This window comes from Neisseria wadsworthii 9715 (assembly GCF_000227765.1).
GTDB classification, from domain to species: domain Bacteria; phylum Pseudomonadota; class Gammaproteobacteria; order Burkholderiales; family Neisseriaceae; genus Neisseria; species Neisseria wadsworthii.
Genome location: NZ_JH165159.1, coordinates 25,300 through 82,970 on the forward strand (window position 1 = coordinate 25,300; position 57,671 = coordinate 82,970).

Genomic DNA, 57,671 nt, shown 5'->3' on the forward strand with positions numbered 1-57,671 from the left:
TGCAAGATCTTTAATTGCATTCTTATCAAGGAAAGAATAATCGGCAAAAACAATTGAATCAATTGATGCACCATCTTTACCGTCTTCAAAAAAATCCTCAACCTTCAGAGCGTTATCCCCTTCTTTTGTGGTAATAACCAAATTATCGGATGAACGGACAAAGTTTAAATCAGACTGCAAGTATTCGGCAAAGCGGATAACGTCGCTACCGTCATCATCGTCATCCGAATCAATTTTATCCTTGCCGAAATCCTTTTCAAAAACATATAGGTCGGAACCGCCTTTACCCTCCAGCTTATCATTGCCGGCACCGCCTACTAAAACATCATTATCCTTACCACCCTTGAGCTTGTCGTTACCCTCGTCGCCAAACAATACGGCTCCTTCCAAAAGGATATTGTGTTCCGAACCGGCTTTCAGATGATTATTGCCGTCGTCTCCGACCGTACCGTTTAATTCAGCCAGTTTTTTCAGGTCGGCAACTTCGCCGTAGTGAGATATTGCCGCCGTAAATCCTTGAGCTGCACCTATCATATATTCGGAAAGCTGATCGTTATACGTCAGCGCATCAGCAATTGCCTCAGCCATCTCTGAAGCCTTCTCAATATCTTTTTCCATCAGCAATTTGTCCATATGCAAATTGACAGATAGCCAATCGGCAGAAATATTACCATCTGCATCAGCAGTCAACATTTGACCGCCAATCTGTTTATCATATAACCCTTGAATTTTGATATTTCCAGCTACATAGTCCGCAAACTGGTCAAATACTTCTTCCACTTTTTTGCCAGTATCCTTGCTCAATTTTATATCCAACGATTCACCTACCAGCTTTTCCAGTACAGCCAGCTTCCGCATATCCACATGTTTATGCTCACCTTTCGGCTCGACCCCAACCGTACCTGTCCACTGATAAACCAAATCTTCCAATTTTTCTTGCGTCGGATCAGAAATATACGCTTTCACTTGTGCCAGCAAGGTTTCATCTTGCGTCATAGCGTCACGTAGATTATAGATATCCCCTACCGAAATTACCTCCGGTAGATGATCGATTTCTTCAGTATGCGTAAATTTATTAACAGGCGCATTGGCAAAATTCTCCGCTCTAAACCAAACGTCTACTGTATCCGTAGTATTGCCATCACGCCAATTTGCTAAAGAACTTTGCTTATGAAGATTTCCATTTTCATCCTGCTTACCCGTTTCATCGTAATCTAGGTTAATAGACACAATACCGGTTTCACCCAATGATTTCAGCTCTCCCTCACCGGCAACACCGTCTGAGTTAACATCTTGCCAAACCAACAAATCATTCCAATGCTCATCGCCTTCATCAATCAAACCGTTATCATTGCTGTCATACTGCGCCAAAGCTTCAAAACCGCCGGCTGCCTTAGTTTTACCATCAGCTAGCAGAGTATTATTACCGAACAGCTCGCCACCATCATCAATATTACCGTTTCGATTCAGGTCCATCGCTAACTGCCCGTCATCTTTACCTGCCCAACCGGTTTGTTCTTTAGAACCGTTTTTATCATGATCGAAGCTGATACCTTCATTCGATGAGATTGTTTCCACACCATCACCGTCAAGATCAATAACAATCGGGCCGTTTACCGACTCTCTGATTTTTTCTAATATCTCCCGTATATCTTCAGCTTTTTCTTTAGCTTCCCGCCACACCAGCTCATTAAACACTTTTGTATAGAACTCCGAGCTCATCAAAATTGGCTTTAAAGCACTAGCAGACGACAAATAACCCTTATCTCCTACAGCTAATCTAGCAAGTGTATAAGCCGCTTTTTTATCCTCTAATTGATAAAAGTCAGATCCAGTGATAGTAAGTGCATCTACATCACCCGTATACTCAATTGGTACCGTTATGCCTGTCTTAAGCGGATCCAATTCCACTTTTAAACCGTTATTTACCTGTTGAATCCCTAGAGTGCTGCTCTCAAAATCGAAATTATCATCTCCTTGAATATTCCCATTTTCATCCACATCTGGGCGCTCTATTGGCGTGATTTTTAGCCCCCTAATTTCCTTACTGCCATCATCATGAACTATAAACAAAAGATCTTTGTTCGCATTGTCTGCAGTAACCTCATATGTTTCGCTACCAAATACAAACGCACGTTCTACAAAATCCGTACCTAATGGGTGAGTGTATTGATAAAAATTGACGGAAAGGCCATCTGCTGCATTCTCCCCTCCTAATATATTATCCAAATTATTCGAACCGTTTCTACCATTAACAGTATATGTACCCGGAGCTAAATCTTTATGATTGAAAAAATCACGAAAATATTGAAAATCTACGGCAGAAACAAAACGTCCTGGACCTACCGTCATATGTTCGCTAGCATCAAGTTGAATTACTTTTCTGCTCGCATTCTCCCCAGTTCTCCACTTATTACCATCCAAATTATTACGTATATCATCCCAATTTGGCTCTGTTGGTGAGTTCCACAGATAATGGTTTAAAGCAGTTTTAGGATGTAAAGTGATTTTTCCTACAAGTGGATTGTAATAATTGGTTAAATCAATTCTCTTTGATTCTGCCATGATGAAATCTCCCAAAAAATTAAAACGGTTTGATTAAATTTTCCAATATGCCCTTAACCTCGTATTTAGCCATGCGCTGATCGCTTTCTTATTCGGGCAGATACTACATATTCATTTTGAATACTTTTATCCGACCAAACCGAATCAAAAAAGTTTTCAGGACACTCATTATTAAGTTGATTCACTATAGAATTACCAAACAAAATGCCTGTCTGAAACTTTTTCAGACAGGCATTCAACTTAGCTTCTCACATCAGACTAAAGCTTACTCTTCATACGCGCTCATCGGCGGGCAGGTGCAGACCAAGTTTCGGTCACCGTACACATCATCTACGCGGTTTACGCTCGGCCAGAATTTGTTTTCGCGCACATAGGGCAGCGGGAACACTGCTTCTTCGCGGGTGTAGGGATGCGTCCATTCGCCGTCGGTTACGTTGGCGGCGGTGTGCGGGGCGTTTACCAGCGGGTTGTCGTCTTTCGGCCATACGCCGTTTTGTACGTTCAGCACTTCTTGTTTGATGGACTTCAGCGCGGCGATGAAGCGGTCGAGTTCGGCTTTGCTTTCGCTTTCGGTCGGCTCGATCATCAGCGTACCGGCCACGGGGAATGACACGGTGGGGGCGTGGAAGCCGTAGTCCATCAGGCGTTTGGCGATGTCGGTTTCGGTGATGCCGCTTTCGGCTTTGAGCGGACGCAAATCGACGATACATTCGTGCGCGACGCGGCCGTTTTTGCCGGTGTAGAGAATCGGGTAGTCCGCGCTCAATTCTTTGGCGACATAGTTGGCGTTCAGCAATGCCCATTGGGTGGCCTGTTCCATGCCGGTTTTGCCCATCATGGTGATGTACATCCAAGTAATCGGCAGGATGCCGGCGGAGCCGTAAGGTGCGGCGGATACGGCGCTCATGCCGTCGGTTGCGCCTTCAACGGGCGATACGGTGTGGCTCGGGGCGAACGGGGCGAGATGCGCTTTCAAGCCGATGGGGCCCATGCCGGGGCCGCCGCCGCCGTGCGGGATGCAGAAGGTTTTGTGCAGGTTCATGTGCAACACGTCCGCGCCCACTTCGGCGGGCTGCATGATGCCGATTTGGGCGTTCATGTTTGCGCCGTCCATATACACTTGGCCGCCGTGGTCGTGGATGATTGTGCAGATGTCGCGGATGCCTTCTTCGTACACGCCGTGGGTGGACGGATAGGTAATCATCAGCGCGCCTAAGTTTTGTTGATGTTCGGCGGCTTTGGCTTTCAAGTCTTCAATATCGACGTTGCCTTTTTCATCGGTTTTCACAACCACCACTTTCATGCCGAGCATTTGTGCGGTGGCGGGGTTGGTGCCGTGCGCGGATTGGGGAATCAGGCACACGTCGCGGTTAGGCTGGCCGTTGGCTTCGTGATAGCGGCGGATAGACAGCAACCCGGTGTATTCGCCTTGCGCGCCGGAGTTCGGCTGGATGGAAATCGCGTCAAATCCGGTGATGGCTTTAAGCTGATCCTGCAAATCGGTGAGCATCTGCATGTAGCCCGCCACTTGGTCGCGCGGGGCGAACGGGTGGATGCTGCTGAACTCGGGCCATGTAATCGGCAGCATTTCGCTGGTGGCGTTCAGCTTCATGGTGCAGCTGCCGAGCGAAATCATGCTGCGGTTCATCGCCAAGTCGCGCTCTTCCAGCTTTTTCAGGTAGCGCAGCATTTCGTGTTCGGTGTGGTAGCTGTTGAACACGGGGTGTTGCAAGATGGCGTCTTTTCTCAAGAGGCCGTCTGAAAGTTTGCTCGAGGCTTTTTCAGACAGGCATTGTGCTTTGCCGGTGAAGAGTTCCACCAACTTGGCAAAATCGTCGGCGGACGTTTCTTCGTGGAATGCCACGGCCAACACGTTTTCGCTCACTTGGCGCAGGTTGTAGCCCGCGTTTAAGGCGGCCTGATAAATCTCTTTGGCTTTCGCGCCGCAATCTACGGCCACGGTATCGAAGAACACTTCATGCACCACTTTGAGGCCGTCTGAAACCACCGCGTCGGCAAACGCAGCCGCCAGCGCGTGAATGCGGTTGGCAATGCGTTTCACACCTTCTGGGCCGTGGTAAACCGCGTACATGCCCGCCAAGTTGGCCAGCAGAGCTTGCGCGGTGCAGATGTTGGAAGTCGCCTTTTCGCGGCGGATGTGCTGCTCGCGGGTCGATAAAGCCATGCGCAGCGCAGGTTTGCCCGAAGCGTCTTTCGACACGCCGATAATGCGGCCAGGCGACGAGCGTTTGAATTCGTCTTTAAACGCAAAATAAGCCGCGTGCGGGCCGCCGAAGCCCATCGGCACACCGAAACGCTGGGTGTTGCCCAAAGCAATGTCCGCGCCCAAAGAAGCAGGCGATTTCAGCAGCACCAAGCTCATCACGTCGGCCGCCACCGCCACAATCACGCCTTTTTCTTTCAGACGGCCTATCACGGCTTCCAAATCGCGCACATCGCCGTCTTTACCGACATATTGGAACAGCGCGCCGAAGAAATCGCCTTCGGAGGCCGTCTGAAAATCGCCTACCACCAGCTCAAAGCCGAAATATTTGGCGCGGGTTTTCATCACGTCGAGCGTTTGCGGATACACGCGCTCGTCCACAAAAAATTGATTCGATTTAGACTTACCCACGCGCTTGGCCATCGCCATCGCCTCGGCCGCCGCCGTCGCCTCGTCCAACAACGACGCGCCCGCCACTTCAAAGCCGGTAAGGTCGATACACATTTGCTGGAAGTTCAACAAAGCCTGCAAACGGCCTTGCGCCACTTCCGATTGATAAGGCGTATAAGCCGTGTACCAGCCCGGGTTTTCCAGCACATTGCGCAAAATCACATTCGGCAGGCGGGTCGGATAATAGCCCAAGCCGATATAGCTTTTGTTTACCTTGTTTTTCGCCGCCACACCTTTGAGCTTCGCCAACGCGTCGGCCTCGCTCAAGGCCTCGGGCAGATTGAGTTCAGACGGCATACGGATGCTTTGCGGCACGGTATTGTCGATAAAACCGGCCATGCTGCTTTCGCCGAGCGCTTTCAATAGCGCCGCTTCGTCTTTGAAACTGATGTGGCGTGATGCAAATTCGTTTTGGTTAAACAAATCTTTGAAATCCATGATTTTTCCTTTGTATTTAGAGCAAAACACCCGCCATCGGGGCCGGTTGTTTGAACGCCGGTCATTTTAAACGGTTTTCGGGCTTTTGGCTTAGGCTGCGCAAGATATTTTTTAGGGTGGTTTTCAGACAGGCATGGATAGGAAATGCCTGTCTGAAGAGGTTGTTGGTAGTATTAATACACTGTGATGCACCTACGATTTACTGAACTACAATGTGATACACTTTATGTTTTGATCAAACAAGATTTAAAACTTTATGGTTTATTTTGCTTTAAAACGAATTGAAGTTTAGCTTCGATTCAAAAATGAGCCAGCTTTCCGACAGTATTTTATTCAGAGAAGAAGGATTCGACTATTATTTTCCGTGACTCTCAATCTTTCAAATTAAATACCAAAGAAACAAATTTATGACGATAAAAATTTTTTGAACAAACCTTCTGATAAATTTTGCTTTTTCTCGTATTCAAACCATTCCACTTGTTTTCTTTTTTCTATTTTCAATAACATCGGTATCTCCCACATTCCCACTAATAATACTAGTGACATGATCCCCAACCAGTCTTCAGTCCAAGAAAACTTGACTGATACAAATACCAACACCATTACATAAATTATTAGAAAAAACCAACAAACTCTTTCATACCATTTAGCATTTTTAGTCCATCCAACCAAAATTTTTTTCTTATAGTCTGGACTAATTTGCATTTTAGCACTCTTCGAATCAAACAAAATGATTCTAGATTTTTTGAGGCTTATTATTTTTCTTAATTCATCTAAATGTATATCTCCTTCCAAAAGGCTTTCTATCTCTATAAACTTGTTTCCTTTAAAGAAAGAAACTGTTTCACAAGCCGCATCTTTTGCAAGAGTAGAATGTTTTTTTAATGTATCTAAACCACCCCCTGAGAAGTATTTACTAATTTGTTCAAAATCTTGTATAGCTGTTTTATGTGATATTTCTTTTTTATATTTATAAATGGTAAAAACAAATGCCATTATAGGAATAAAAATCTTTAATAAATCAATGCATTGATACAACAACATTATTTTTCTCCGTATATAAATATATCCAATTAAATTCCTTATTATCCAGCAATATCCAATACCTCCATCTCCGCCCCCTCCGGCGACACCACCAAATACCCGCCCTGCACACCATGCCAATCCGGCAACACATAACGCTTCACCGTTTTACCGTTGAACACATGCCCGTGCACATGCGGTCGGTGTGTGTGTCCGTGGATAATGGCCTGAGCTTGCGGATGCCGGCTTAAAACGGCCTGCACGCCTTGTTCGGTAACGTCGGAAATCGCTGTCCGGCCCATTTGCTGCTTTTTCTGTTTGCTAGCGGTGCGGATTTTGGCGGCGATTTTCCGGCGGCGGCTTTGCGGCAGGGAGAGCAAGGCTTTGCGCAACCACGGGTTGCGGATGATGCGGCGGAAGCGTTGGTAGGAAATATCGTCGGTACACATTTCGTCGCCGTGGGTAATCAGATAAGTTTGCCCGTAAAGTTCGATGATTTGGTTTTCGGGCAGTAGCGTCATGCCTGCCGCTTCGGCGTAACGCTTGCCGAGCAGGAAATCGCGGTTGCCGCAGATAAAATATACGGGCGCGGTTTGGCTGAACGCTTTTAAAGCGGCGGCGGTTTGGCGCGCGGTTTCGCTGAGAATGTCGTCGCCCAGCCATACTTCAAACAAGTCGCCGAGAATATAGAGCGCACCGGTTTTGCCGCGCCAGCTTTCTAAGGCTTGTAAGAATAAGCGGTTTAGCTCGGGCGTGTCGTCGGAAAGGTGGAGATCGGCAATGAAAATGGTGGGCTGCATAAGTGTGCGTGTTGATGAAAACTTAAGGTGCATCATAACTTAATTTGCGCCGGCGTGTAGAGCATGCCTGTCTGAAAAAGTACGGCAAGGGTTTTCAGACAGGCCTCAACATGCCTTTGAAGGTAATCAGCAAAGCTGCGGTTTGCACGCCCAGCAGCACCCACACCACGCCTTGCCAGCCGCTGTGCGCATAAGCCAGCCCGCAGAGCCAGGCGCCGATGGTTCCGCCGCTGTAATAAGCCATGTAATAAAGCCCCGATGCAAGAGAACGGCCCTCTTTCACGTTGGCCGCGATATAGCTGATGGTAGCCGCCTGCGTGATGAACACGCCGGACGACATCAAGGCCAGCGCACCGATAACAGCCGCCAGCGGCGATACAAGCGTGCCGAGCATGCCCGCCATAGACAAGCCCACCGCCATCAATATGGTGCGCGCGCTGCCGAAACGGTTGATCAGTTTGGCAGACAAAGGCGTTATCACCATGCCGATTAAATAAACGGAAAACAGATTGGCCAAGTCCGCGCTGTTGAGCTGATAAGGCGCCGCGGCCAAATGCAGATTGATATAGGTGAAGCAGCCCACCAGCGAACACAACACACAGGCGCCGAGCAAGCAAGCGGCAATCACATAACGGTTGTGCAGATGGCCAGAAAGCGTGTTCAGGGCTGTTTTAAAATGAGGTTTGGGCACAAAACGGCGCGATGCCGGCAGCTGCTTCCACACAAAAAACGCGCTGCTCAAAGTGAGCGCCGCCATCACATAAAACGCAGAGCGCCAGCCCATCATCTCGCTCAGATGCCCCAGCATAAAGCGCCCCATAAAGCCGCCCATCACCGTGCCCGCCACATAAAACGCCATCAGGCGCGTCATGATTGACGTTTTAAACTCTTCGCCGATATAGGCAATCAGCACCACCGTAATCCCCGGCACGGCCAAGCCCTGCAAAAAACGGAAAGCCATCATTTGCTCAATCGACTGCACACCCGCCAGCAGCGCGGTAGGCAGCGCCAGAAAAAACAGCGAGCCCACGATAAACACCTTGCGGCCAACGGCATCCGAAAGCATGCCCATAAACGGCGACATCAAAGCTACACCAAACACAGTCGCCCCCACCGCCAATCCGGCTTGCACTTCCGTTGCCTGCAAATCCCGCACCAGTAAAGGCAGAATCGCCTGCACGGCATACACTTGCAAAAACGCAAACACGCCCACTAAAAAAACGGCAGCACCCAACAAACGGCTAAAAGGTTTCATATCATTCTTTCAGACAGGCATTCACGACCGCCCGCCTCACTATCCATATCCTCGTTTTACCACACACCTCAAAATCATATTTATATATTAACCATATTTTCTCAGCATTTGGCTACCTCGATTTCAAGCCGGTTTCCCCTCTTCCGTCAACGTGCCGCGAGGCATTCATTAATAATCAAACTGCCTTTCAGACAGGCATTCTACTCCTCCCCGCTACAACCGACTACACACAGCCGCCCAATTCCGGGCAAGCCCTTGCCAAACCCCTGTCTGAAAGCGTATCTTTATAGCTTTGAGAATTTCCGATTAAGGGTTACAACAATGAGCAGAACCGTTCCCGCCGTATTCGGCAGCGTCTTCCACCAAGAAATGCCGGTATTGGCTTATGAAAACGGCGCATGGCAGCCCGTGCGCTGGCAATCCGCACAGGATCTCACCTTATCCCCCGGCGCACACGCACTCCACTACGGCAGCGAATGTTTCGAAGGGCTCAAAGCCTTCCGCCAGCAAAACGGCCACATCGTTTTATTCCGCCCGCAAGCCAACATCGAACGCATGCGCCAAAGCGCCCGCCTGCTGCACCTGCCCGTACCCGAAAGCGAAGCCTATCTGAACGCGCTGGTAGAGCTGGTTAAACGCGCGGCAGACGAAGTGCCCGACGCGCCTGCCGCCCTTTACCTGCGCCCCACCCTGATCGGCACCGACCCCGTTATCGGCAAAGCCGGCACACCTTCCGAAACCGCCTTGCTCTACATCCTTGCCTCGCCCGTGGGCGACTATTTCAAAGTCGGCTCCCCCATGAAGCTTTTGGTGGAAACCGAACACATGCGCTGCGCACCGCACATGGGCCGCGTGAAATGCGGCGGCAACTACGCCTCAGCCCTGCCCTGGGTGCTCAAAGCCAAAGAAGAACACGGCGCCAACCAAGTCTTGTTCTGCCCCAACGGCGACGTGCAGGAAACCGGCGCATCCAACTTCGCCCTGATTAACGGCAACGAAATCATCACCAAACCACTTACCGATGAATTTCTGCACGGCGTTACCCGCGATTCCGTATTGACCGTAGCCAAAGATTTGGGCTACACCGTGAGCGAGCGCAACTTCACTGTCGACGAGCTGAAAGCCGCCGTGGAAAACGGTGCCGAAGCCATCCTCACCGGCACCGCAGCCGTGATTTCACCGGTCACTTCGTTTGTCATCAAAGGCCGAGAAATCCCCGTACAAAGCCAAGAACGCGGCTATGCCATCCGCAAAGCCGTTACCGACATCCAATACGGTGCGGCTGAAGACAAACACGGCTGGCTGGTTGACGTGTGCTAATTGTTTGAACAGGTAAACCTATGCCTGTCTGAAAACCCCTTTTCAGACAGGCATTTCTTCAATCCCAACTTTTTTCTGTCATACATAGTAAAACCACTTACGTGGTAACTTTGCCGTCATACTCGGGCTTGACCCGAGTATCTTTAGTTTCAGTAAATTTAGGGATACTCGGGTCAAGCCCGAGTATGACGTGCGCACTTTTTCTTAAAGTTGATTGACTATACAAAAAATAAACCATGCCTGTCTGAAAACTCACTTTCAGACAGGCATGGTTTATTCGGCCTTGCATTTATTCTTCCGGCAACTTGGTAATCTTCACCCGCTCAATCCGCTGCCCTTCTTTTTCAATCACCTCAAAGCGCCAACCGTGGAAGCTGATAAAGTCGCCCACATCGGGAATGGTGTGCAGCTCTTCCATAATCAGGCCGGCCACCGTGTGGTATTCGGTATCTTCATCTTGCGGCGGCAGGTTGAGCTGCGGCACAAGCTCCACATATTCGAGCGAGCCGTCAACGGTAAAGCTTTCGTCTGCATTCTCTTGCAGGGCAGGCTCTTCTTCGCGCTCAAATTCTTCAGGGAACTCGCCTGCGATGGTTTCAAGCAGGTCTTTCATGGTTACCATGCCGAGCACGGCGCCGAACTCATCCACCACCAAAGCATAATCGGCGCTGCTTTTGCGGAAAAGCTCGATGGCGCCCAGCGCTGTGGTGCTGTCGGGCAGAATCAGCGGCTGGCGTATGGCTGCTTGAATATTGATTTCGCCGCTTTCCAAAATCTGGCTGAGCAAATCTTTTCTATTGATATAGCCCAAAGGCTCGTCCACCCCGGCTTTGCCCACAACCAGCAAACGCGAATACGGCGTTTCCTGCAATTTAACCCGTTGCTCTTCTTTGCTTTGCGAAATATCCAGCCGCTCGATATCGCGGCGCGGAATCATCACACCCATAATCGGACGCTCGGCCAGCGTGAGCACGCTGCGTATCATGGATTTTTCATTTTCTTCAAAATGCGTGTCGTCTTCCGATTCACTGCCTGCTTTGGCCAGCACGCTTTCGCGTATGCCCATCATACCCAACACATTTTCCGCAGTACGCTGCCGCCATGACCGGCCGCTGTATGCGTTTTTGTCGGTATTGCGGCTGGCGATTTGGTTGAAAATTTCAATCAAAATCGAGAAGCCGATGGCCGCATACAAATAACCCTTCGGAATCTCAACATGGAATGCTTCGGCAATCAGCGAGAAACCGATCATCAGCAGGAAGCCCAAGCACAGCATTACCACGGTAGGATGTTTGTCAACAAATTCAGTCAGCGGTTTGCTGGCCCAAATCATCATGCTCATCGCCACCACCACGGCAGCCATAGCCACTTCAATATGCTGCACCATCGCTACCGCCGTGATCACCGCATCAAGCGAAAACACAGCATCCAATATCAGAATCTGCGCCACCACGCCCCAAAAAGGCGCATGTGTTTTCTGATGCTCGGCCACGGCATAATGGTTTATGCCTTCCAGCCGCTCATGCAGCTCGGTGGTGGCTTTATAAAGCAGAAATAAACCGCCGAAAAACATAATCATGTCTTTGCCCGACACGGAATGTCCACTAATGTCAAACAAAGGCGTGGTCAGCCGCATCATCTGCACCATAAAGCCCAACATCACCAAACGCATCATCACAGCCAACACCAAGCCGGTTACGCGCGCACGGTCGCGGTGTGCGGGTTTTACCTTATTGGCGAGAATCGCCACAAATACCAAATTGTCGATGCCGAGCACCACTTCCAACACAATCAGAGTCGCAAAGCCCAGCCAGGTTACCGGATCGGCCAACCAACTGAAATCCATGATATTTGATATCCTTTTTTAAACAACGAAAAGCAGCCTGAAGAAATCAGGCTGCCTAAATAGGGCATATACGAAGGCGCGTATAATACTGCTCTGCTCTCCGTCTTTCATAATGTAAAGTATGCCTTTGGGTTAATTGAATAAATATGAGTTTAACAGTTTGGGCAAGATAAGGCAAAGAAGAAAATGCCTGTCTGAAAAGGTAGCGCAAGTTGCTGCTCAGCCCAAACTTTCAGACAGGCATTTCCCTTCATTTTTATTACAACGTACCGTAAGAATGCAGGCCGCTTAAAAACATGTTCACGCCCACAAAAGCGAAAGCCGTGATGAACAAACCGATAACCGCCCACCAAGCCAGCACCTTGCCGCGCCAGCCGGCAACCAAACGCAAGTGCAGCCACACAGCATAGTTCAGCCACACGATAAACGCCCAAGTTTCTTTCGGATCCCAGCTCCAATAGCGCCCCCACGCATCGGCCGCCCACAAAGCGCCAAGAATCGTGGCAATGGTAAAAAACAGGAAACCCACCGCAATCGCCTTATACATCGCTTCCTCAATGGTTTGCGCATCCGGCAGCCATCTCACGCCGTTTCTACGCAACACCACAAGTTCTGCTACACCCAGCATCGCCGCCATACAGAACGCGCCGTAGCCGATAAAGTTTGCCGGCACATGAATTTTCATCCACCATGACTGCAAAGCAGGGATCAAAGGCTGAATCTGATGCGCCTCGCGCGCAATGCTGTACCACAAGATAAAGCACACTACACCCGCCATAAAAGTAAACACAAACGCGCCCGCACGTTGCAGGGAAAACTTGGCTTCATAATAAAGATACATCAGCGCCGTAATAACCATAAACAAAATAAACACTTCGTAAAGGTTGGACACCGGTATATGTCCTGCATCCGGCCGCAAAAGATAGCTTTCATGCCAGCGCACCAAAAGGCCGGTAAACCCCGCCAGCACAGAAACCCAGCCCAGCGCAGAGCCCATACCGAGCAAAGTATTGGTGCTGCGTTGCTGCTTTGAAGCCACCAGCGCACCGGCTATATAGCAAAACCATGCCAAAAATACGGTGGCACATTGCCACATAATCGCCGACTGGCTGCTTAAAAAGTAGCGCAGCAAAAACTTATCATGGTTGTCGAAATTACCGGCATACAGCATTACCGCGCCATAAGCCAAACCGATAGTAACCGGCACAAACCAGCGCATAGGCTTGAAAAACCAGCCCAGTAAAATAGTTGCCACAGCGCTGCCCCACAAGATGCTCACTTCATAAACATCCATCTGGTGCGGCACTTTAAACTGCGCCGTCACAGCAACCAATACGATAAAAGCGGCAAACAACCAATCGGCAACATTCAGGCTGCGCCAAAAAGAGCGCTCTTGCAGCAAACGATGCTGCGGCAGTTTGACGGTTTTGGTAGCGTTATTCATGGTTTAAATCCTCGGCCAATTCTTGTAAATGTCGAGTGTGTTCGGGAAATTCTTTTTCTAAATCGCGTTCATTCCGGCTGGACGACATCGCAAAGCGTACCTTGCCTTTGTCAAACAGCACCCAAGCGCGTTTTTCTCTTACATAAAACATAAAAATCGTGCCCAGCACCAGCAATACCGAACCCAGATAAACCAGCGAAGCACCGGGTGAACGGGTCATCTGCAAGCCGGAAGAGCGCACTTCTTTAAAACCGTTCAGCTGCAACAACACAGGAGCGGGATATTCTTTCAAACCTGAATAGGCTTCCAAAACATGCGCCACAAAAAGATCCCGCGCATTATCGGGCGCCCAAGCCACCAGTTTGCCATCCGCTACGGCCTGCTCCAGCGTGGCATTTACCGCGCCATACACAATCTTATAATAATACTCCCGCATTTTATCCTGCTGCCCGGCAGGAAATGCCTGGGTAATAAATTCTTCAATGCCAGGGAAGCCTTTGCGCGCAAACAGTTCCAAAGTGTTGTTGACTGCCTGGCCGAACTGCCGGCGCACATCTTGCGGCGCGGCTTCCGCAGCACGCGCCACAATCTTGCCGCGCTCGTCTTGGTTGTTGATTAACTCGCGCAGCATCATGAACGTGTCGATTTTGCCCTGATTGTCTGCCGGAATGCGCAACCAACGGTATTGCTGATCCAAAGCTTGGCGCGTACCCGTGATAAAGAAATACGATCCGCCTTGGTTGATCGGCAGCATATAGTTTTTATACTCAACAGCTTGTCCGGCGCTGTCGCGCAGGCGGTAGATGATGGAAGGGCCGATATTGGTAAAGCGTTTTTCCTGCTTTACGGCACGCACATCGTTTAATTTGCTGCGGAAATCTTTTTCCCCTTCAGCAGGCGCGCTCATGTCCTCCACATTCATGGCTGTGAATTGGTCAAACTCAACCTGGTATTTTTGCGCCGCCAAATTCAGCGGAAATGCCGCCATCGATTTGGCATTTAACTCAGCAAACTGTCGGCTTGGATTACCCAAATCCCATGCTTTGAATTTCAAATCCGAGCCGCCGTCGGCAAAGCTGGCTTGGTATATCGTGATGCCGTCAACGGTAAGCGGGTGGTTTACGCGGATGGTATGTTCCGATTTGGCGCCGGTGTTACGGTCGGTTACGATTAAATCACTGGCAAAATCTTTCGGCATGCCGGTGTTGTAAAAATCGATATGGAATTTTTTGAGAGTAACGCTGAAAGGCAGATCCTGCACCAACATGCCTTTATCAGCGTTGAGAAACACCACATCCGCCGTTTGCCCCTCGATAACGTTCACATTGCCTCTGAAAGAGATATTGTTCTCCCCCATCACGCTTTCAGGTTTGAAATCTTTGGCGAATATGGAAGTTTCATCGGCCACGATACGGCCTGTGAGCATGCCCATTTTCAAAAGCAGGTTGCTGTCGATCAAGCCGCCCACGCAAATCACAATCAACGCAACGTGCGCGCAGATATAGCCCCACTTATTGGCAGAACCTTTTTTAGCCGCCACGATTACCGAGCCGTCTTCACGCTCGGCGGTTTTACTGACAAAGCCCTGCACTTCCAAATAACGCGCCGCCACCTCCGGTGAGAGATTCCGGTTCAGTTCCACACTATGGCGCATGGCTGCCAACGACTGGGCTTTGGCCTGCAGGCGGAAAGATTTCATTTCCCGCATAAACGGCGGGATATTACGCCACAAACACAAGCTCGTGCTGATTACCAAAAAAAGCATAATCAACACAAACCAGCTTGAAGCATACACATCATACAAGCCTAAAAAGCGGAAAATTTCCGACCAAAACGGGCCGAATTTCACCACATAATCGGTGGCCTGCTGGTTTTGCTGCAGCACCGTGCCGATAATCGAGGCAATGCCCAACACGCTCAACAACGCCACGGCAAAGCGCATGGAGCTGAGAAAAGCAAACCACGGTCGGCGGATAAGCGGTGTTTTTTTGGGCGTGTTCATTTTATCGGTAGCGGAAAACAATATGAAAACCGGTTTCAGACAGGCATTGGATTTGTTATGTGTATGCCTGTCTGAAAGATTCTGCAACATCAAAATATTGTGGATTAAGCAATCGGATTTTACTACAAAACAGGCTGCCTGCACGGAAAAACCGCACAGGCAGCCTGACTATCCCATTAAAAATTAATGTAAACCTTGAATGAAGTTACCCACGGCATTCATTTCTTCTGCCGACAAGCGTTTGGCAATATCTTCCATCATAGCGTTTTTGCGCACACCGCTTTGATAGGCTTTAAGCTGCTCCACCACATATTCTTTGTGTTGGCCGCCGATGCGCGGGAAAGCCAGAGTATCGGTGCCGCCCGCCGGCATACCAGCGCCGTTCGGGCCGTGGCAGGACATACATGCCGGAATGCCTTTTTCAGCCAAACCGCCGCGGAACAGCTTCTCGCCCAGCTCGGGATTTTCTTTAGGATGAACCTCGCCGGCTTTTGGATATTGCGTAGCAAAGAAAGCGGCCACATCGCGGATTTGCTCGTCGGTCATGGTAGAAATACCCGGGGACACACGCATCTGCTCGGCATTACCCCAAGCACGCTTGCCATCACGGATATCTCGTGCGTGTTTTTCAATATAATTCGGCATTTGTGCCGCTAGGCGCGGATAGGTTGCAATGCCGCTGTTACCATCGGTCGCGTGGCACGACGAACACAAAGTAGCTGCGATCTCTTTACCTTTGGCAACGTCGGCTTTAGGTGCGGCAGTAACTCCACATGCCAATACCGACAATGCCAACAAAGTAATTCGTTTCATGGAAATGCTCCTGATTACAGCATTGCAAACCGCAATACCCTTTTATTCTATACTCAACGGGCTTATTTCTGCCCGAATCAAACCGATTAATCTTAAATATGATATTCTATACCAAATTTACAGTATTTTTCCATAGCCATGAATTTATTTCAAAATGCAAAATTCTTCACAACCGTAAACCACTTGAAAGATCTGCCCGACACACCGGCCGAAATCGCTTTTGTGGGCCGCAGCAACGCCGGTAAATCAAGCGCCATCAATACGCTGTGCAACCATGTGCGGCTGGCTTATGTTTCCAAAACACCGGGGCGCACGCAGCATATCAATTTTTTCGAGCTATCCGACGGCAATTTTATGGTCGATCTGCCCGGTTACGGCTATGCCGAAGTGCCCGAAGCGGTACGCAGGCATTGGGTGCAGCTTTTAGGCAACTATCTGCAAACCCGCAAAGAACTTATCGGGCTGGTGCTGATTATGGATTGCCGCCATCCGCTCAAACCGCTGGATATGCAGATGCTTGATTTTTTTGAAACAACCGGCAGACCGGTGCATATTTTATTGTCTAAAGCCGACAAATTATCTAAGAACGACCAGATTAAAACCTTGTCTTCTGTCAAAAAAGCGTTAAAACCGTTTATGGAATGTCAAGAAGTAAGTGTGCAGCTTTTTTCCAGTCTGAAAAAACAAGGCATTGAGGAGGTAAATGAAACGGTAGCCGAATGGTTTGCGCGCCTGCCAAAGCCTCAAAATGAAGAAACACAAACAGAAGAAGAATAAAACCATGCCTGTCTGAATATTTTCAGACAGGCATTTTTAATGAGCGCGCTTACATCAATCCGGCCGAACGCAGCCATACCATCCCCGCCACTGCGGAGAAAATAGCGCCCGCCGTGGTAATGCCGGTGATATTGGCTGCCGCCACATCGTTGCCGCCCATCGATTTCGCCATCACATAGCTGGCCGACGCAACCGGCGTGGCCGTCATCAGAAACAGTACGCCCATCGGTATTCCGCTGAAACCGAAAGCCAACCCGACCGCCACCGCCACAACGGGCGCCACAATCAGCCGCCCTATGCTGGCCTGCATCGAAATATCCGAAGCATGGATAACGGAGCGGATATCGAATGTCGCGCCTGCGCAAATCAAAGCCAGCGGCAGGGCGATATCCGCCAGATAGCCGCCCATACGCATCACGGTTTTCGGAATAGCGATGTCAAACCGCTGCAACAGCATAGCGGCCACAATGGCCAGAATCAGCGGATTGGTCATGATTTTTTTGACCGTATCTTTTATCCGCCGCCCGATTGAACCTTCAGCCGAACGGCTCAAAGTGACCACGGCCAAAATGTTATACAGAATGGTAATCACACCGGTGTACACCGCACCGGCAGCCAATCCCGGGGCGCCATAAGCATTGGACACAAACGCCAGCCCGATAATGCCGAGGTTGCTGCGGAACACGCCTTGCACAAACACGCCTTTGTCACGGAGTTGCGGCACCCTTTTCCAAGCATAAAGCTCGGCGGCCAGAAACAAAACGAGCGTCGAAACCGCGCCTGCCGCCACCAGCATCAGCTGCTCCTGATAATGCACTTCGCTTTTCATCAGGCTGACAAACAAAACGCAAGGCAGGCCGTAACGGAACACCAGCTTGGATGCCTGTGCGCAAAAATGCGCATCTATCTGCCCGCTGCGGCGCAGATACCAGCCGAACACCAGCAGCAGAAAGTTCGGCAGCGTCACACCGAGTGCGAATAAAAATGCGTCGAAAATACCGGTCATGATTGTGGGTTTGGGTTGGCGGTTAAGGCTTCAGACAGGCATTCCGGTTATCCGGCCAAATGCCTGTCTGAAAGTCTCAGCTTGAGCAGCTCACGCAAATGCCTGCCGCCCATTCGGGCGCGGGTTGGGCAAAATCGGCGAACTCGGCCCGCTCTTCAAACGGGCTGGCCAGGCAGCGGCGCAGGCGTTCGATTTCGCCGAAGTGTCCTTGCTTGGCCTGTTCAATCGCTTGCTCCGCCAGATAATTGCGCAGCACATAAAGCGGGTTCACGCTATTCATTCGCGCGGCGCGCGCTTGTGGGCCGCTGTTTTCCGCCCGCAAACGGGTGCGGTAGCCGCCCAACCACGAAGTGAACCCTTCCATATTTTGTTCGCCGAACAAGGCGGCAAGTTTGGGCGGAACGGGTTCGCCATGTGTATTGCCCGTTTCGCTCAAGTGCCTGAAGAATAATGTGAAATCAACTCGGCGGCCTTGCAGCACGTTAAACATATCTGTGATTAATTCTTCGTCTTCTTTGCGCTCGGTTTGCAAACCCAGCTTGGCGCGCATGTTTTTCAGATAGGCATTGCGGTAAAGATTGGGGAAAGCATCCAACACGGCCACCAAGCCGGCTTCTTCGCACAAAGGCAGAAAACAGGATGCCAGCCGCGACAGGTTCCAATGCACCACATAAGGCTGCTCGTTATAGGCATAGCGCCCGCCCGAATCGGAATGGTTGCACACGTGGCGGCGGTCGTAGGCATCAAGAAAACCGAACGGGCCGTAATCAATGGTCAGCCCCAGCGCTGACATATTGTCGGTGTTCAACACGCCGTGGCAAAAGCCCACAGCCTGCCATGCAGCCACCAAGTCGGCAGTACGCTCGGAAATGGTTTGCAACAGGGCGAGATAAGGCTGATCGGCTTGTGTGCATTCGGGAAAATGGTACCGGATTAAAAAATCGGCCAAAGGTTGCAGATATTCGTGCATGCCCTTGTGGTAAAAATATTCGAAGTGGCCGAAGCGGATAAAGCTCGGCGCGATGCGGGTAACCACGGCGGCGGTTTCCGGCGTTTCGCGGAACACGGCATCATTGCTGCCGGTAATGCACAGCGCACGCGTGGTGGGAATGCCCAAGCCGTACATGGCTTCGGAGCATAGGTACTCGCGGATTGAGGAACGCAACACGGCGCGGCCGTCGGCAAAGCGGGAAAACGGCGTTTTGCCTGCGCCTTTGAGCTGCCATTCCCATGCCTTTCCTTGCGCGTCTTCGCTTCGCCCCAGCAACACGGCGCGGCCGTCGCCCAATTGCGGCACATACACGCCGAATTGGTGGCCGCTGTACACGCTTGCCAAGGGCTGCGGCACATATTTTTTCGCGCTGCCGGCCAGCATGGCGAGCGTTTCGGGAGCGTCGAAAAAATCATTAAGCAAATTTAATGCCGCTGCCAAATCGTGGTTTTGCGCCACCCAATAAGGATCGCCCAAAGGCTCCGTGTTAACGCGGGCGTAGAAAATATCGGGCAGCTTGGCAAACGCTGTTTCGTGTAATCGGAATGTGTGCATGATGGAATGTTCTTTGTAGATGTGTCGATATTGTATAGCGAAACACAATGCCTGTCTGAAAACGGGCAACGCGGATTTCTGCGAAGCCAAAATATCTTTTCAGACAGGCATTGTGCTGTTGCGGGCGCTTAGTTCGGTTAAGTCTCGCTGCCGCCCACGGTAAGCCCTTCGTCAATACGCAAAGTCGGCTGCCCTACGCCCACGGGCACGCTTTGCCCGTCTTTCCCGCACACGCCTATGCCCTTATCTAAAGCCATATCGTTGCCAATCATGCTCACATGTTTCAACACTTCGGGGCCGTTACCGACAATGGTGGCGCCTTTCACCGGATATTGCAGTTTGCCTTTTTCGACCCACCACGCTTCCGAAGCGCTGAACACAAACTTACCGCTGGTAATATCAACCTGGCCGCCGCCGAAGTTCACCGCGTAAATGCCTTTATCGATCGAAGCAATGATTTCTTCAGGGTCGTGCCCGCCACTTTCCATAAATGTATTAGTCATACGCGGCATAGGTGCAGCCGAATAACTCTCGCGCCTGCCGTTGCCTGTAACCGGCACGCCCATCAGGCGGGCGTTGGTTTCGTCTTGCAGATAGCCGACCAAAATGCCGTCTTCAATCAGAACATTGCGTTTGGTTTCGTTGCCTTCGTCATCAATATTGAGCGAACCGCGCCGATCGGCAATGTCGCCCTGATCAATCACGGTAACACCTTTTGCCGCAACACGCTCGCCGATTCGGCCCGAAAAAGCGCTGGTTTCTTTGCGGTTGAAGTCGCCCTCCAAACCATGCCCCACCGCTTCATGCAGCAGCACGCCCGGCCAACCGCTGCCCAATACCACCTTCATAGCGCCGGCAGGCGCAGGGCGCGCCTCCAAATTAATCAGTGCCTGCTTAACAGCCGTATCGACATAGCTTTTCAGCACTTCATCGCTGAAATAAGTCAAATCAAAACGCCCGCCACCGCCGCAACTGCCCATTTCGCGCCGATCGCCCTGCTTGGCGATAACCGTTACGCTCAAACGCACCAAGGGGCGGATATCGGCTGCATGTTTGCCGTCCAAACGGGCGATGTAAATCAAATCATGCTCACAAGTCAGCCCCGCCATTACCTGCACAATGCGCGGGTCGGCCGCCTTGGCCAATGCCTCCACTTTATTCAACAGCTCAACTTTGGCTGCAGAATCCAAACTGTGCATCGGATTAACCGTTTGATGCACCGCTTTCCCGCTTACCGGCAAAGGCAAAGGCACGTGCACACGCCCTTCCCCGCCGGCCAAACCGATTGCGCGCACCGCCTCAGCCGAACGCGCAATGCTCTCCATATTCAGATTATCCGCGTAAGCAAATGCCGTTTTCTCACCGGAAACCGCGCGCACACCGATTCCCTGATCAATCTGGAAGCTGCCGGATTTCACCATCCCCTCTTCCAAATGCCAGCTTTCAAAAGCCATACGTTGGCAATAAATATCGGCGTAATCCACCTTGTTGGCACCGATAATGCCGAGACTTTTCGCCAAACTCTCAGGAGAAAGCTGATTGGCAGCAAGCAGGTCTTGCACAACGGTTTGATAAGTATTCTGCATATTGTTTGAGTGCATTTAAAGATTTGAATTAATAGATAATTATACTGGATTTAAATGCGCTTTGACATGCTGCTTAAATTTGTTAAATACACTGGATACGGAAATTTTATCGGTTATCCGTTACTTAAATTTATTTTTTTCTTATATTTTTCAAATAACTATAAAAATACAGTAAATTTATTTAATTTATGTATTGATAATTATTATCGTTTATGTATAATAAAACCCACTCAGTTATCCATAGCTGAGAGCCATTAAACATCGAAACATCTATTCCCTTTTTGTTTTAACCATACTGCTTTTTGGAGAATGCCTATCAGTTGAAACAATTCCCTTACCTCGAATACTCAAAACCGAAAAAACATACCACCCGCTGCCTGAAACAACGGGTGGTATGTTTTTTCAGAATCACGGAAATGCCTGTCTGAACAATAGTTTCAGACAGGCATTAATATCTCACAAACCATCACCAGTCCAGTTAATTATCTTTAGTATTGCAATCCCGTATCCGATATAATCTGCAAATTTTGGATGAGCTTTGGCATCCGACTTTGAATGCCGAAACATCCTTTTTCTTCATTCTGAAAACTTAACAACACAACAGGTTGGAAAATGCTCTCTTTCTTATTAAAACCCTATTTATTACTGAAAATGTTACTCGGCTTAGTCATCGTGCCCGCCGGTGCTCAGGCTGCCCAGTGCAACCATACCGGTTTGGATGTGGTCGTACTCGGATCGGGCGGGCCGGAATTGAGCGACAAACGCGCATCCACAGGTTATTTAGTGCGTGAAAACGGCAAAGCCCGCTTTATTATTGATTTCGGTGCAGGTGCTTCCCTCAATTTCGAACGAGCCGGCGGCAGCATAAAAGATTTGGAAGCTCTTTTATTCACTCACTTCCATGTCGACCACTCTAACGATCTGCCTGCTTTGGTTAAAGCGTCTTTCTTCTCCGAGCGCGAACATGACCTGCCGATCTACGGCCCCACCGGCAACCACACCATTCCCACCACGCCTGAATTTATCGAGCGACATTTCGGTGAACACGGCGTTTATCCCTATCTTTCCGACTTTCTTACCGGAGATGCTGCCTTTTCTTTAAAACCCATTGCGGTAAATGCAGATAAAGCACAGTCCCAACTGTTTGAAACCCAAATCGGCGGTTTCACCCTGAAAGCCATTCCGGTAGAACACGGCCTGCTGCCTTCTTTAGGCTGGCGTATCGAGAAGGACGGCTGCTCCGTTACCGTATCGGGCGACACCAGCAATGCGGGCAAAACGCTGGATACTTTGGCTAAAAACACCGATATATTTATCGCCCACAATGCCGTACCTGAAAGCAGCAAAGATTCGATTGCTTTAAAACTGCATATGCCGCCTTCTGAAATCGGCAGAATTGCCCAAACAACCAAAAGCCGTAGCTTGGTGCTTTCACATTTTATGCACCGCACGGAAAATGCAAAACCGGCCACAACCTCAGCCATCCGTCAAACCTATAAAGGGCCGCTTTCTTTTGCTGAAGACTGCGATATCTACTCTTTAAAAACCGGCATGAAAACCGGTAGCTGCAAACAATAAATCCTATATGCTTAGATATAAGAATGCCTGTCTGAAAAAATTTTCAAACAGGCATTCAGTCAAACAGCCCTTTTACTGGATACTGTATCCCTTCAAATACTGGATACGCTCGCGTGTCATGCGCGTGCTGCATTGCAGCTGCAGATATTCCGCCTGCTGCGGATCACCGGCGCGTGCGGCGGCTTGGCGGCAGCTGTTATTTTTCTGATTAATCCAGTCGCGCTGCTCATCAACCAGCTCTTTACGCACGGTTTGATCGATGTTGTTCCAGATACGGTTGATTTCACCATCTGCCGCATCATAGCTATTACGTGCCTGATCGAGCTCGGCAGCAGAAAGGCCCGGGGTGTTGTGCGTATCTACGGGCGAAATGGTTTCGGCAGGCTGCTGTTGATCAGAAAAATCAAACACAGATGATGCGCTGTTGTTTTCCAAGATACTTTGCGGGTCATGTTCAAACGGCGACGGCTGCTGTTCATCAGCATCTTTGGCTTCGCTGCGCAACTGTTTTAAGGCTTCTTCTTTAGAAACGGGTTTGCCGTTAATCAATACATGGTTTTTTACACCATAGGGCAGAAGCAAGGCAGATAGAGCATCGGCTGTATTATTCAGATCGTCCACCAAACTGATACTCACACCACCTTCACCGGGAGTAGCTTTATAACGCAAAGTTTGGCTGAACACACCGCTGCCGTTGTAAGCCGTTTTGCCGCTGCCGGTATGACGCTGAAGAATGCTATTCATATCCTGCTGCCCATAAATCAAAGGCGCATTGTTATAAGCCGATTGTAAAACTTGATAAGGTACGGTCACATTAAGCTGTGCCGAACACACAGGATGGGTTTCATTAGTGGCGGCGGCATTCTCCAATTTAATATCCAATTCGCTACCTGCCGCAATAACTTTATCGGCATCAACATATTGGCGGTTGTCATTTTGAGAATAGTGGCGTGCTTTTTGTTTGAGCGAGTCCTGAATCAAAGTACGCACGTTTTGCAAAACCGCAGGGTCGTTACATGAGAGTTGGACATTCTGCTTAGGCTTGTCGTCACCGCAGGCAGCCAATGATGCGGCAACTAAAGTTAAGGTCAGCAGTTTTTTATACATGTTCTGGCTTCCGTTTATCAAAAAGTAAGCGCTATCATAGCAAAAAGCACTTGAAACAGGTAACTAGTTTCAAGTGCTTTTCAGTTTGCTTGCCGATTATTTGAGGAAGCTAACGAAAGTCTGCAGGATCACAACGTTAATCAAGTCAACGAAGAACGCGCCCACCATCGGCACAATCAAGAAAGCTTTGTGTGAAGGGCCGAAACGCTCGGTAATGGACTGCATATTGGCAACCGCAGTCGGCGTAGCACCCAAACCGAAACCGCAATGACCGGCAGCCAACACGGCTGAATCATAGTTACGACCCATAACATTATAGGTAACGAAATAAGCAAACAAAATCATCACAATGGTTTGAACCACCAAGATGGCCGTTACCGGGCCGGCCAAACCGGTCAACTCCCACAGTTTCAAATTCAGCAAAGCCATGGCCAAGAAGAGCGACAAAGATGCATTACCAAACACGTCGATGGCACGGTCAAACATGTTAAATTTGAAACCGATGGTCAGAATATTGCGCAGGATTACACCGCCGCCCAAAGCCCACACGAATTTCGGCAAGTCGAATAAATACTCCTTGTCGATGCCGTCCATCACTTCGGCAAATGCCAAACACGCAGCAAACATAGCCAATGTTTCAATAGCTGAGCTGGCCGTAATCAGGCGTGATTGGTCGGGATGCTCGAACACATCATCTGTATTTTGGTCGGCACCGCCAGCAATCTGTGCATGAATCGCAGCCTTCAGCTCGGCGTCGCCTTGAGGTTTACGCCCCATTTTATTCAGCAAACGGCGGGCAACCGGGCCACCGATCAAACCACCGAACACCAAACCGAATGTCGCGCTGGCAATACCCAAACCGGTCGCACCGACCACACCATGTTCTTTTTCAAACAAAGGCCCCCACGCACCCGCCGTACCATGACCGCCGGTTAATGTGATGGAGCCGGTAATCAAACCGAGCAGCGGATCCAAACCGAATGCGCTGGCCATGCCGACGCCCACCACATTTTGCACAATGATGTAGAAACCGACAACGAGAGTAAATAAAACCAACGGAAATCCACCTGCTTTCAAGCGCGAGAAATCTGCGCTCAAACCAATGGAGATAAAGAAAATCAACATAAAAGCATCTTGCAGCGGTTTCTCGAACTTAAAGCTGACGCCGTAAAATGCATGCAAAGCATAAAGAATCACAGCGGCCACCAAACCGCCCGCTACCGGCTCGGGAATATTGAAATCTCTTAAGAATTTGATTTTATTAACCATTAACTTACCAAACAGTAAAACAATGGTCGCGGCAATCAGCGTATAGTAGCTGTTGAATACCCATTCCATAAGTTTTTTCTTTCCTTAGTTGATGTTTTTTGAGAACTTTTTAAGACAAAAGCCCGAAAGGCAGAATATTAGGGGAAGAGTTAAAAATTGTCAAAGCACTTTGATATTTTTATTTCGGCAAACAGGTTTTTGGGGCGTTTTTTATTAAAATGAAAATAAAATCAAAAGGTTTATAGCAGAAATATTTCAGGCAGGCATTGTAAATTTTTTCAAGCACGGGTATGGCAAACGTACAACTTTTAAGTTGCTCCGCTGAAAAGATCATCAGATTTCCAAATAAACCGACACAGCTCAATGCCTGTCCGAAAAAAACCCGGACAGATAACTATCCGGGCTTAAGTACTTGTTTGATGTGTGATTATTTTTCAGATGATATTTTTAGAGTGAGTAATACATTTCAAACTCAAGCGGATGCGGCGCCATGCGGATGCGTTTCACATCTTCTGATTTAAACGCAATGTAGCTGTCAATCCAGTCTTTACTGAACACGCCGCCGCGCAGCAAGAATTCATGGTCGGCTTTTAAGGCTTCCAGTGCTTCTTCCAGCGAGGCGCATACGGTTGGCACCAGTGCATCTTCTTCCGGCGGTAAGTCGTAAAGGTTTTTATCTGCCGGATCGCCCGGATGGATTTTGTTTTGAATGCCGTCCAAACCCGCCATCAGCAAAGCGGCGAAGCACAAATACGGATTGGCCATCGGATCAGGGAAACGGGCTTCGATGCGGCGCGCTTTGCTGCTGTTTACGGCAGGAATGCGAATGGAAGCCGAGCGGTTTTTCGCCGAATAAGCCAATTTGGTAGGTGCTTCAAAATGCGGCACCAAGCGTTTGTACGAGTTGGTGGAAGGATTGGTAATCGCGTTCAACGCTTTGGCATGCTTGATGATGCCGCCGATATAATAAAGCGCGGTTTCAGACAGGCCTGCGTAGCCGTCTCCGGCAAACAGGTTTTGGCCGTCTTTCCAAATGGATTGGTGAACGTGCATGCCGCTGCCGTTATCACCCATAATCGGTTTGGGCATGAAAGTGGCGGTTTTGCCGAAATTGTGTGCCACGTTCCAAATCACGTATTTCATGTCTTGCGTCCAGTCGGCGCGTTTGAGCAAGGTGCTGAATTTGGTGCCGATTTCCATTTGCGTACCGGTGCCGACTTCGGCATGATGCACTTCAACCGGGATACCGATATCTTCCAAAACCGTTACCATCGCAGAGCGCAAGTCTTGGCCGGAATCAACCGGCGCTACGGGTGCATAGCCGCCTTTCACTGTCGGGCGGTGGCCGGTGTTTTGACCGTCTAAATGCAGACCGCTGCTCCAGGCGCCGCTTTCGGATGTGATTTCAAAACGGGCTTTGTGCATATGGGTTTCGAAAGCAATACCGTCAAACACAAAAAATTCCGGTTCGGGGCCGAAAAAGGCAGTGTCACCGATACCGGAAGATTTCAGATAAGCTTCTGCACGGCGGGCAATGGAGCGCGGATCACGGTCATAGCCCTGACCATTTGCCGGGTCAATCACATCGCAAGTGAGCACCACGGTTGCATCGTCGAAGAAAGGGTCAAGATACGCAGTGGAAGCATCTGGGCGCAGCTGCATATCGGAAGCTTGAATGCCTTTCCAGCCGCCGATAGACGAGCCGTCGAAAGCTTGACCGTTTTCAAACCATTCTTCCGGATCATCCAAAACAACGCCGGCAGGTATCGTAAAATGGTGTTGCTTGCCTTTGGTATCCGTAAAACGTAAATCAACGAAGCGAGCTTCGTTTTCTTCAATTAACCGCACAACATCTTTGATAGACATGTTGTTGTTCTCCATAAACTCAAATCATTAAATTCAGTTAGTAATATTTTTTTGCTGCGTTTTAATCTGCCCGCAGCATCCATTAAGTATTCCGGTTACCCTCGGATTGTTTCAGAGCATATTTGCGCCGTCAATATAAATCATATTTGCCGAATCAGCAGCTTTTTTAATTTTTCAAAAACAATAAGGATAATTTTACACGGAATGTAGCAGATCAAAGTGTGGTGTTTGGGTTGATAACCATGCCTGTCTGAAAGAACACGTTAAACCTTTTCAGACAGGCTTCATCTTATACAATGTTTGCCCCATAATAATGAAAATCGACTTAACGCAGAAATATCATGACAACCGCACATTATGCCGTGTTCGGCAATCCGATTGCGCACAGCAAATCGCCCGAAATCCACGGGCGATTTGCCGCTCAAGAAGGTGCCGACATCGAATACCGGCGAATTCTGGCCAAGCCCAACGCATTTGCCGAAGCCGCCGCAGCCTTTTTCGCACAAGGCGGCCAAGGAGCCAACGTTACCGTGCCGTTTAAAACCGATGCCTATCATTGGGTAAACGAGCTTTCCGAACGCGCATCAGCCGCAGGTGCAGTCAACACCCTAATCCGGCTGCCCGATGGCCGTATCCGCGGCGACAACACTGACGGCATCGGTTTGGTTAAAGACATTATCGAAAACCACGCCATACCGCTGGCGGGCAAAAAAATCCTGCTTTTGGGCGCGGGCGGTGCGGTACGCGGCGTTATCCGCCCGTTACTGGAGCAGTCGCCCCAAAGCTTGACCATTGCCAACCGCACGTTCAGCAAAGCGCAGGCTTTGGCAGATGAATTCGGCATCGAAGCAGCGGAATTGGGCCAGCTTCCGCCCAACCATTACGATATTATCATTAACGGCACATCCGGCAGCTTGAGCGGCCAAGTGCCCGACGTTCGGCCCGACGTATTCGGCAAATGCATTTTGGCCTACGATATGGTGTATGGCAGCGAACCCACCGCTTTTCTTACCTTCGCTCAAAATGCCGGCGCGCAGCACACTGCCGACGGCCTCGGCATGCTGGTGGCGCAAGCTGCATTTTCTTATGAACTCTGGCGCGGCTTTGCCCCTGAAATCCGCCCCGTTATCGAATGGATGAAACATGGGCGCGATTAAATGGCTGATTGCCTTGCCTTTTATGGCTTTCATTCTCTTCAATGCTTATGTGTACGGCAACATTTTAACTTACCGCGCCGTCGCACCCAGCCAAACCGCCTTTATGAAAATGCGGATGAGCGAATACCGAAGCATCGGCAAAGAAGTGGCTTTAGATTACCGCTGGGTTCCCTACAACCAGATTTCCACCAACCTGAAAAAAGCCTTGATTGCCTCTGAAGACGCCAAATTCGCCGCTCACGACGGTTTCGACTGGAGTGGTATCCGCCACGCCATGAAGCGCAACCAGCAAAGCGGTAGGATCAGGGGCGGCGGCTCGACCATCAGCCAGCAGCTTTCGAAAAACCTGTTTCTCAATGATTGGCAAAGCTATATCCGCAAAGGCGAAGAAGCGGCCATTACCGCCATGATGGAAGCCACAACGGATAAAGACCGCATCTTCGAAATTTATTTAAACGTAATCGAATGGGGGCACGGCATCTTCGGCGCAGAAGCTGCCTCGCAACATTTTTTCAAAACAAGTGCAGCAAACCTTACCAAGCAACAAGCAGCCCTACTAACCGCCCGTGTACCCGCACCGCTGTTTTATGCCGATAATCCCAAAAGCAAACGCCTACGCGGCAAGGCAAATATTGTGTTGCGGCGGATGGGTTCGGCAGAATTGCCTGAGTGATTGGAAACACCACTCGGAAACCACCATAGCCAATCAATTCCAAAACAGCACTCTCGGTATACTCAGGCTTATCACAATATCTTGGGTTTCGATAATATTATTTGACGTATACAGCAAAATGCCTGTCTGAAAAGTTTTCAGACAGGCATTTCCACTTAAAAATACATCAAACCTGATTATGCGGAACCGACCGGCAGTAATTTGTGCAAATAAGGTTCTGCGCCGTGGCTGGTTTGGGCATATAGGTTTTCGTCAGACAACAAGGCTTCAATCATCTGCTCATCGCTCGCATACTGCCTGCGCAACAGCTGCATTTGCTCTGACGTAAACAAGGGGCAAAGCTTGTATCGGTACGCAAAGGCATCTTGATCAAAAATAAATTGTCGGGCAACCGCCACAAAAAGATTATGGATTTCACGGATGCGCTCCAGCCCCGATAATCCGCGCAGCGGCGCAAAAGCTTCCGGCAGCTGGCTACTGTCGGCCAGCATCATTTCATGCATATCGTCACGTGCATCACGCAACCATGTATAAGCTTCTTGGCTGATATTGAAATGGGTTTTCAGCAAAGGTACGCGGCTGCCTGCCAACTTCGGATAACTGCCTTGAGCTACCCAAGTATCGTATATGGTGCGGATATCGGCCAATTGCGCAGCAATATCAACAGGCTTGAATGCGTCAATTTCAAACTGAGGCAGACTCAACGGAAATGAAATATCCATATTTTGCTGTTGCGCTTTATTCGCTCTGATCAATTGAATGACCTCTTCACCCTCGTCTTCCAGGCAGAAGATATATAAGCGTGTAGAATTTTGCTCGTGTGCCAAGAGCTCATTTACCCAATATGCCAGCTCTTGCGCAATGGCTTTATAAGAGAATTTGCAACAATTGGCAGAAAAAATATTGATTGAATAAGTTTGATGGCCTGTCTGAATCAGAATGGGGGTAGTTGCAACCTTGCTGGCCCACTCAGGTAAAGGATTTAACTCGACAGCATTGCTACCTGTGTTGCCTGCCTGCCAGCTAACCTGCCATTCAGGTGCAGCAAAAGAAAGCATCTGCGAGAAAACCTCACCACAATTGCCATCGTGGTACACATCCTCATTTAACCAAAAATATTGGTAGTTCGGTGATGCGGTTAATTGCTCAAGTATGCTTTCCGCTTGTTGAGAGGTGGCGCTTGAAGCTGTTGGATATGCGTCTGCTTTGTCGCCCAATAAGCCGGCTTCAGCAAGCATAGGAATGACTTGCTCGCAACCTATTCCATTGTTTTTTAGATATGTTTCGTAGTCTGACCAACTGTTAAAGTTGTAAGTTACAGCATTTTCCATATAAATTATTCCCGTTATTTATTTATGTGGTTGTTATGGTTAAATTATTCAAAAACAGTAACTAAGCGGCATACTGCAAACAACAAGTTTTCGGTAAATTAGCAGAGTCACCTGTTTTAAAGCAATTTAACGATACAGCTTAATTTTTAATGCCTGTCTGAAAAAAGCCGGTAATAACCAAACTTTTCAGGCAGGCATTGTGTGTCCTTTATTTAAATCCGATCAGGCGGATACGGTAAACTGCATTATCAGCCAACGGTTTCTTCCTCTTGTCTAAACAAGAAAGGTGCAGACCATGCTAAGAAACCGCCTGCTGCGGAGCCGGCTAAAACATAGATAAACGGCATGGCAGGCATCAATAAAGATAAAGCAATTCCGAATAAAACCAAACCGGTTATGGCTCGGATTTGTGCGGATTGAACCAACAATACGGATAAAACAGCAGCCATAATACAATTCACAGCCAGCATTTGATTAAGATATGCGGTGCCTGCAATCATCAACAAAACAGGCGCCAGCATGATGCTGGATGCGGTTGAAAATAAAGCAATGTTACGGATTTGGTGCTTGAGCATGTCAGTTTTCCCTGCGCGTTAAAATTTTGATGAATTTTAGTCCTTAAACACTCTTGAAAACCTTGGCAAAACTTATTTTTACGAATTAATACACAAATTGCATGTTTTGAAAATTTGAAACAATTGGCAAGAAAATGCAATTTGAGATATTTTATTCTATTTAATTTGTTGTTTTAAATAATGATTTATAGATAATCATAAGATTGAAGATAACAAAACCATGTAAAAATGCTGTCGTATCCTTACAACTGAACGGTTATATTTTTCGACCAGCGTATATGTTTTTTTAGTTTATTCATCATATGTAATTAGGTTTCGCGGTGTATTTGAGATTTTCAGACAGGCATTCGAATAAAAAAGCAGGCTTTCCGGCCTGCTTTTTCAAAATGCGGCAATATTACCGCTACAACATGCTTATTTGTTTTTCAAACCCAATACATCCTGCATATCAAACAAACCTTTTCTACCTTGCAACCACACAGCAGCGCGCACGGCACCGGCTGCGAAAGTCATGCGGCTGGATGCTTTATGCGTGATCTCTACGCGCTCACCTTCCGTGGCGAACAGTGCTGTGTGGTCGCCCACAACGTCGCCGCCGCGAACGGTGGCAAAGCCGATGGTTTTCGGATCGCGTTCGCCCGTGTGGCCTTCACGGCCGTAAACGGCGCAGGTTTTCAAATCACGCTCTAAGGCACCGGCAATCACTTCGCCCATACGCAAGGCAGTTCCGCTCGGCGCGTCAACTTTGTGGCGGTGGTGCGCTTCGATGATTTCGATGTCGTAGCCTTCGTTTAATACGCGGGCAACGGTGTCGAGGATGTGAAACGTCAGGTTGACGCCTACGCTGAAATTGGCGGCAAACACGATGCCGGTTTTCTCGGAGGCGGCGGCAATGGCGGCTTTACCCGCCTCATCAAAGCCGGTTGTGCCGATGATAAGGTTCACACCTTTTTCCATGCATTTTTGCAAATGATTCAGTGTAGGCTCCGGGCGGGTAAAGTCTATCAAGACATCGCTGGCATCGAGCACGGCGTTGATATCGGCAGAAATGGTTACACCGGTTTTGATGCCCACCGCGTGGCCTGCGTCCAGCCCCAATGAATCGGAACCTGCGTGTTCCAATGCGCCGCTCAACACAGTGGCCGGATTGTTGCTTACTGCTTCAACCAATACTTTGCCCATGCGGCCGTTGGCGCCGGCAATGGCTACTTTTAATTGATTCATGTGTGAAGTCCTGTCGGCGGGTTAGCGGTCGGGCGTCCAAATCAGTTCGGAAGCAGGCTGGGGCTGCTGTTGCACAGCGGGTTGCTGTTCAATCTGCTCTCCATAACGCTCTTTTAGCTGCTCAACGGCATATTCGATAGCATTGCCCTCTGCTTTAACCAGTTGGTCGTTTTGGAAAGTCAGCTTAAGATTGCGCTGCTCCTGAACGATGCCGTTGCGGCTGACTTCGTAGGTGTAATCCCATTGATCGCCGCGAAACGCTGGACGCAGCAGCGGTGTACCCAATAAAGCCTGCACTTGCTGGCGGCTCATGCCCGGTTGCAGCGAAACCACTGCGCGCGGGTCAAGCTCGTTGCCTTGAATGACTTTGAGTTTGTAGGACGGGATATTGGAGATGCGTTCGGCGCTGCAGCCGACCAAGCCGGCGGCAAGCATCAGGGCGATTATGAGGGGTTTGTTCACGCTTTTACCTTTCCGATTGATATCGAGTGTATTGTGGACTCTGTTGTGTAAAGGCTTATGATTAAAAACCTTTAATTATCCAATAGTGGGCAAAATGCTTAAAAATGCGTATTATAACGGCATTCACACAACTTCGGTACGGATGGAAAGATACTATGGAAAGCAATATTGCACAATTAAAAGACAGCGGTTTAAAAGTTACCGGCCCGCGCCTGAAGATTTTGGATTTGTTTGAAACCCATGCCGAAGAGCATCTGAGTGCGGAGGATGTGTACCGCATTTTGCTTGATGAAGGCATTGAAATCGGCGTGGCCACCATTTATCGCGTGCTGACCCAGTTTGAGCAGGCCGGCATTTTACTGCGCCACCATTTTGAAACAGGCAAAGCCGTATATGAATTGAATGCCGGCGGCCATCATGACCATATTGTGTGTGTAAAATGCGGCAAGGTAACCGAATTTCATAACGAAGAAATCGAGAAGCTGCAAGATAAAATTGCCAATGAAAACGGCTTCCGCATTGTTGACCACGCGCTGTATATGTATGGTGTGTGCAGTGATTGCCAGAAAAAAGAAAAACGCTGAGCACAAGTTAGCATCTTTACCTTTTCAGACAGGCGTTGTGTTTCGATGCCTGTCTGAATGCATTTATACTCAAAAATTTGAGCGCTTGGATTACATCTAAATCTTCAATAAGGTAGCGGATATGGAGATTCCGTTTTTACCCCCCGGCGACCACCGCTTTCCCGACCCGCGTCCTGCCTTGGCGGAAAATGAAGGCTTGGTTTGCGTGAGCACCGATTTGGCCGTGCCGCGATTGCTGGCTGCTTATCCTTTAGGCATTTTTCCTTGGTTTGAAGAAAACGGGGTGTTTTTCTGGTTTGCAATTGCACCGCGCGCCGTTCTCTTTCCTAAAAAAATCCATATCGGCCGCTCGCTGTCCAAAACACTGCGCAACAAGTCTTATGCGGTTACGGTTAACCGCAACTTCCCTGAAGTTATCGCCACCTGCAGCCGGATTGAACGGCCGGGCCAGGAAAGCTCTTGGATAGGCCCTGCTTTCAGACAGGCCTATACGGAGCTGCACAAAGCGGGCCATGCGCATTCATTTGAATGCTGGTATCCCGATGATGAGGGAATTTTAAATCTGGCCGGCGGATTTTACGGTGTACAAATCGGCCGCGCATTTTTCGGAGAATCCATGTTTGCCGCGCAGCCTGATGCCTCAAAAATCGCTTTTGCCTGCGCCGTGCCCTATTTGGCGGAATGCGGTATTGAGTTGATAGACTGCCAGCAGGATACGCATCATCTGGCACGGTTCGGCTCGGAGCAGATGGAATTTAACGATTTTCAGGCAGCCACGCTGCGCCTTAGCCTGAGCGATTTACAACAGCCGATAAATCAGGGTGTGCTACGGGAACAAAACATACGTTAAGGTTGTCTAATCTAAATTAAGCTGAATAGTTTTAGAGAATTTTCAGCCCCCACTATTCTATATTTTGTTTCCTGCTTAACGTAAGCTATTCAATTTGATTAAAATTTTCTAAACAAAAACCATTCGAAGGAAAATTATGACACACCCCCTGATTCCTGCCATTTTACTTTCTTTACTGCTGGCTGGCTGCGGCGGCAACGAAAACCAACCTGCGGCTCCGGCATCTGCCCCCGAACCCGCAACCCAAGCATCGGCTCCTGCAGCAGATAACGCAGCTTCTGAAGCTGATATGGCAGAACCGAAAGCCTCTTCAGCCGCTGCCGCCACACCTGCCGGCGAGATGGTTCCCTTGTGTAAAGAGGCAGAAACGCTGGAAAACAAATACATTGAAACTTTGAGCGGTGCGGAAAAAGAAGAGCGTATCCAACGTCGTGACGAATGGTTGGCCAGCTTGAAACAAGCCACTCCGGCTGAGCAGGAAGAAAACTGCAAGCAGGCAATCGAAGAAGCCAAAGACCAAGACGACGATAAAGAAGACAAAAGTTAATCTTTAGCCGATACTGTGCAACATGTCCCATGCCTGTCTGAAACTTTTTCAGACAGGCATTCATTTCCGCTTTGCGGTACAATCCAGCCTTGATTCTCAACTAACTGTGGAAAAAGCCATGTCATTACAAAACATCATCGAAACCGCTTTTGAAAACCGCGCAAATATCACGCCTGCGAGCGTCACGCCCGAAGTGAAAGAAGCAGTGGAAGAAACCTTGCGCCAGCTCGATTCAGGCGCTTTGCGTGTGGCCGAGCGTTTGAGCGTAGGCCAATGGAAAGTGAACGAATGGGCGAAAAAAGCCGTGTTGCTTTCTTTCCGCATTGCCGACAACAAAGTGCTGAACGACGGCGTAAACCAATATTTCGACAAAGTGCCGACCAAATTCGAAGGGTGGAGCGAAGAGCAATTCAAAGCCGGCGGCTTCCGCGTGGTACCCAATGCCGTTGCCCGCCGCGGCAGCTTCGTGGCCAAAAACGTGGTATTGATGCCCTCTTATGTGAACATCGGCGCGTATGTGGATGAAGGAGCCATGGTTGACACTTGGGCTACCGTAGGCTCATGCGCTCAAATCGGCAAAAATGTGCATTTGAGCGGCGGAGTAGGCATCGGCGGCGTATTGGAGCCGTTGCAGGCCAGCCCGACCATTATTGAAGACAACTGCTTTATCGGCGCGCGCTCGGAAATCGTGGAAGGCGTGATTGTGGAAGAAGGCAGTGTGATCTCAATGGGCGTGTATATCGGCCAATCCACCAAAATTTACGACCGTGAAACTGGTGAAATCCACTACGGCCGCGTACCTGCCGGCTCGGTAGTGGTGTCCGGCAGCCTACCCGCTAAAGACGGCACGCACAGCCTGTATTGCGCGGTAATTGTGAAAAAAGTAGATGCGCAAACCCGCGCCAAAACCAGCGTAAACGAACTGCTGCGCGGCGTGTAAAACGACGTACCCATCAAATTAAAAATAGTACACTCGTCATACTCGGGCTTGACCCGAGTATGGCCGGGCTGTTTCTACATAAGTAGTTTCACTATATAGAAATGCCTGTCTGAAAGTATTTTTCAGACAGGCATTAATTACGTCGCCGACTTCGGCCATTCCAATACCGGACGGTTAAATCATCAATCAAATCGGATAATATATTTCAATTCTCCGCCAGAAGATTGCGTACCGACGCGCGCCACGGCTTGGAGCGAACGGGTTAGTTGATACATTAGCTTCACCGACTGGCTGGCGCTATTCATGCCATACTCATAACCCAGATAAAGCTCGCCGGTCAGCTGTTTACCAAAGGTCAGAATTTGCTCGGCAGGGTTCAGCTCGCCTGTTTGCGCATTGCGGGTACGCTGGCTGGTGAGGCCGAAATTGTCGACTAGGCCGATTCTGTCGTTAACTTTACCGGCCAGGAAAGCACCTGCAGCCGTAGCCAGCGCAGCTTCATCGCTGTCGTTGCCGCTGCTGGCGCGATTGAGAATCAGCCAGGAAAGTTTATCTTTCTCGCTCATCGCTTCGTTTGCCACCAGGCTGACACGCGGCTTGTTCAGGCTGCCCAACACTTCGACACCCGCACCCACCGGCGAAAGATTGCGGGTTGCGCGGATATTGAGGTTGGGGTTGTCGAGCGGGCCGACAAACGAAATTTTGCCTTTTTCGATATTCAAGTCCTGCCCATAGGCTTTGTATTTGCCTTTAACCACGTTCACCGTGCCGACACCCTGAACGTTTTCACCCGGCCGTGCGGTTAAGGCCAATCGGCCGCCGAGAGTCACATCCAAGCCCTCCCCGCTGAAGCGGAAACGATCGTTCAAATCCAATGTGAGATTCATATTAACCGGTGTTGCGGCAGCCGGTTTCTCTTTTACCTCGCCTATCACAATCACATCATCGTCTAATGTGGGCATACCGGAATCCTGGAAACCGAAACGGCCGTTATCCACTTTGAGCAAACCGGTCAGCGTAACGCCCGTTGCATCGTTATATTGCAGTTTGGTATCGCCGCTAACCGTCAATCGGCGGTTGGGTTTATCCAGCATATGATAGCGGTCAAACACGGCAACCACATCAACATCGGGCGCATTATTCGCCGCCAAACTGATGCTGCCGCTAAGTTTTGCCGAACCGCCCCGATGGAAGGTTAGGCTGTCAATCTGCCAGCGCTGGCCTGCAAGGCGTGAACGCAAAGTACCGTTATCCAAAATAATGCCTTGCGCATGATTGCGGTAATACAGATTGTCGCCGTTGAGCGTCCCGTTTAATTGCGGCTGCCCAAGCCTGCCTGAAATCACCGCTTCACCCACCAGCTTGCCCTTCAAAACCTGCCCCACAGGCATCAAGTGGCGGAATGCCTCCAAATCAGGAGCATTCAGACTGATTTTGCCACTTACAGGTGCCTGGGCTATGGCGTTACCAAAATTTTGGCTGATAACAAGATTGCCGCCGATTTTGCCGTAGCGGGTAGAGCCTTCAATCGTATTGTCGATACGCCCGTTTTGGAAGCGTGTTTGCAAAGTCAGATTGCCCAACCCCAAAGCTTGTTTGCGGTAGGGAATAACCACATCGCCGCTTTGTCTGCGCACATTGATATAACCGCGCATGTTTTGTGCGTACACCACATCCCAATCGCCGCTCAAAACCAAATCATGTTCAACCGGCGGGGTGTAGAAATTGTGTAGTTGCGATATATGCAGATTGTCTGTGCTGCCTTTGGTTACGATACCCTGCTTTTTATCCCACACAAAATTCTGTAAGTTCAAACTGCCGCCCATCGCGCTCCAACGTGCCGCACCCAAACTGACACGTTCGGCGCCGGCTTCCAGCGCCAAGCGGTTTTGCAGTTTCAGGTTGAACGCGCCATTGATGTCTAAAGTATCTACATAACCCTGCCATTGGTTTTTGCTGTTCAAACCGCCGTTTGCAGACAAAAGCAGGCGGTAGGGTTTGCCGTCCAGCCTCATGCTGCTGTTGCCGTTGATAGTGTGGCTTTTGCCCGTGCCGTTAACCGTAAGCTGGATATTATCGATACGCGTCGGTTCGGTTTCGCCCGGAATGATGATTTGCCGGCCGTTTGCCTTGATATTGAACGGACGGTTTATATCAGGCGAACCATTCACCTGAAAATCAAGATGGCTGATTTGAACAGCTTTTTGGATACGCAAGTTTTCCGCCCTGCCCGCCACGTTGGCTTCCAGGCGCTTCGGATCGCCGGCAATCGTGCCTTTGGCAATCAGAAGGCCGCTCATACCCAAGCCGAAACGGCTCAGATCAGGGGCATTCACGTCCAGCGTTAATTTATCGCCCTGCTTGCCGAAGCTGCCGTTAGCAAACAGCCGGTTATTGCCGAGCTGGATATTGGAAGCAATTTTGCTCAGATGGTCTTTGTCGTAAACCACATCCGCTTTGCCGCTGAGGTTTACATCAGACAGGGTGCTTTGGCCGAAATTGAGGTTAGCGGCAATGTACTGATCGGCAAGCCTGCCGTTTACTTTAAAACTGCCGTTTACCCTACCCTCGGGCAAGTCCGCATACGCGCGCGCGGGATTGAAGTTTTTACTATCAAACTCAACAGTAAGGTTTTGCTTGTTAAACAGCTCTAAAGTACCGTTTCCTTTGATTTCGCCACCGTTTTCGGGTCTGATGGCAATATTCTTCAGGCTAACGCTTCTTTGGCCGTTCCGTGTATCCGACACCAGCATCACTTCACCTCCGGCTGCGGTTTTGCCAACAGTCAAATCCAGCAAAGCTTGGGGATTACTGTATGTACCGCGCAATTGGAGCTTGCCGTTTATCGGCTCTGCAAACTTCTGCTTCTCCACATCAGCCAATACCACATCTTGGATATAGGTATCCAGATTTAGGGTTTGCTTGGCCGTATCAGTGCTGCCGCTTAATGCAATATTGCCTTTTTTCAATAAATTCGCATTCGCTTCTTTCAAAAGCAGCATACCGTTTTCATTAATCACAAAATCAGCCAGCAGGGAACGAACCGGAATCCCGCCTGCATCTGCTTCGGCAGCCGTCAGGTTGGCCAAGTCGATTGAGCCTTCCAGCGCAACGCCATGCAGCTGCGACGGCACCACGGTGGCATCAAAATCGAAATGCGCTTGCGGAGCGGAAGCCAGAAATGCGCGCGGATTGATGTTATATCCTTTAACCTGAACATGTTCGATAATTTCGTCCAAACCTTTGCCAAACGGGCTTACGCGCGTATCAACCGTGAATTTGATGTTGTTGATGCCGTTTGCAGCCTGGTCGGAGGCGTTTTCCGTGGCCGCCGTTTTCATGTCGGTTTTCAACGTTATGGTTTGCAGGCTGCCACCCAGCTGCAAATCGTTGGTAATGGCGATATTTTCAAGCACGCCTTCACTGTGGATTCTGCCGTTCAACGCAAACGGCGATGCAGTGGCCATTTTCAGCGTGCCGTTTGCATCGCTCCAAGGGCTTTGCAGCGAAACCACGTTTAATTGATGCTGCTTGTGGTCATAACCGTAGTTTAAGCGCACATGTCTGACGATAACGGTTTTGTTTTTACCGGTTGTAATCCGCCCCGTTTCTACGCTGTCGATCACCGCTTCAAAAGGCAGGCTGACACTGTCCGGCATTTTAGCTTCGGTTTTAGGTTTGGGCGGCGTGGGTTTGTCCTGAATATGGATACCACCGGCGGCAATGCGGCGTATATGCAGTTTTTTATTCTTTAATTCGCCGGGCTGCCAGTTGAATACCAAGCTGGAAATGTCTATATCGGCGCCTTCTGTTTCGATGCGCCAGCCGTCGCCTTCAAAGCCTTTGAGCAAGGTGCCGTTCAGGCTTTTGGAGGTAATATTGACGCCGAACCAGGCGGGAATTTTATATAAGCCGAAACGCAGGCCGGATTCGGTGGCAACCAGCCACGCGATAATGCCGCCCAGCATCAACACAGCCAGCACGAAAACCAGCAAAATGGCTTTCAACCATTTTTTGCCGCTTTTTTTCGGAGCAGGCTGTTTTTCAGACAGGCTTTGTTCGGAAGCAGTCTGAGCGGGTGCTGTGGTTTCTTGTGTCATCAGAAACGGGTTCCTAAGCTGATGTGCCAGCGGATTTTTTTATCCTGATGGCCATAGGCGATGTCAAATGAGAAAGGAGCGACGGGGCTGAACCAGCGCACGCCCAAGCCGGTGCCGTGTTTCAGGTTCATGGATTTAAAGTTATGGGCAACATCACCCATATCATGGAACACGGCAGCTGCAAAATCTTTACCGATCGGATATTGGTACTCCAAGCTGGCTACTGCCAAAGCACGCTCCGGCAACACGGAATTGTTGGGGCCTTCCAGACCTATGCTGTCAAGCTCGTAGCCGCGCACCGAACCGGCACCGCCGGTACGGAACTGCAAAGTAGACGGCACTTCCTCATCGTCTCTGGCATACACATAACCGAGCTGGCCGCGTGCAATGAATGTGCCGTATTTTTTCTCTTCCGGCGTAAAGTAATAGCCTGCCGAGGCAGTAACACGCTGCACGGAAGTAGAAGACAAAAGTTTACCTACTGAAGTGCCGATCTTGCCGTCGAGATAATAACCGTTGGCCGGGCGCAGCAGGGTTTCGATGTTCTGGCGCCGCCAAGAAGCAGTTAGCATAGTGGCGGCGCTACGGCCCAAGTCGTAATTGGTGTCGGGCACCCTGCGGTTCTCATTAATATGCTCGACACCAAGGCGAGATTCAATGCCGTTACGGTCGCGCACATACCATACGCCGGTAGTCAGTGCTTTTTTCTCCAGATTTTGTGTGGTCGAACGGTTATAGGAAAGATTGGAAGTCCAATATTTACCGTTGCTCTTGCGCGGCTGGCTGATACCCACGGCCACTGTGGTTTCGTATTTATCGTAATCAAATACAGCGGATCCGACATAGCCGCGGTTCAACAGGTTGTAATGGTCGTAACCCATACGGATGCCCGGGCCGTATTCGGAATCGTAACGTAAACCCATTTCGAATTTCTGGCGCTTCATTTCGTTTACGCTAACCTTTACCGGAACGTGGTCGCCCTGCATATTATTGAAATCCGGATAAACCGATGCACCGGAATAATGGCTGTCTTGCTCAAGCGCCTGCTGATAATCCAACAGTTTATCAAGGTCATAAGGATTGCCCGGTTTGAACTGCGCTAAGCCGCGTGCCACGCTTTCCGGATAACGCTCTACGCCAGTGATGTCGATTTCACCGAAATAAATCGGCTGTTTGCTGTCTACTTCGATACTCAAATCGGCTTTATTGGTATTGGGATTAATCAAAGCCTCTGTTTTAGACAATTGCGCCAGCGGGTATTTTTTACGCACTACGGCAGAAAGCACGGAATTTTTACTGCTGCTCCAGCCGGATTGTTCAAAAGGTGCACCCACGGGCAATGCCCAATCGGCCAGCGCCCTTTTGTAATACACACCCAATTCGCTATCGGACACTATTTGGCCGGCCAATGCCACATTTACATTGTCGATTTGGGTGCGCGGGCCGGTTTTCACGTCTACACGGTAACCTTCTCCCTGCGGCACCACATCCACCTTACCATTGAAATAACCTTTGGTTTTCAGCATAGTCTGTACATCATTGGGCGCATCTTCCGCCAGAAAACCTACTTGCTCTTTATCCAGATTTTCTTGCTGCTGCTCAGTAATCAGCGGCAGGTGCTCTTGCAGCATTTCTTTAACTTCTTCATCGTCGGAGCTGATTTGAACAGGGTATTTCGGTTCCAGTTTCCGCCCCTCAGTATCTTCAGGCTCATAGTGGCTGGCAACGGGCACGGCAACATAATCTTCGGCTTTGGGTTCAAAGACGGGCTCTGCAAACGCCTGGCGGCAAGCGAGTGTGAGAATGGTAAGAGTGAGGGCGGTATGCGGTTTCATGAGTCTCTGATGCGTGTTTCGCGAAAACACCGGTTTATTTCTTTAAGAATGCGGGAAATTTTAGCATTGTTTTCAAGGCTTGTAATGTATATGCCTGTCTGAAAACGGATTCCGGCGCTTTCAGACAGGCATATGTTTCATGCAAATTGTTTCCGGCACTTCTGAATAAACAGTTTCTGACCATGAAGTAAATATTGGCAGAAAAATCACGCCTAGCCGAATCTTTTCAGACAGGCATTGCTGCTTGACCCGATTATTCGGTTACCGTTTTGGCAATCAGCTTTTCGGCGTTTGCCAGCGTGTTTTCAACATCTTGATAATGGATTTTACTGCCTTCGATTAACGCCCGGGTGTCGTTATAGACCACTTTTACCGCACCGTCCGTTTCGGTAATCAACACGCGCAACGGCAATTGCAATGCAAACTCAGGGTCTTTGACCATAAGGGGCGTACCGGCTTTCGGTGTGCCGAACACAATCACTTTTGCCGGCTGCATCTGCAGGCCGTTTTGCTGCGCTGCCGCTTGATGGTCGATAACGGTAAAAATCTTCATTCCTTTAGATTTTACGGCCTGTTCAAGGCGGTTTACCGTTTCATCAAAGCTGTATTTGCTGACCAACGTGTGTGTGGTGTTCATTGTTTGTTTGTGCTCGCTGTGTTGTGCAGAATGTTGGGCTTTAGGCGTGTGGGCACAGGCGGACAGCGCAGCCGCCGCCAGCAGCAGGAAAATCGGTTTCATTAATTTCATTTTCGTTTCTCTTTGTTAAATTAAAAGCAAACCCGAGGCGGTACCACGGTTAGCGGATACCTTGCCGACGCAAATCCTGATAACCGCCGTGATTGGTTATATCAGTATAGCCGAGATCCTGTAATTGCTTTATGGCAATTTCAGCGCGGCGGCCACTGCGGCAATAAAGGTTAATCGGGGCATGTTTGTCGGGGCTGACACTGTGAATCCGCCCGGTGATTTGGTCAACGGGGATATTGAGCGCGCCTTCTATATTACCTGTTTTAAACTCTTCCGGCGTACGCACATCAATCTAAATGCCTTTTGCTTTGGCCGCCTGCCCGGCCGGCGCGACAGACGCTTGCGGCGTTTTGGCCTGAATCCCGGCAGAAACCAGCAGAGCCGAAGCAGTTAAGATAACCAGCAGCAGCTTCAATGCCTACTCCTTAATACATGTTTGAAAGCTTCAATGGTAAAACCAAAACATTGGAAAATCAAAATGTGTTTTCTCTAAAACAGCCATGCCTGTCTGAAAAGGCTTTCAGACAGGCATGGCCATCGGGCATTTACTTTACGGACAATTATGTTTTATTTACAATGGCAACTTAATCTTTACATTCGTTATAATTATGAGGAGCGGTTATGGCTACCGGAAATCCTGTCATTGATGCTGTAAACCGCGTCAGCTTGGTTCAGCAGATTATTATCGGTTTGTTATTCGGCGTGGCTTTAGGCTACCTTGCCAACCCGGACGTGGGCATCATCCCCATATCTGCAGTGCCTTTGCTGTCGCTTTTGGGCAGTATGTTTGTCGGTGCGCTCAAAGCAGTTGCACCGATTCTAGTGTTTGTGTTGGTAACTTCCGCCATTGCCAGCCACCAAAGAGGCCGCGAAGCACACATTAAGCCAATTCTCCTGCTTTATATTATCGGCACATTCAGCGCCGCCGCAGTAGCAGTGGCTGCCAGTTTTCTGTTTCCAAGCGAAATCGCATTGGTGCAGCACGAAGTATCGAACACCCCGCCTGCCGGTATCGGCGAGGTATTGAAAACCTTGCTGATGAACTTGGTGGCCAACCCGATTAATGCGATTGCCAATGCCAATTATGTAGGTATTCTGATGTGGGCATTACTACTGGGATTCGCCCTGCGTCATGCAGTTGACAGCACGCGCATGATGATTGCCGATCTGGCTGCTGCCGTAGCCAAAATCGTGGGGTGGATTATCCGCTTCGCACCACTGGGCATTTTCGGCCTGGTTGCCGAAATGGTTGCCACTTCCGGTATCTCCGGCTTACTCAGCTATTTCAAAGTGTTGGCTGTATTGGTGCTGTGTATGGTGTTTATCGCATTGGTAGTCAACCCGATTATCGTATGGTGGAAAATCCGCAAAAATCCTTATCCGCTGGTGTTTACCTGCCTGCGTGAAAGCGGCATCACCGCATTCTTCACACGCTCTTCCGCTGCCAATATTCCGGTTAACATGGCTTTGTGCAAAAAATTGAATCTGCACGAAGATACTTATTCCGTGTCTATTCCTCTAGGAGCCACCATCAACATGGCAGGCGCAGCGATTACGATCACGGTGCTCTCGCTGGCTGCGGCATACACTGAAGGCGTTCAGGTCGACTTTATGACCGCTCTCTTGTTAAGCCTAGTCGCCACCATCAGTGCTTGCGGCGCTTCCGGTGTAGCAGGAGGCTCTCTGCTGCTGATTCCATTGGCATGCAACCTATTAGGTATTTCCAACGATGTAGCAATGCAGGTTGTAGGCGTAGGCTTTGCTATCGGCGTGGTACAGGATTCTTGCGAAACTGCGTTGAATTCTTCTACCGACGTGCTTTTCACTGCCGCCGCCGATATGGGCCGCCAGCGCACCGGCCATCTCTAGATAGAGCTGTAAAAGATTCGGTTTCATAGTGATATGGCAAAATCAAGCTAAAATCCCAACTAGTCTGCACAAATGCCTGTCTGAAATTTATTCAGACAGGCATTTGTAATTTTTATGAATCAAACTTAAATCCATCACAATAATTTTTTGGCTGTGAAACTTAATAACCACAAGATATTGCCAGCCTGATTACCGCACCAACCACACAATCTTCAGCCTGATTTTTCATAATAATAATTAAACCCACCATCACAAACCGCCCCTAACATTTCCTGAATCTCTATTTCTTGCCATTTCTTGACTGATATCAATACAAAAAATGGTATTTTGTTACAAATAATTGTAATATAGTTTCATTAACTGATTTATTACGTATATTAAGGAGCAGCAAAATGATTCGGAAAACAGGCAGCAAAGTTGTGATTATCGGCACGGGTGCCGTGGGCATCAGCTATGCTTTTGCTATGCTTAATCAAGGCGGCTGTGATGAGCTTGTGCTGATCGACTTAAACGAAAAGCGTGCACATGCGGAAGTGCGGGATTTACGCCACGGCGTGCTGTACGCGCCCACACCGATGAAAGTAACACAAGGCACATATGCCGACTGTGCAGATGCGGATATTGTGTGTATCTGCGCCGGCGTGCCACAACGCCCGGGCGAAACCCGTTTGGACTTGATTGATAACAACCTGAAAGTATTCCACAGCATCGTGGGCGAAGTAATGAATGTCGGTTTTGACGGCATTTTCTTGGTAGCCACCAACCCGGTAGACGTACTCTCGTATGCCACTTGGAAATTCTCCGGCCTGCCCAAAGAGCGCGTGATTGGTTCGGGCACCATCTTGGATACCGCCCGTTTGTGCAACTGCTTGGGCAAAGCTTTCGGTGTGGCGCCCATCAGCGTGGATGCCCACATGATCGGCGAGCACGGCGACAGCGTGATTGCCGCTTGGAGCACCGCCAATATTGCCGGCATGTCACTACAAGAAGCATTGAAAAAACAGCCCGACGGCGAGGCGCGCATGGCAAAAATCCATGCGGATGTACGTGATGCGGCTTATTCCATCATCGAAGGCAAAGGCGCCACTTACTACGGCATTGCGATGGGTTTGGCCTGTATTACCAAAGCGATTCTGCACAATCAAAACGTGGTGCTGACCATTTCCGCCCTGCTGGAAGGCGAATACGGCGAACATGATGTTTATATCGGCGTGCCTGCCGTTATCAATCGCCAAGGTATTGTCCGCGTGATTGAAAAACCGCTTGATGAAACAGAAGCAGTTCAATTTACAAAATCCGCCAATATTCTGCGTGATTATCAGCAAAAAGTCGGCGAATATTTGAAATAATCAAACCACTGTAAGCTGTGAAGTCAAACCCATACAAGGCGGATGCGCCGCACAAACAATACTTGCATGACAACCGCACCCGCCTGACATTAAAGCTTCCCGGTAATTTAGCTGTTATGTTCCGTATGGCCCGTTTCCGCTTCATTTAATTAAGGAAGATAAACATGTTTTCCCCCACATTCGATCCCCTAGGCAACATCTGGCTTTCCGCCGCTGTTGCTTCCGTTCCTATTATCCTCTTTCTGCTCAGCCTGACCGTGTTGAAAATGAAAGGTATCCATGCCGCTTTGCTCACACTAGTGGTAACTTTGGTGCTTTCGTTTTTCCCCTTTGCCCTGCCCGTTAATGTAGCAGTTGCTTCCGTGGTACAAGGCATTGTGCAGGGTATGTGGCCTATCGGTTATATCATCATCATGGCGGTTTGGCTCTACAAGCTCACCGTGGCTTCCGGCAAATTTGAAGTGATCAAAGGCAGCCTTGCCATGATTTCGCCCGACCAACGCATCCAGCTGCTGCTGATCGCATTCTGCTTCGGCGCATTCCTCGAAGGCGCGGCAGGCTTCGGCGTACCGATTGCCATCTGCGGCGTGATGCTGGCGGCATTAGGCTTTAATCCTTTACAAGCAGCGATGCTGTGTTTGATTGCCAACGCGGCTTCCGGCGCATTCGGTGCCATCGGTATCCCGGTTGCGATTATTGATACCTTCCATTTGGAAGGCGTAACTGCGATGGATGTTTCCAAAGCCACCAATACCACGCTGCCTTTTATTGCGGCAAGCGTACCGTTTTTGCTGGTATGGATTATCGACGGTTTCAAAGGCATTAAGGAAACGCTGCCTGCGCTGTTGGTTACTTCCGGGGTGTTTACTTCATGCCAGATGGCTGTAACGTATTTTGTCGGCCCCGAATTGGCCGATATCCTGCCGCCTTTGTTGTCTTTAATCGCACTGGCCGCACTGTCAACCAAATGGCAGCCGAAAAACATCTTCCGCATCTCACCGGAAGACAAAGAAGAAACAGCCCGCCATTCGTTCAGCGCCATCATTTCCGCTTGGTCGCCGTTCTATATCCTCAGTGCATTCGTGATTGTGTGGAGCATGCCGTTTTTCAAAGCCTTGTTCAAACCCGATGCGCCTCTGACTTTTACCAACCTGAATTGGACACTGGCTGCAGCCGGTGATCAAAAAATCACGGTCGGCTTAGGTTTGATCAATTCAACCGGCACCGCAATTTTACTGGCCGTGCTGGCCACCATTCTGGTTTCCGGCAAATCGCTGGGCGTAGCGCGCGCAGTAACCGACCTGAAAAAACCTGCAAGGAATTATGGCTTTCCATCGCCACCATCTGCTTCATTCTTGCCATTGCCAAGCTCACTACTTACACCGGCATGACTAAAGCATTGGCAGAAGCCGTTGCCGTAACCGGCGGCGTATTCCCGCTGCTCTCGCCCGTGTTAGGTTGGATCGGCGTATTTATGACCGGATCAGTTGTGAATAACAACACCTTGTTCGCACCGGTGCAATCCATTGTTGCACAGCACTTAAGCATCGATCCTGCCCTGCTGGTGCAAGCCAATACCGCAGGCGGCACAATGGCGAAACTGGTGTCACCGCAATCTATTGCCATTGCCACGGCTGCCGTAGGCAAAGCAGGCCAAGAATCCGCCTTGCTGAAAATGACCTTAAAATACAGTATCGGACTATTGATATTCGTGTGTATCTGGACATTCGTTTTGGCATCTTTACTCTAAGCCAAATAAAAACAATGCCTGTCTGAATTTTTCAGACAGGCATTTTTCTTAATTAAACAAACATATATAGCCAATCAAATTGCATTAACACAAGACGGCAAGCCGCACAGACTTGTTTATTTTTTAAGCTTTTCGGTTATAGATAAAACCCAAATTTACACAGGATTTCGCTATAATCCCCGAAAATTCAACCCTGATAAACCACACAATCTAATGAAAAAAATCCTTTTTCTTTCCGCCGGCCTATTGAGCCTGCTGTTGAGCCAGCAAACTCTGGCGCGAACCAACTACATCTGTCAACTAAACGGCAAAGCCGTCTACACCACCCAAAGAATCAACAACACCTGCCAAATATCCGAAATGAACGGCATCTCCGAAGAAACCGTATCGGTAGAGCGCACCTCCACACCCAGCATGGCAGAAATCATGGGCAAAACTCCTGCCACCATTGCATTGAATACCCAGGTAGAACTTTACGGCGAGCCCTCTTTCAATTTCGCCACCATCAACGAAACCGACAAAATCGCCCAAATCTGGGAAAAAGAACAATTCGGTTCCTACGACGACATCAAAATCATGCCGCGTGCCGACATTGAAAAACCGGCTGACATGAACGTGAAAATCCGCAACCAACCAATCGATAAAAGCAAAACCCCTGCTTCACGCTCCGTGCAAACCAATACCCGTATGCCGGCAAACTACAAACCCCTTCCGCCGCCCAAACCCAAGCTGACCCGCAAGCAGATTCTCCAGCGCGAAATTGCCAGCGAGCAGGCCGCACTCATCAGAGCACAAGCCCAACTCGAACGCGCGCGCAAGTCCGGCGGCGACACCTCCGGATTGGAGCAAACGGTTCGCGACCGCCAAGCCAACGTGCGTGCCATTCAAAATGAATTGAAACGCCAAAGATAAGGCTGCTTTACATACAAATGCCTGTCTGAAATTTTTTCAGACAGGCATTGTTTGGTTATTGTTTGGTTTAAGTATAGTGGGTTAACTTCAAATTTGAAATTTGGTATGGCAACGCGCGTTTTTAATTTCTATATTTCGTTTTTTTAAGATTGCGCTTTATGGCCGCGCGGCCACTTACTTGCTTTGCTTCGCCAAAGAAAGGCGACCGTAGTTACCGGTTTGCTGCGCAAACCGCCCTCACTGCGCGAGCTTTTCGGAGCGGCCTTGCTTCCCCGAAAACCCCGCTCCGTTCGACGGCGCCAGCGGGCAGGCAGCAATAGCCAAGATTTGCTAATGATTTAAGTATATGATTTTTTTTAGTTGATTCATTATAAGCCGTGTCCAATCAGATTTAAACCACAATTGCTCCGAAAGAATCCGTCGGTTTAAACGCAGCCAGAATACCTTCGATGATGCCGATCACAGTGGGAATAAACGTCCAGCTCAGCAAGAAATAAAGTATGCCCATCCACACACGGCCGGCGCAGAACTTATGCACGCCGAACGTGCCAAACAAAAGCGCCATGGCCACATACAGAGCTTTATTACAGGTGTGGGGATAGGTTGCGGCGTAAGAAACCGTTTGCATGGTTGGATTTCCTTTTCAAATACATTCATAAAGGGGCATAACCGAAAAACTTACTCATCAGTCAAGTAGCGGCAAGGCAATATCGTAGGATATGAAGTTTTCTGGCTGTGATGGCCCGTTCGGCTTCCAATATTCCGTCTATCTCGCAGATTTAAAGAGTTTTTTCAGTAAAGAAAAGCAAATGCAGCAAAATGCCTGTCTGAAGTCTTTTCAAAACCAAACAATACCGTTTTCAGACACAAAGCCGTCCAAACGCATATCATGCATTTCGTTCGGCAGCTTTCGTATCATTTGGCAAGCAAAGCCCGCACCGATTTTCAAAGGCTTGCCAAAGCGCGCGCGCGCCAGCGAAGCATCATAAAACCCGCCGCCCTGCCCCAAACGGTAGCCTTGCTCATCCACGCCCACCAACGGCAGCAACATAATATCCATTCGTTCGGCGCGCACTTTTCTGCCTGAAAACTGCGGAATATCCAAACGGCCTTTTCGGTTGCGTTCCGGCGCCAATCCAACATGGTAAGGTGTAAACCAAAGCCGCAGGCTGCGTTTTTCAATATAAGGCAGATAAACTCGCACACCTCGCTTGAACGCACTGCGAACCAGTTCATCCAACACCAGCTCGCTGCCCACCGGCCAATACACCGCCATTTTTTTACCGCGTTTGAGCAGCTTTTTCATATTCCGATTGGCGGCAAGCGTGACTCGGCGGCGTTCCCGACCGGAAAGGCTTTTGCGTGCCCGGCGCAGCCGGCGGCGGATTTCGTGCTTGCTATGCGGCATGATGGTTTCCTGATATTAGGCGAGTTAGCGTTTATGCCTGTCTGAAAAATATTTCAGACAGGCATTTGTTTATTTAATAGCAATAAACTCATTGTTTATCATGGTTTGGTCATGCTTGGGCTTGACCCGAGCATCTCTAAATGTCCTCGTGACTGAAGATACTCGAGTGAAGCCGAGTATAACGAACGTGCTATTTTTTAGTTAATTTGGTATGTACGCCTTGAATGTCAGTTTTCCCTTTATTTAAGATTGCGCTTCATGGCCGCGCGGCCACTTACTTTCTTTGCTTCGCCAAAGAAAGTAAGCAAAGAAAGGCGACCGCGGTTACCGGTTTGCTACGCAAACTGCCCTCACTGCGCATGCTTTTCGGGGCGGCCGCTAGTCGCTACGCTCCGAGAGCGGCCTTACTCTCCCGAAAATCCTGCTCCGTTCGGCGGCGCCAGCGGGCAGGCAACAATAGCCAAGATTTACTAATGGCTTCAGCGCTCGATTTTTTAAATCGATTCACTATACTTAATAAACAATGCCTGTCTGAAAAGGCTTTCAGACAGGCATTGTATGTTGTTCCCACTAATCGGAAAACCGTTTGATTTAGCCTGCAAATTTCTCCAACGCGGCTACGGCGGGCAATTCTTTACCTTCCAAAAACTCGAGGAACGCGCCGCCGCCGGTGGAAATGTAGCTGATTTGGTCGGTAATGCCGAATTTGGCTATGGCTGCCAAAGTGTCGCCGCCGCCTGCAATCGAGAAAGCAGGGCTTTCGGCGATGGCTTTGGCCAACACTTCGGTGCCGCCTGCAAACTGGTCGAACTCAAACACGCCGACTGGGCCGTTCCACACCACGGTGCCGGCTTTTTTCAACAAATCGGCCAATTGCCCGGCTGATTTCGGGCCAATGTCGAGAATCATCTCGTCGGTTGCTACGTCGTCGATTGATTTCACGGTAGCTTCGGCATTTTCGGCAAACTCTTTGGCCACCACCACGTCAATCGGCAGCGGCACGGCGCCGCCTTTGGCCGACATTTTTTCCATGATTTTTTTCGCTTCGTCCACCAAATCGGTTTCCGCCAGCGACTTGCCGATGGGTTTGCCTTGCGCCAGCAAGAAAGTGTTGGCAATGCCGCCGCCCACAATCAATTGATCCACTTTGTCGGCCAAACTTTCCAAAATGGTCAGCTTGGTAGACACTTTGCTGCCTGCCACAATGGCCACCATCGGGCGGGCGGGTTCTTTGAGGGCTTTGCCCAAAGCGTCCAATTCTTCGGCCATCAAAATGCCGGCGCAGGAAAGCGGCGCGGCGGTGGCAACGGCTTCGGTTGAAGCTTGCGCACGGTGCGCGGTGCCGAATGCGTCGTTCACAAACACGTCGCACAACGAAGCGTAGGCTTTGCCCAGCTCGGCGGCATTTTTCTTCTCGCCTTTGTTAATGCGCACGTTTTGCAGCATGGCCACTTCGCCGGCGGCCAAATTGGGTTTGTTTTCCTGCCAATCGTTCAACACTTTCACTTCTTTACCCAACAGGCCGCCCAAATGCGCGGCAACGGGCGCAACGTCGTCTTCGGGATGAAACTCTCCTTCGGTCGGGCGGCCGAGATGCGACATCACAATCACGGCGGCGCCGTTGTCCAACGCGTATTTGATGGAAGCCAGCGATGCGCGGATGCGGGTGTCGTCGCTGATTTTGCCGTCTTTAAACGGCACGTTCATATCGGCGCGGATCAATACGGTTTTGCCTTGTACGTTTTGTTCGGTGAGTTTTAGAAATGCCATGTTTTGATTCCTTAGTAGTCGGATTGGATTTATTAATGTGTGATGTGATTATGCTTGATTGGGCCCGACCGGGTAAAGGCGGCTCGGCTGGACGGTATCGGAAAAAACTTGAATGCCTGTCTGAAAGCCGCGTTACCCGCTTTCAGACAGGCATCGGCCGCTTAAACCGGCATGGCGGCAAACACTTTGCGCGCTGCTTTCACGGTGTCTTCAATCAGCTCCGGCGTGTGCGCGGCAGACATAAAGCTGGCTTCGTAAGCCGACGGGCCGAATGCCACGCCTTCCTCCAGCATGCCGTGGAAAAAGCGTTTGAAATTCTCGATATTTGAAGCCGTCATATCGGCGTAGGTTTCGGGCTTTTTGCCGGCGAAATACAGGCCGAACATACCGCCCACCGAATCGGCGGTAAACACCGTGCCTGCCGCCTGCGCGGCTTCCGCCAGCCCGTTTACCAGCTGCTCGGTGCGCTCGCTAAGGTTTTCGTAGAAACCGGGGCGCTGAATAATTTCCAGCGTTTTCAAGCCGGCCGCCACGGCAACGGGGTTGCCGGATAAAGTGCCCGCCTGATACACGCCGCCCAAAGGCGAAATGCAGGCCATGATTTCTTTTTTGCCGCCAAACGCCGCCAGCGGCATACCGCCGCCGATTACCTTACCCATGGTGGTTAAATCGGGCGTGATGCCGTGCAGCGATTGCGCGCCGCCCAAAGCCACGCGGAAACCGGTCATCACTTCATCGTAAATCAACACGCTGCCGTTTTCTTCGGTAATCCGGCGCAGGGTTTGCACGAATTCGCTGCTCGGTTTCACCAAATTCATATTGCCTGCAATCGGCTCGATAATCACGCAGGCGATTTCGTGGCCGAACCCGGCAAACGCTTCTTTCAACGCTTCGGTATCGTTGTAAGGCAATACCACGGTATGTTTGGTGAAATCGGCAGGCACGCCGGCGGAGCTGGGGTTGCCGAATGTGAGCAGGCCGGAGCCGGCTTTGACCAAAAGGCTGTCTGAATGGCCGTGGTAGCAGCCTTCGAATTTCACGATTTTGTCGCGGCCGGTGTAGCCGCGCGCCAGGCGGATGGCGCTCATGGTGGCTTCCGTGCCGGAGCTTACCAAGCGCAGCTGCTCCACGCTCGGCAGGATTTTGGCGATTTCTTCGGCAATCACGATTTCCGCTTCGGTCGGCGCGCCAAACGACAAACCGTCTACAGCCGCTTCGCGCACGGCTTCGAGCACTTCGGGATGCGCGTGCCCCACAATGGCCGGCCCCCATGAGCCGACATAGTCGATATATTGCTTGCCGGCCGCATCCCACACAAACGCGCCCTGCGCTTTTTTAATAAAACGCGGCACGCCGCCGACGCTGCCGAATGCGCGCACAGGCGAGTTCACGCCGCCGGGAATAATGGCTTTGGCGCGGTTGAAAAGCTCTTCGTTGCGGTTCATAGGTTTATCCTTACCATAATCAAAACAAGTTTTCAGACAGGCATTGCCTGTCTGCGTGATACCAATCAATTTTATCAAGCCGTAAGTAAATAAGGCCGCATCTTTAGCTGGTGACTTTTTGTTGAAAATCTTGCAGCAATTTATCGTCTTCTTCCAGCAATCCCACAATTTGCTCTTTAATATCGCCTGCGGCGATTTCATAACCTTCTTTATCCCATGCTTGCATAGACACGGGCTTTTGGTCTTGTACATTAAAGACGATTTTGGCCATTCCGCCGCCATCGGTATAGTAGAGCGTATGCGTTTGTGTCTGATTCGGAAAATCCATGACAATGCGGGACTTGATTGTGCCTTGGGGATAGGTTGTTACCAAATCGATTTTGTCAGTAGAAAAATCCCGTATATAAGCCGATAGCTTGTTATCCGTATAAAAAGCGCCTATCCCTTGCCAAACGCCGTCCTCATATTTACCCTGCATATTTACCAAACCATCAGGCTGGAACCATACCAAATGGCTGTCGCCCATAGCAGAGTCGAAATCATTAACGTCTCCGCCGCGTTTGATGACAAACACATTCGTTTGGGGCGCTTTATTGTTTTGATAAAAATCCTGCACCACCCAACGGCCGTCTGCGGTTTGGCCTTTGACAACCCGGTAATAACCATCAGGCGACGGGCCCGGCTTCTGCTCGGCATCTTTTCCAAAATAAATTATCACTTGTTTTTGGGTAGGTGTGAAAGTGAAAACCGGTTGGGGGTTTGCGGGCGGCGTGGCCAGAGCGGCCAAATCATGTTTATCCAAACCAAGCTCTGAAGCTTGCGGTGCAGATTTATCCGCTTTTTTCCCAAAAATTTTAAATAATTTCGCTCCTGCTGAAAGCAGATCGGTACCGCCTTCTAAAGCACCCGGTTTGCAGGCACATAAACTGAAAGCAGCAACGATAATCAAAGTGAGTTTGCGCATATTATATTTTCTTCTATCATTTATAGTTGTTTACGAATGGCACCACGCCTGTCTGAATACCAGGATATGGTTGTTCGGATTTTAACAGATTCAATCCGCCGCCGCGCACTACATGCCCGAGTTTGCACAATTGTATTCGTTATAATGACAAATTTTCTTCAAATTGCCCAAACGAAAACTTCCTATGGTTCCTCCCCAACCTTCCCCAAAGTCCGAATTGATGCGTAGCATGAAAAAAGTGGTGCCGGTATTGTTCGGCATGTTGCTGTTTGCACTGATATTAGGTGTGCAGGCTGCGTGCTGATTGCCGTGATTGCGCCGCATTTTGTGTCCGACAAACCGCACGAGTTGATTGCGCTGGCAATCACGCTGCTTGCCGCAAGCAGGCTTTCCATGCTGCCGACCGTATTGATTGCCGTGGCTTCGACAGGTATTTTGGGATATGTGATGGGATAAAAAATGCCTGTCTGAAAAGCTTTTCAGACAGGCATTTGGCTATCTTGATTTATTCGGGGCGCATTTGCGGAAACAGAATCACATCACGGATAGACGGCGCATCGGTGAGCAGCATCACCAAGCGGTCTAAGCCGATGCCGCTGCCGCCGGTGGGAGGCAGGCCGTATTCCATGGCGCGGATGTAGTCGGCATCATAGTGCATGGCTTCGTCGTCGCCGGCATCTTTCTGCGCCACTTGCGCTTTAAAGCGGGCGGCTTGGTCTTCGGGGTCGTTCAACTCCGAATAGCCGTTGGCCAACTCGCGGCCGACGATAAACAGCTCGAAGCGGTCGGTCAGTCCGGGTTTGGTGTCGGATGCGCGCGCCAGCGGCGACACTTCCACCGGATAGTCGATGATAAACGTCGGGTTCCACAGTTTGCTTTCCGCACAGCCTTCAAACAAGGCCAGTTGCAGGCTGCCGATACCGGGCGACGGCGGGATTTTTTCGCCGTGTTTCACGATTTCTTTTTTCAGCCACTCGGCATCGTTTAACTGTTCGTCGGTATATTGCGGGTTGTATTTTTTGATGGCTTCGAGAATGGTCAAACGCTCGAACGGGCTTTCCAAATCCACTTCTTTGCCGTTGTAGCTCACTTTGGCGTTGCCACACACTTCTTTGGCGGCATGGCGGATCACGCCTTCGGTCATTTCCATCATGCGCTCGTAAGTGCAGAACGCTTCGTAGAATTCCATCATGGTGAATTCGGGGTTGTGGCGGGTGCTCATGCCTTCGTTGCGGAAACTGCGGTTGATTTCAAACACGCGCTCCAAACCGCCCACAACCAAGCGTTTCAGATACAGCTCGGGGGCGATGCGCAGGTAAAGCGGCATGTCGAGCGCGTTGTGGTGGGTAACGAAAGGCTTGGCCGTGGCGCCGCCGGGAATCGGGTGCATCATCGGGGTTTCCACTTCGAGATAACGCTCGTTGACCATGTAGTTGCGCACGGCTTGGATGATTTTGCTGCGTTTGATAAAGGTGTCGCGCGAATCTTGGTTGGTAATCAGATCGGCGTAACGCTGGCGGTATTTCTGCTCTTGGTCGGTCAGGCCTTTGTGTTTGTCGGGCAGCGGACGCAGCGATTTGGTAAGCAGATGCAGCTTGGATGCGCGCACGGTCAACTCGCCGTGGTTGGTTTTGAACAGCGAGCCTTCCACGCCGATGATGTCGCCCAAATCCCAATGTTTGAAGGCGTTGTGCACGTCTTCGCCCACGCCTTGGTTGTTCACATACACTTGAATCTGGCCGCTCACGTCTTGGATGGTGGCGAAGCTGGCTTTCCCCATGGCGCGTTGCAGCATCATGCGGCCGGCCACTTTAACGGGGATTTCCTGCGGGTCGAGCTCGGCTTTTTCCAGCGAACCGTATTGCGCCTGCAAATCGCCTGCGAAGGCGTCGCGCTTGTATTGGTTGGGGAAAGCGGTGCCGTGTTTGCGCAGTTCGTTTAATTTTTCGCGGCGCAGGGCGATGATTTGGTTTTCGTCTAACTGGGGTTCTTCGGTTTGGGGATTGTGTGGTTGACTCATTCTGCTTTTCCGAAAATTCAGGCAGTTACATACCGCCTGTTAATCAAATTAAACCGAGCATTTTACGCCGGTTCGGTGTGTTTTAAAAGCATATAGGCAGCATAAATGCCTGTCTGAACATGTTCAGACAGGCATTCTTAAAATATGGTTGCGATTTTTTTAGGCCGAATCTTCCGATCAACCCAGCTTACACTGCATCCGCACAGCCTTTACCGCCTCATCCAGTTTAGCCGCATTCACTTCCCCCGCAATGTTTTGGCGTTTGTCGCATTTATCGGCATAAACCACGGTATAAGGCACCCCGCCGAATTGATTGCCGAGTGTTTTCATAAACGCGCGGCTGTCGTTGCCGGAATAATGCCATACCGGATAAACCACCGGCGTTTTTTGCAAAAACTGGCCGATGCTTTCGCGCTTATCAATTGCCACCCCAACCAGCGACACTTTTTTCTTATCCTGTTTTTGATACCATGCCGACATGGCCGGCATCTCTTTGCGGCAGGGCGCACACCATGTCGCCCAGATATTGACCACTTTAACCTGCCCCGGCAAAGCCCGGAAGTTTTGCGGCTTACTGCTTTTCCAGTCTTGCAGATCGGCAGCCGGTACTTGCGCGGCACACACAGCAGCCAACAGCATCATTAATTTTTTCATCATATTTCCTTGTTAAACTGAATCCTGTTTATCAAGCGGGAGATTGCACGCGACAAAACATTAACGCTGGCATACAATAACGCAACCTGTAATGCCTGTCTGAAAACAGCTTGATTATTGAAAAACAACTTTACCAAAAAACCATGGCAAACATCATTCTTTATCACAATCCCCGCTGCTCCAAATCACGTGACGCACTCGCCCTTTTGGAAAGCCGAAACATTCAGGCCGAGGTTATCCGCTATTTGGACACGCCGCCCGACTTTGCCGCACTGGAGGGCATCTTCCAAAAGCTCGGGCTTGATTCTCCGCGCGGCATGATGCGCGTGAAAGACGAATTGTACAAAACCCTCGGGCTGGATACAGCCGAACTCAGCAACGAGCAGCTTTTACAAGCCATCGCCGAGCATCCTGCCCTGTTGGAGCGCCCGATTGCCATTGTCGGCAACCGCGCCGCCATCGGCCGACCACTGAATAATATCGAAGCGATTTTACCCTAAAAAATCTGCATGAACACATTCAAAACCGGCAAAAGCCTGCTGCGCTATTTTTTCGTCGGCATATTCGCCAGCCTGATGCTGCCCATATTGCTGATGCTTTATTGCGCTTTTGATGTTTACCAAACAGGCAATGCCAAGCCGCAAACGATATACGCCGATGCCGCCGTGGTGCTCGGCGCCGCCGCTTGGGGCAAAAACCCTTCTCCCGTATTTCGCGAACGCATCAATCATGCCATCACGCTTTACCAGAGCCGGCGTGTAGAAAAGCTGATTTTCACCGGCGGCTCACCGAAAGAAGGCTATATGACGGAAGCGGAAGTCGGCAGGCGTTATGCTTTAAAGCAAGGTGTACCGAAAAAAGATATTTTGTTTGAAAACACTTCGCGCGATACGTTTCAAAACTTGCAAAACATCCGCAAGCTCTTGCGCGACAACGATATCGACACCGTTATTCTCGTGAGCGACCCCTACCATCTGGCTCGCGCACGCACAATGGCGCATGATTTGGGCATCAATGCCGCCACATCCGCCACTCCGACCAGCCGCTTTACAGAAAGCGAAAAGCGCCGCCGGTTTCTGATGCAGGAAACTTATGCGTTGTTTACTTACCGTTGGAATCATTGGAGCACGCGTGTTTTGAGCGCGCTGCATTTATAGCTATATAGTTAAACCACTTACATAATAACAGCCCCGTCATACTCGGGCTTGGCTCGAGTATGACGGGTGTATTATTTTTAAGTTGATCCGCTATAGTCAATCAAATTACCTTAATGGCAACAATGCCTGTCTGAAAACACCTTTTCAGACAGGCATTGTTCATCGCACGGTTTAACGTTTTTTCTTATTGGTGTTTTTGCTGCCTTTGGGCTTTTTTTCTGCCGCAGCCAAACGCTGCGCCACAAATTCAACCATCAAATCCTTCTTTTCCCAGAAAAAAGTTTCCATTTTCGACAGCGAATAAATTTTGCGCACCATGGCCGGCAAACCGGCATGAATAATGGCCGCCACTTCCTTATTGGTTTCCTCGGCATCCATCGCCTGTTGCAGGTCGATGCCTTTACCGTCAAGATATTCTTGCAGCGATTTTTT

Annotated in this window: 49 protein-coding genes and 1 pseudogene (1 of these 50 running past the window's edge); 17 read left to right on the top strand and 33 right to left on the bottom strand. The window is 49.7% G+C overall.

The window, feature by feature from the left end:
* From HMPREF9370_RS12155 to HMPREF9370_RS00115, 5 genes are all read right to left on the bottom strand, one after another.
* The coding region (locus tag HMPREF9370_RS12155; RefSeq protein ID WP_009115167.1) for an SPM autocatalytic domain-containing protein at positions 1-2,565 on the bottom strand (2,565 nt) is incomplete at its 3' end.
* 265 nt (positions 2,566-2,830) lie between these two features.
* Positions 2,831-5,677 carry an aminomethyl-transferring glycine dehydrogenase gene (gcvP, locus tag HMPREF9370_RS00100; RefSeq protein WP_009115169.1) on the bottom strand — a complete coding sequence of 949 codons (2,847 nt, stop codon included), beginning with the start codon at positions 5,675-5,677 and terminating at the stop codon, positions 2,831-2,833.
* A gap of 405 nt (positions 5,678-6,082) precedes the next feature.
* Positions 6,083-6,721, bottom strand: coding sequence for a hypothetical protein (locus HMPREF9370_RS00105; protein ID WP_009115170.1), 639 nt, complete (start codon positions 6,719-6,721; stop codon positions 6,083-6,085).
* Between the two features lie 41 nt (positions 6,722-6,762).
* The gene (locus HMPREF9370_RS00110) at positions 6,763-7,500 is read right to left on the bottom strand and encodes a UDP-2,3-diacylglucosamine diphosphatase (RefSeq protein WP_009115171.1); all 738 of its coding nucleotides are present in this window, start codon (positions 7,498-7,500) and stop codon (positions 6,763-6,765) included.
* A 94-nt stretch (positions 7,501-7,594) separates the two neighbouring features.
* A complete protein-coding gene (locus HMPREF9370_RS00115; RefSeq protein ID WP_009115172.1) occupies positions 7,595-8,755 on the bottom strand; it encodes an MFS transporter in 1,161 nt (386 codons plus the stop codon).
* Positions 8,756-9,076: 321 nt separating this feature from the next.
* Here HMPREF9370_RS00115 and ilvE point away from each other — a divergent pair, with 321 nt between their 5' ends.
* Positions 9,077-10,075 (top strand): branched-chain-amino-acid transaminase, encoded by a 999-nt coding sequence (gene ilvE / locus HMPREF9370_RS00120; protein ID WP_009115173.1) that lies wholly within the window; start codon positions 9,077-9,079, stop codon positions 10,073-10,075.
* A 97-nt stretch (positions 10,076-10,172) separates the two neighbouring features.
* Here the strand turns inward: ilvE and HMPREF9370_RS00125 are convergent, their stop codons facing one another.
* The 5 genes from HMPREF9370_RS00125 to HMPREF9370_RS00150 form a co-directional block, all read right to left on the bottom strand.
* Complete coding sequence (locus HMPREF9370_RS00125; RefSeq protein WP_009115174.1) at positions 10,173-10,364, bottom strand: hypothetical protein; 192 nt, start codon at positions 10,362-10,364, stop codon at positions 10,173-10,175.
* Positions 10,365-11,921, bottom strand: coding sequence for a TerC family protein (locus tag HMPREF9370_RS00130; RefSeq protein ID WP_009115175.1), 1,557 nt, complete (start codon positions 11,919-11,921; stop codon positions 10,365-10,367).
* A gap of 259 nt (positions 11,922-12,180) precedes the next feature.
* Positions 12,181-13,365: a c-type cytochrome biogenesis protein CcsB gene (ccsB, locus tag HMPREF9370_RS00135; protein WP_009115176.1), complete on the bottom strand. Its 1,185-nt coding sequence runs from the start codon at positions 13,363-13,365 to the stop codon at positions 12,181-12,183.
* Positions 13,358-15,307 (bottom strand): cytochrome c biogenesis protein ResB, encoded by a 1,950-nt coding sequence (locus HMPREF9370_RS00140; RefSeq protein WP_040666701.1) that lies wholly within the window; start codon positions 15,305-15,307, stop codon positions 13,358-13,360. Before HMPREF9370_RS00140 ends, ccsB begins: the two co-directional genes overlap by 8 nt.
* A 243-nt stretch (positions 15,308-15,550) precedes the next feature.
* Positions 15,551-16,180, bottom strand: a complete 630-nt coding sequence (locus HMPREF9370_RS00150) for a c-type cytochrome (RefSeq protein WP_009115178.1) — start codon at positions 16,178-16,180, stop codon at positions 15,551-15,553.
* Between the two features lie 138 nt (positions 16,181-16,318).
* Between HMPREF9370_RS00150 and yihA the strand changes: the two genes are divergently transcribed.
* Positions 16,319-16,957: a ribosome biogenesis GTP-binding protein YihA/YsxC gene (gene yihA, locus HMPREF9370_RS00155; protein WP_009115180.1), complete on the top strand. Its 639-nt coding sequence runs from the start codon at positions 16,319-16,321 to the stop codon at positions 16,955-16,957.
* 49 nt (positions 16,958-17,006) lie between these two features.
* Here the strand turns inward: yihA and HMPREF9370_RS00160 are convergent, their stop codons facing one another.
* From HMPREF9370_RS00160 to tldD, 3 genes are all read right to left on the bottom strand, one after another.
* On the bottom strand, positions 17,007-17,963 hold the full coding sequence (locus HMPREF9370_RS00160; RefSeq protein ID WP_009115181.1) for an AEC family transporter: 957 nt from the start codon (positions 17,961-17,963) through the stop codon (positions 17,007-17,009).
* A gap of 76 nt (positions 17,964-18,039) precedes the next feature.
* Positions 18,040-19,509: a protein adenylyltransferase SelO gene (locus HMPREF9370_RS00165; RefSeq protein WP_009115182.1), complete on the bottom strand. Its 1,470-nt coding sequence runs from the start codon at positions 19,507-19,509 to the stop codon at positions 18,040-18,042.
* Between the two features lie 137 nt (positions 19,510-19,646).
* Complete coding sequence (gene tldD / locus HMPREF9370_RS00170; RefSeq protein ID WP_040666705.1) at positions 19,647-21,095, bottom strand: metalloprotease TldD; 1,449 nt, start codon at positions 21,093-21,095, stop codon at positions 19,647-19,649.
* Between the two features lie 612 nt (positions 21,096-21,707).
* Between tldD and HMPREF9370_RS00175 the strand changes: the two genes are divergently transcribed.
* Positions 21,708-22,673 carry an MBL fold metallo-hydrolase gene (locus tag HMPREF9370_RS00175; protein WP_009115185.1) on the top strand — a complete coding sequence of 322 codons (966 nt, stop codon included), beginning with the start codon at positions 21,708-21,710 and terminating at the stop codon, positions 22,671-22,673.
* Positions 22,674-22,745: 72 nt separating this feature from the next.
* Here the strand turns inward: HMPREF9370_RS00175 and HMPREF9370_RS00180 are convergent, their stop codons facing one another.
* The 3 genes from HMPREF9370_RS00180 to glnA all read right to left on the bottom strand — a co-directional run bounded on the left by HMPREF9370_RS00180 (position 22,746) and on the right by glnA (position 26,915).
* Entirely contained in the window at positions 22,746-23,780 is a 1,035-nt protein-coding gene (locus HMPREF9370_RS00180; RefSeq protein ID WP_009115186.1) for a lysozyme inhibitor LprI family protein, read from the bottom strand.
* 96 nt (positions 23,781-23,876) lie between these two features.
* The gene (gene gltS, locus HMPREF9370_RS00185) at positions 23,877-25,118 is read right to left on the bottom strand and encodes a sodium/glutamate symporter (protein ID WP_009115187.1); all 1,242 of its coding nucleotides are present in this window, start codon (positions 25,116-25,118) and stop codon (positions 23,877-23,879) included.
* Between the two features lie 378 nt (positions 25,119-25,496).
* Positions 25,497-26,915 carry a type I glutamate--ammonia ligase gene (gene glnA, locus HMPREF9370_RS00190; RefSeq protein ID WP_040667235.1) on the bottom strand — a complete coding sequence of 473 codons (1,419 nt, stop codon included), beginning with the start codon at positions 26,913-26,915 and terminating at the stop codon, positions 25,497-25,499.
* 341 nt (positions 26,916-27,256) lie between these two features.
* On the opposite strand from glnA, the gene aroE reads away from it, so the two are divergent.
* Both aroE and mtgA read left to right on the top strand, forming a co-directional pair.
* Positions 27,257-28,072 carry a shikimate dehydrogenase gene (gene aroE, locus HMPREF9370_RS00195; protein ID WP_009115190.1) on the top strand — a complete coding sequence of 272 codons (816 nt, stop codon included), beginning with the start codon at positions 27,257-27,259 and terminating at the stop codon, positions 28,070-28,072.
* Positions 28,059-28,745 (top strand): monofunctional biosynthetic peptidoglycan transglycosylase, encoded by a 687-nt coding sequence (gene mtgA, locus HMPREF9370_RS00200; protein WP_009115191.1) that lies wholly within the window; start codon positions 28,059-28,061, stop codon positions 28,743-28,745. Before aroE ends, mtgA begins: the two co-directional genes overlap by 14 nt.
* A gap of 176 nt (positions 28,746-28,921) precedes the next feature.
* Here mtgA and HMPREF9370_RS00205 read toward each other — a convergent pair whose 3' ends face one another.
* The 4 genes from HMPREF9370_RS00205 to HMPREF9370_RS00220 all read right to left on the bottom strand — a co-directional run bounded on the left by HMPREF9370_RS00205 (position 28,922) and on the right by HMPREF9370_RS00220 (position 32,337).
* Positions 28,922-29,983 carry a hypothetical protein gene (locus HMPREF9370_RS00205; protein WP_156792941.1) on the bottom strand — a complete coding sequence of 354 codons (1,062 nt, stop codon included), beginning with the start codon at positions 29,981-29,983 and terminating at the stop codon, positions 28,922-28,924.
* 341 nt (positions 29,984-30,324) lie between these two features.
* Entirely contained in the window at positions 30,325-30,651 is a 327-nt protein-coding gene (locus HMPREF9370_RS00210) for a hypothetical protein (protein ID WP_009115193.1), read from the bottom strand.
* 414 nt (positions 30,652-31,065) lie between these two features.
* Entirely contained in the window at positions 31,066-31,875 is an 810-nt protein-coding gene (gene dapB, locus HMPREF9370_RS00215) for a 4-hydroxy-tetrahydrodipicolinate reductase (protein ID WP_009115194.1), read from the bottom strand.
* A gap of 21 nt (positions 31,876-31,896) precedes the next feature.
* Positions 31,897-32,337 carry an outer membrane protein assembly factor BamE gene (locus HMPREF9370_RS00220; RefSeq protein WP_009115195.1) on the bottom strand — a complete coding sequence of 147 codons (441 nt, stop codon included), beginning with the start codon at positions 32,335-32,337 and terminating at the stop codon, positions 31,897-31,899.
* Between the two features lie 155 nt (positions 32,338-32,492).
* On the opposite strand from HMPREF9370_RS00220, the gene fur reads away from it, so the two are divergent.
* From fur to dapD, 4 genes are all read left to right on the top strand, one after another.
* The gene (gene fur, locus HMPREF9370_RS00225; RefSeq protein ID WP_040666708.1) at positions 32,493-32,921 is read left to right on the top strand and encodes a ferric iron uptake transcriptional regulator; all 429 of its coding nucleotides are present in this window, start codon (positions 32,493-32,495) and stop codon (positions 32,919-32,921) included.
* A 121-nt stretch (positions 32,922-33,042) separates the two neighbouring features.
* Positions 33,043-33,771: a leucyl/phenylalanyl-tRNA--protein transferase gene (aat, locus tag HMPREF9370_RS00230; protein WP_009115198.1), complete on the top strand. Its 729-nt coding sequence runs from the start codon at positions 33,043-33,045 to the stop codon at positions 33,769-33,771.
* A gap of 136 nt (positions 33,772-33,907) precedes the next feature.
* Positions 33,908-34,318, top strand: coding sequence for a hypothetical protein (locus tag HMPREF9370_RS00235; RefSeq protein WP_009115199.1), 411 nt, complete (start codon positions 33,908-33,910; stop codon positions 34,316-34,318).
* A gap of 118 nt (positions 34,319-34,436) precedes the next feature.
* Complete coding sequence (dapD, locus tag HMPREF9370_RS00240) at positions 34,437-35,258, top strand: 2,3,4,5-tetrahydropyridine-2,6-dicarboxylate N-succinyltransferase (protein ID WP_040667237.1); 822 nt, start codon at positions 34,437-34,439, stop codon at positions 35,256-35,258.
* Positions 35,259-35,440: 182 nt separating this feature from the next.
* Here dapD and HMPREF9370_RS00245 read toward each other — a convergent pair whose 3' ends face one another.
* The 5 genes from HMPREF9370_RS00245 to HMPREF9370_RS12370 all read right to left on the bottom strand — a co-directional run bounded on the left by HMPREF9370_RS00245 (position 35,441) and on the right by HMPREF9370_RS12370 (position 42,356).
* Positions 35,441-39,358 carry a translocation/assembly module TamB domain-containing protein gene (locus tag HMPREF9370_RS00245; protein ID WP_009115202.1) on the bottom strand — a complete coding sequence of 1,306 codons (3,918 nt, stop codon included), beginning with the start codon at positions 39,356-39,358 and terminating at the stop codon, positions 35,441-35,443.
* Entirely contained in the window at positions 39,358-41,193 is a 1,836-nt protein-coding gene (locus HMPREF9370_RS00250; protein ID WP_009115203.1) for an autotransporter assembly complex protein TamA, read from the bottom strand. The genes HMPREF9370_RS00245 and HMPREF9370_RS00250 overlap by 1 nt, the downstream gene beginning before the upstream one ends.
* A 253-nt stretch (positions 41,194-41,446) precedes the next feature.
* Entirely contained in the window at positions 41,447-41,932 is a 486-nt protein-coding gene (locus HMPREF9370_RS00255) for a DUF302 domain-containing protein (RefSeq protein WP_040667239.1), read from the bottom strand.
* Between the two features lie 58 nt (positions 41,933-41,990).
* Positions 41,991-42,227: a rhodanese-like domain-containing protein gene (locus tag HMPREF9370_RS11710; RefSeq protein WP_009115205.1), complete on the bottom strand. Its 237-nt coding sequence runs from the start codon at positions 42,225-42,227 to the stop codon at positions 41,991-41,993.
* Between the two features lie 6 nt (positions 42,228-42,233).
* Entirely contained in the window at positions 42,234-42,356 is a 123-nt protein-coding gene (locus HMPREF9370_RS12370; protein ID WP_009115206.1) for a hypothetical protein, read from the bottom strand.
* 206 nt (positions 42,357-42,562) lie between these two features.
* On the opposite strand from HMPREF9370_RS12370, the gene sstT reads away from it, so the two are divergent.
* The 5 genes from sstT (at position 42,563) to HMPREF9370_RS11505 (ending at position 47,821) form a co-directional block, all read left to right on the top strand.
* Entirely contained in the window at positions 42,563-43,810 is a 1,248-nt protein-coding gene (gene sstT / locus HMPREF9370_RS00265) for a serine/threonine transporter SstT (RefSeq protein WP_009115208.1), read from the top strand.
* A gap of 392 nt (positions 43,811-44,202) precedes the next feature.
* Positions 44,203-45,159 carry an L-lactate dehydrogenase gene (locus HMPREF9370_RS00270; RefSeq protein WP_009115209.1) on the top strand — a complete coding sequence of 319 codons (957 nt, stop codon included), beginning with the start codon at positions 44,203-44,205 and terminating at the stop codon, positions 45,157-45,159.
* Positions 45,160-45,323: 164 nt separating this feature from the next.
* Entirely contained in the window at positions 45,324-46,550 is a 1,227-nt protein-coding gene (locus HMPREF9370_RS00275) for an L-lactate permease (protein ID WP_009115211.1), read from the top strand.
* Entirely contained in the window at positions 46,520-46,909 is a 390-nt protein-coding gene (locus HMPREF9370_RS12375; protein ID WP_256998677.1) for an L-lactate permease, read from the top strand. The genes HMPREF9370_RS00275 and HMPREF9370_RS12375 overlap by 31 nt, the downstream gene beginning before the upstream one ends.
* Before the next feature lie 213 nt (positions 46,910-47,122).
* Positions 47,123-47,821 (top strand): hypothetical protein, encoded by a 699-nt coding sequence (locus HMPREF9370_RS11505; protein ID WP_009115213.1) that lies wholly within the window; start codon positions 47,123-47,125, stop codon positions 47,819-47,821.
* 391 nt (positions 47,822-48,212) lie between these two features.
* Here HMPREF9370_RS11505 and HMPREF9370_RS00285 read toward each other — a convergent pair whose 3' ends face one another.
* The 5 genes from HMPREF9370_RS00285 to HMPREF9370_RS00305 all read right to left on the bottom strand — a co-directional run bounded on the left by HMPREF9370_RS00285 (position 48,213) and on the right by HMPREF9370_RS00305 (position 53,408).
* On the bottom strand, positions 48,213-48,449 hold the full coding sequence (locus tag HMPREF9370_RS00285; protein ID WP_009115214.1) for a TM2 domain-containing protein: 237 nt from the start codon (positions 48,447-48,449) through the stop codon (positions 48,213-48,215).
* A gap of 210 nt (positions 48,450-48,659) precedes the next feature.
* Positions 48,660-49,232 (bottom strand): 5-formyltetrahydrofolate cyclo-ligase, encoded by a 573-nt coding sequence (locus HMPREF9370_RS00290; protein WP_370992365.1) that lies wholly within the window; start codon positions 49,230-49,232, stop codon positions 48,660-48,662.
* Between the two features lie 588 nt (positions 49,233-49,820).
* On the bottom strand, positions 49,821-50,999 hold the full coding sequence (locus HMPREF9370_RS00295) for a phosphoglycerate kinase (RefSeq protein WP_009115217.1): 1,179 nt from the start codon (positions 50,997-50,999) through the stop codon (positions 49,821-49,823).
* A 161-nt stretch (positions 51,000-51,160) separates the two neighbouring features.
* A complete protein-coding gene (hemL, locus tag HMPREF9370_RS00300; RefSeq protein ID WP_040666710.1) occupies positions 51,161-52,444 on the bottom strand; it encodes a glutamate-1-semialdehyde 2,1-aminomutase in 1,284 nt (427 codons plus the stop codon).
* 103 nt (positions 52,445-52,547) lie between these two features.
* Positions 52,548-53,408 carry a hypothetical protein gene (locus tag HMPREF9370_RS00305; RefSeq protein WP_009115219.1) on the bottom strand — a complete coding sequence of 287 codons (861 nt, stop codon included), beginning with the start codon at positions 53,406-53,408 and terminating at the stop codon, positions 52,548-52,550.
* A 291-nt stretch (positions 53,409-53,699) separates the two neighbouring features.
* Here HMPREF9370_RS00305 and HMPREF9370_RS00310 point away from each other — a divergent pair.
* Positions 53,700-53,864, top strand: a pseudogene (locus tag HMPREF9370_RS00310) (AzlD family protein); the annotation flags it as partial.
* 49 nt (positions 53,865-53,913) lie between these two features.
* Here HMPREF9370_RS00310 and lysS read toward each other — a convergent pair.
* The gene (gene lysS / locus HMPREF9370_RS00315) at positions 53,914-55,428 is read right to left on the bottom strand and encodes a lysine--tRNA ligase (RefSeq protein WP_009115222.1); all 1,515 of its coding nucleotides are present in this window, start codon (positions 55,426-55,428) and stop codon (positions 53,914-53,916) included.
* Between the two features lie 177 nt (positions 55,429-55,605).
* Positions 55,606-56,082: a TlpA disulfide reductase family protein gene (locus HMPREF9370_RS00320; protein ID WP_040666712.1), complete on the bottom strand. Its 477-nt coding sequence runs from the start codon at positions 56,080-56,082 to the stop codon at positions 55,606-55,608.
* A 143-nt stretch (positions 56,083-56,225) separates the two neighbouring features.
* Here HMPREF9370_RS00320 and arsC point away from each other — a divergent pair, with 143 nt between their 5' ends.
* Entirely contained in the window at positions 56,226-56,582 is a 357-nt protein-coding gene (gene arsC / locus HMPREF9370_RS00325) for an arsenate reductase (glutaredoxin) (RefSeq protein ID WP_040667245.1), read from the top strand.
* Positions 56,583-56,591: 9 nt separating this feature from the next.
* Positions 56,592-57,239 (top strand): YdcF family protein, encoded by a 648-nt coding sequence (locus HMPREF9370_RS00330; protein WP_009115226.1) that lies wholly within the window; start codon positions 56,592-56,594, stop codon positions 57,237-57,239.
* 171 nt (positions 57,240-57,410) lie between these two features.
* Here HMPREF9370_RS00330 and HMPREF9370_RS00335 read toward each other — a convergent pair whose 3' ends face one another.
* Positions 57,411-57,671: the 3' portion of a hypothetical protein gene (locus tag HMPREF9370_RS00335; RefSeq protein ID WP_009115227.1), read on the bottom strand. The gene runs 33 nt beyond the window's last position; the window shows 261 of its 294 coding nt (coding positions 34-294); its start codon lies off the right edge, out of view; it ends in the stop codon at positions 57,411-57,413.

Coding starts and splice junctions, on each gene's coding strand:
- gcvP (WP_009115169.1), bottom strand. CDS start 5,677: ATGGATTTCAAAGATTTGTTTAACCAAAACGAATTTGCATCACGCCAC.
- HMPREF9370_RS00105 (WP_009115170.1), bottom strand. CDS start 6,721: ATGTTGTTGTATCAATGCATTGATTTATTAAAGATTTTTATTCCTATA.
- HMPREF9370_RS00110 (WP_009115171.1), bottom strand. CDS start 7,500: ATGCAGCCCACCATTTTCATTGCCGATCTCCACCTTTCCGACGACACG.
- HMPREF9370_RS00115 (WP_009115172.1), bottom strand. CDS start 8,755: ATGAAACCTTTTAGCCGTTTGTTGGGTGCTGCCGTTTTTTTAGTGGGC.
- ilvE (WP_009115173.1), top strand. CDS start 9,077: ATGAGCAGAACCGTTCCCGCCGTATTCGGCAGCGTCTTCCACCAAGAA.
- HMPREF9370_RS00125 (WP_009115174.1), bottom strand. CDS start 10,364: ATGCAAGGCCGAATAAACCATGCCTGTCTGAAAGTGAGTTTTCAGACA.
- HMPREF9370_RS00130 (WP_009115175.1), bottom strand. CDS start 11,921: ATGGATTTCAGTTGGTTGGCCGATCCGGTAACCTGGCTGGGCTTTGCG.
- ccsB (WP_009115176.1), bottom strand. CDS start 13,365: ATGAATAACGCTACCAAAACCGTCAAACTGCCGCAGCATCGTTTGCTG.
- HMPREF9370_RS00140 (WP_040666701.1), bottom strand. CDS start 15,307: ATGCGCTTTGCCGTGGCGTTGTTGAGCGTGTTGGGCATTGCCTCGATT.
- HMPREF9370_RS00150 (WP_009115178.1), bottom strand. CDS start 16,180: ATGAAACGAATTACTTTGTTGGCATTGTCGGTATTGGCATGTGGAGTT.
- yihA (WP_009115180.1), top strand. CDS start 16,319: ATGAATTTATTTCAAAATGCAAAATTCTTCACAACCGTAAACCACTTG.
- HMPREF9370_RS00160 (WP_009115181.1), bottom strand. CDS start 17,963: ATGACCGGTATTTTCGACGCATTTTTATTCGCACTCGGTGTGACGCTG.
- HMPREF9370_RS00165 (WP_009115182.1), bottom strand. CDS start 19,509: ATGCACACATTCCGATTACACGAAACAGCGTTTGCCAAGCTGCCCGAT.
- tldD (WP_040666705.1), bottom strand. CDS start 21,095: ATGCAGAATACTTATCAAACCGTTGTGCAAGACCTGCTTGCTGCCAAT.
- HMPREF9370_RS00175 (WP_009115185.1), top strand. CDS start 21,708: ATGCTCTCTTTCTTATTAAAACCCTATTTATTACTGAAAATGTTACTC.
- HMPREF9370_RS00180 (WP_009115186.1), bottom strand. CDS start 23,780: ATGTATAAAAAACTGCTGACCTTAACTTTAGTTGCCGCATCATTGGCT.
- gltS (WP_009115187.1), bottom strand. CDS start 25,118: ATGGAATGGGTATTCAACAGCTACTATACGCTGATTGCCGCGACCATT.
- glnA (WP_040667235.1), bottom strand. CDS start 26,915: ATGTCTATCAAAGATGTTGTGCGGTTAATTGAAGAAAACGAAGCTCGC.
- aroE (WP_009115190.1), top strand. CDS start 27,257: ATGACAACCGCACATTATGCCGTGTTCGGCAATCCGATTGCGCACAGC.
- mtgA (WP_009115191.1), top strand. CDS start 28,059: ATGGGCGCGATTAAATGGCTGATTGCCTTGCCTTTTATGGCTTTCATT.
- HMPREF9370_RS00205 (WP_156792941.1), bottom strand. CDS start 29,983: ATGCTTGCTGAAGCCGGCTTATTGGGCGACAAAGCAGACGCATATCCA.
- HMPREF9370_RS00210 (WP_009115193.1), bottom strand. CDS start 30,651: ATGCTCAAGCACCAAATCCGTAACATTGCTTTATTTTCAACCGCATCC.
- dapB (WP_009115194.1), bottom strand. CDS start 31,875: ATGAATCAATTAAAAGTAGCCATTGCCGGCGCCAACGGCCGCATGGGC.
- fur (WP_040666708.1), top strand. CDS start 32,493: ATGGAAAGCAATATTGCACAATTAAAAGACAGCGGTTTAAAAGTTACC.
- aat (WP_009115198.1), top strand. CDS start 33,043: ATGGAGATTCCGTTTTTACCCCCCGGCGACCACCGCTTTCCCGACCCG.
- HMPREF9370_RS00235 (WP_009115199.1), top strand. CDS start 33,908: ATGACACACCCCCTGATTCCTGCCATTTTACTTTCTTTACTGCTGGCT.
- dapD (WP_040667237.1), top strand. CDS start 34,437: ATGTCATTACAAAACATCATCGAAACCGCTTTTGAAAACCGCGCAAAT.
- HMPREF9370_RS00245 (WP_009115202.1), bottom strand. CDS start 39,358: ATGACACAAGAAACCACAGCACCCGCTCAGACTGCTTCCGAACAAAGC.
- HMPREF9370_RS00250 (WP_009115203.1), bottom strand. CDS start 41,193: ATGAAACCGCATACCGCCCTCACTCTTACCATTCTCACACTCGCTTGC.
- HMPREF9370_RS00255 (WP_040667239.1), bottom strand. CDS start 41,932: ATGAAACCGATTTTCCTGCTGCTGGCGGCGGCTGCGCTGTCCGCCTGT.
- sstT (WP_009115208.1), top strand. CDS start 42,563: ATGGCTACCGGAAATCCTGTCATTGATGCTGTAAACCGCGTCAGCTTG.
- HMPREF9370_RS00270 (WP_009115209.1), top strand. CDS start 44,203: ATGATTCGGAAAACAGGCAGCAAAGTTGTGATTATCGGCACGGGTGCC.
- HMPREF9370_RS00275 (WP_009115211.1), top strand. CDS start 45,324: ATGTTTTCCCCCACATTCGATCCCCTAGGCAACATCTGGCTTTCCGCC.
- HMPREF9370_RS11505 (WP_009115213.1), top strand. CDS start 47,123: ATGAAAAAAATCCTTTTTCTTTCCGCCGGCCTATTGAGCCTGCTGTTG.
- HMPREF9370_RS00285 (WP_009115214.1), bottom strand. CDS start 48,449: ATGCAAACGGTTTCTTACGCCGCAACCTATCCCCACACCTGTAATAAA.
- HMPREF9370_RS00295 (WP_009115217.1), bottom strand. CDS start 50,999: ATGGCATTTCTAAAACTCACCGAACAAAACGTACAAGGCAAAACCGTA.
- hemL (WP_040666710.1), bottom strand. CDS start 52,444: ATGAACCGCAACGAAGAGCTTTTCAACCGCGCCAAAGCCATTATTCCC.
- HMPREF9370_RS00305 (WP_009115219.1), bottom strand. CDS start 53,408: ATGCGCAAACTCACTTTGATTATCGTTGCTGCTTTCAGTTTATGTGCC.
- lysS (WP_009115222.1), bottom strand. CDS start 55,428: ATGAGTCAACCACACAATCCCCAAACCGAAGAACCCCAGTTAGACGAA.
- HMPREF9370_RS00320 (WP_040666712.1), bottom strand. CDS start 56,082: ATGAAAAAATTAATGATGCTGTTGGCTGCTGTGTGTGCCGCGCAAGTA.
- arsC (WP_040667245.1), top strand. CDS start 56,226: ATGGCAAACATCATTCTTTATCACAATCCCCGCTGCTCCAAATCACGT.
- HMPREF9370_RS00330 (WP_009115226.1), top strand. CDS start 56,592: ATGAACACATTCAAAACCGGCAAAAGCCTGCTGCGCTATTTTTTCGTC.